Below are 57,671 nucleotides of genomic sequence, written 5' to 3'. Positions count from 1 at the left end.
TGTGCGATCCCGACACGGCCGCTGCACGGTTTCATGAATGCAGGCTGACGGTGATTTGACAGCCACGATTTCTGGTTGGGTGCTATAGAATAAGGTCACTGATCGGGCGTGATCAGCACAGCGCGCACGATCGCCAGGGCGCGGACCATACTTAAAGACGGATTTCTATCAGTCATGACGGGAACCACATCTGGTGTCACACCGGTGCCTGTGTTCCCGTTTTTCCTTCCGCCTGCGCCACATTGTGCAGAACTTGCACAAAACTATCGGGTGTGACTGAAATACTGTCGATCCCGAACCCCACCAACCGCTGTGCATAGGCGGGGTCATTGCTGGGTGCCTGCCCGCAAAACCCGACCTTGGTGCCCGCCTTGTGCGCCTCGCGGATGACCGTTTCGATCATCCACAGCACAGCCGGATCATCTTCGCGAAATAACTGCGCCAGCGCGTCTGAGTCCCGGTCAATCCCAAGGGTAAGCTGTGTCAGATCGTTCGACCCGATCGAAAACCCGTCAAAGCGCTTTGCAAATTCGGCAGCGCGCACCACATTGGCGGGGATTTCGCACATGACGTAGACCTGTAGATCGTTCTTACCCCTTTCCAGCCCGTTTTCGGCCATGACCGCCAAGACATTGTCGGCCTCTTCGGGGGTGCGGCAGAACGGGATCATCACGACCACATTGTCAAACCCCATCTGTCCGCGCAGCCGCGCAATCGCCTTGCACTCGAGGGCAAAGCCATCGCGGTAGCGTTCCGAGTAATAGCGCGACGCGCCGCGGAAACCGATCATAGGGTTTTCTTCGTGCGGTTCAAAATCGCGCCCGCCCAAAAGGTTGGCATATTCGTTGGTTTTAAAGTCGCTCATCCGCACGATCACCGGCTTGGGATAGCAAAAGGCCGCGATACGTGACAGGCTACGCGACAAATGGTCAACAAAGTAGTCCGGCCTGTTGTCGTATGTGGCCGTCAGGGCGGCGATCTTGTCGCGGGTCGCGGTGTCGCTGATTTTATCAAAGTTAAGCAGTGCCATCGGGTGCACCTTGACCGCATTGTTGATCACGAACTCCATCCGTGCGAGCCCGACCCCATCCACCGGCAGCCGCCACCAGCGCAAAGCTGACGCAGGGTTGGCAAGGTTCAGCATCACTTTGGTTTTTACATCCGGCAGCACGTCAACCGTCTGCTTACAAACAGTGATCTGCGATAGGCCCTGCGTGATCAGCCCTTCTTCGCCGCCCGCACACGACACGGTCACATCCTGACCGTCATGCAGCAGATGCGTGGCGTTCCCGCAGCCAACGACCGCAGGCAATCCCAGTTCGCGACTGACGATCGCGGCATGCGACGTGCGCCCACCGTGGTCGGTAACAATCGCCGCCGCGCGTTTCATGACAGGCACCCAGTCGGGATCTGTGGTTGCGGTCACAAGCACCGAACCGTCGACAAAACGCGATATGTCGGCGGCCTTTTCAATCATGCAAACCCGACCCGCAACCGCCGCATTGCCCACGCTAAGTCCGGTGGTCAGAACCGCGCCAGGATTGACGACGGTATACGACGTCAACGCCCCTGCATCGACACGCGACTGTACCGTTTCGGGCCGCGCCTGCAGGATGTATAATGTGCCGGTTTTCCCGTCGCGCGCCCATTCGATATCCATTGGGCAACCGTAGTGTTTTTCTATCACGCATGCCTGCCGCGCCAGTGTCAGGATTTCCGCGTCACTCAGCACAAACCCTGCGCGCTCGGCTTTCGAGGTCGGCACATTGCTGGGTGTGCCATTGCTGTCGTAGATCATCTTGATCTCTTTCGCGCCCAGCGCCTTTGCAAGAATGGGTGTTTTGCGATGATCATCAAGAAACGGTTTGAATACCTCGTATTCGTCGGGGTCTACGGCACCCTGCACAACGTTTTCCCCCAACCCCCATGCGGCGTTGATCAGCACTGTGTCGGGGAAGCCGGATTCGGTATCGATCGAGAACATGACACCAGAACCACCCGTGTCCGCGTGAACCATCTGCTGCACGCCGACTGACAAAGCCAGTTGAACATGTGAAAATCCGTGAATGTCGCGATAGGAAATGGCCCTGTCCGTAAAAAGCGAGGCGTAGCATTTGCGGCAGGCCGCAAGCAAAGCGGCGTCTCCGGTTACATTCAGAAAGGTTTCCTGTTGGCCTGCGAAACTCGCCTCGGGAAGATCCTCTGCCGTGGCGCTGGATCGCACGGCGACGGCGACGTCTGCCGCGCCTGCCGCCTCTGACAACCGATGGTATTGCGCTGTAATTTGTCTTGCCGTTTCGACCGGCCAATCCCCATTTAAAATGAGATCGCGTATGGCTTGTCCGGTGTCGGGCAGGGTTGCCTTGCCTGCGGTCAAAGCATCCATTCTTGCGCTGATCTTTTCATCCAGATGATTGGCCGTCAGGTAATCGCGGAACGCATCGGCAGTTGTGGCAAAACCGGGGGGTACAAGGATGCCCTTGGCCCCAAGCGCATAAATCATTTCCCCAAGCGAGGCGTTTTTGCCACCCACAATCGCAACATCGCTGCGGCGTAGTTTGGATAAATTCAAAACAAGCGGATCACGACCAGCCATAGCGACACCCTCCGAGTTGTATACGGGGGATTTTGGCGCGGCACGGCGGTGACAGACTGACATAGGTCAATCGCAATAAGGTGCCGGACCACGTCAGACAGTCGCATTCCGTGCTGCGGCGTTTCGCAACAGGCCCGTGCAAGACAGGCTGACATGACGAACAGATTTTTCGGCTCGCACGCAATCGTCAAATCCGCTCGTGAAACCTAAAGCGGAATATCGTTGGTTTCGCTGTTCCAGGCAGGCATCATATCAAGGCCCATTTTGACCAGCTTACCGGTCTGCGCCCGATATTGCGCATAAGCCGTTTCAATGAACGCAACCTGCGCGGCCTGAAGGTCTTTGGTCGATTTACAATATAGCATGTCATGCTGCGCTTTGACGTCTTCGCGGATACGGTCAGCGACGAACCTTGCCAGCTCAGCATTCATATCGGCCAGTTTTTCCAACCACACAGTACCCATCCAGCGGATCGGCCCAAGACCTGCGTCGTCGACCTGCGTCATGACCGCTTGCGCCAATTCGACAGTATCGGTGCTGACAGTGGTTTGCATATTTGACGTAGACATTTCGGCGGCCTCCAACTGTTGCGTGATCATTGGTTAGAAGGAAAATCGCGAAATGTTATTGATTTCTATCAAGTAGCTTGCAGCAGGACTTGTGAAATGATGGGGGCATGAATGATGACGTGACGAACGGTATGACCACCCAAAGGGCGAATGCTCTGCGTGCAACGTATGGCTGGAACGAATTGCCGCGACCTGCCGGGCCGTCGCCGCTGCGGATGATGCTGCGCCAGTTCACCAACATCTTCGTTGTCATCCTGATCATCGCAGCGGCATTTGCCTTTGTAATAGGAGAGCGGGTTGATACCGTCGCGATTGGCGTCGTGATCTTGTTGAACGGTGTGCTGGGCTTTGTCCAAGAATGGCGTGCCGAGACCGCCCTACAGACGTTGCGTGACATGCTGGCGCCGCAGGCAACGGTCCAGCGCGACGGGCGGCAAATGGTCATTCCTGCGCGTGATATTGTCCCCGGCGACCAGATTATCGTGGCCGCAGGCGACAGAGTCCCAGCAGACGCCGACGTCATCGCACAAACGGGCCTCTATGCCGACGAAAGCGCGCTGACCGGTGAATCCATGCCCGTTGCCAAGGACATCGGATCTGCCGGGCTGTTTATGGGTACCAACATCGTTGACGGGCGCGGGATGGGACGCGTGACAGCCATAGGCGCGCAAACCCGTTTCGGCCAGATCGCAACGTTGACAGGCGCGGTGACCCACCGTCCGACGCATTTGCAACGGCAGCTGAACCAGTTGGCCAAGCAGCTGGGCATTGTGGCCTTGATCATCGCGGCCATGATCATCGCGATCGGGGTCTTACGGGGGCGACCTATCACCGAGATGTTCATGACAGGCATTTCACTGGCGGTCGCTATCGTCCCAGAGGGGTTACCCGCAGTTGTCACAATCACAATCGCTTTAGGTGCGGCGGCGCTGGTGCGCCAAAACGCCCTGACCCGCCATTTGCAGGCCGTTGAAACGCTGGGGGCTGCTTCGGTTATTTGCACCGACAAGACCGGTACACTGACTGAAAATAAAATGTCCGCAACCGAAATCTGGACGCCAATCGGAACCTATAATGTGACGGGGACGGGTTATGACCCTACAGGCCATATCGCAACCAATGGCAGCAAACGCCGCGCGTCCAATGACCCGGCGTTGGCCGCCGTACTCGCGGTGTGCGCCGGGTGCAACCACGCGAGTTTACACCATCAGACCGGTGCATGGACCATGATCGGCAGCCCGACCGAAGGGGCATTGCTGACGCTGGCCTACAAAGGGTGGGCCGACCTGCCCGCTCCGGACACCATCATCGCCGAACAACCGTTCACCAGTGACCGTAAGCGCATGAGCGTCCTGCGACACACGCCGGACGGTCCCAAAATATTCACCAAAGGTGCACCCGAACGGCTGCAATATCTTTCGACGGCCATCATGGGTCCGAATGGGCCGGAACCGATGACACAGGCCGCCCATGCCATCATTGAAACGGCCTATACCGATATGGCCGCAAGGGGACACCGCGTGATTGGTCTTGCCGCGGGCGCGGCGCCCGACGCGACACTGCGCGAGGACACTTTGGTATTTCTGGGCCTCGTCGGCATTATCGATCCCCCCCGGCCCGAGGTCGCCGACGCTGTGGCGCAGGCCCATGCCGCTGGCGCCCGCATTATCATGATCACGGGTGATAGCCCGGCGACAGCCCATGCCATCGCGCAGGCCATCGGGTTGCATCCACAATCGATCATGACACACGAAAACCTGGCCGATTTATCGGATGCAGACCTGAGCGACGCATTGGACAGTGATACGCTTGTCGCGCGCGCAGAGCCCGCCGACAAATTGCGCATCGTGACATTGCTGCAAGGCCAAGGAAAAATCGTGGCGATGACGGGCGACGGGGTGAATGATGCGCCCGCGTTGGAACAGGCCGACGTCGGGATCGCGATGGGCATCCGTGGGACCGACGTGGCCAAAGACGCTGCCGATCTGGTGCTGCTTGACGATAATTTTGCCACCATTATCACCGCCATCCGCGAAGGGCGGCGGCAATTCGATAACCTGCGCAAATTCGTGCGCTATCTGTTGTCATCAAACGCGGGCGAGGTCATCGCCCTGTTGGTGAATATCATCATCGGCGGGCCATTGATTTTTCTGGCCACGCAGATCCTGTGGATGAACCTGATCACTGATGGTCTGACAGCCGTGGCCTTGGGGCTTGAAAAACCCGAAGCACACCAGATGGAACAACCGCCCCGCGCGGTGAACTCCCCGATACTCGGGTGGTCCGGTGTCATGCTGGTCGCGGTATTCGGGTTCTACACCGGGCTGTCCAGCCTATGGATATTCTGGCAACTTCTTCCCGTCGATGAAACGCTGGCCCGCACTTCGGCCTTTACTGCAATGGTCGTCTTCGAAAAATTCAGCGTCTTCGCCTTTCGCTCTTTGCGTGCGCCGTGCAGCCATATCGGGTGGACCAGCAATCCTTTTTTGTTGCTCGCACTTGCATTGACGTTAGGCGCGCAGGTGGCCGCTGTTTATTGGGCGCCACTCCAAACGTTGCTCCAGACCACGGGGCTTGGACTGGCGCAGTGGCTGATGATCGGGATGTTCACAGTGCCACTTCTCGTTCTTCCCGAACTTTTCAAAATGTTCACCTACCGACGCAAACCCGCCGGCAATTGAACCCGTTCACGGAAAATGCCTTGCGCAAAGTCGACGGACGCCTGCTGCTTTCGGTCCGGGCATTCACATACGGCAACAGGCGCATGCGGGGGTATCGGCCAACACACATCAGGGTGTGATCACGCCCCAGCGTTCCCAAGAAATGAAGCCCCCATTGCACTGCAAGGTTGATTTTTTCCCAATAATCGACGCGACTGTCGAAACAGGAGGTAACCCGAATGACCGATCAAAAATTGGATGCCGTCATGCTGATGGCCCTTTTGGATGCCATTCCCGATGCGGTGCTCATGAGCGATGAACGCGGGACGATAACGCGGGCCAATCCAGCGGCAGGTCGGCTTTTTGGCTACACGACGGCACAGATGATCGGGCAAAGCGTAAAGATCTTGATGCCCAAAGCGATGAGCGACCGGCACGACAGCTATATGCAAAACTACCTTGCGACCGGTCACGCACGGATCATCGGGCGCGGGCGCACCGTCGAAGGGTTGCGGCAGGACGGTCAAACCTTTCCACTGCATCTGTCGATCGGCAAAGCAGAATACGGCGGTGCGACACATTTTGTCGCGATCCTGCACGACAGAACCGCACGGGCCGCCGCAGAAGAAGCATTGGCGCGCTCTGCCCGTCTGGATGCGATTGGCCGGATGACAAGTGGGATCAGTCACGACTTTAGCAATATCCTGACGGTGGTGATCGGGAATTTGGAACTGCTTTCGGCGCGGGTCACTGGCGATGAAAATCACGCCATGATCAGCGATGCACTGGACGCGGCGGAACTGGGCGCAAAGATGACGTCGGGATTGACCACCTTTGCGCGCAAGGGCGCGACACAGACAAGCGCGATCGACGTCAACCAAGTTTGCAACGCGGCAATCGGGATGATCGAACGCACTTTCGATCCACATTATGACATTGTCACCCAACTGGGCACAGGCCTGCCACAGGTTTTATCGGACGCCACACAGCTTCAGTCGGCATTGATCAACATTGCGCTGAATGCCCGTGATGCGATGCCCGACGGCGGCAAGCTGACCATTCGGTCAGAGGTGATCAGCATTGATGACACCTATATCGCGCAAGACTTGAACGTGGACCAAGGGAATTATGTGCGCATTTCGGTGACCGACACGGGCCATGGGATAGGCCAAGACATTCAACAACGCGTGTTCGAACCCTTTTTCACGACCAAACCTGTTGGACAAGGTACCGGGTTGGGTTTGGCGATGGTGTACGGTTTTGTGCGTCAATCAAACGGACATGTCACCATTTACAGCGAACTGGGGCATGGGACCACCGTCGCGATGTATTTTCCCGCGCTTGATGCAATGCCCGCGGCCAAACAACCGACCGCAAAAGGCGCGGCGCGGCAGGCGGCGGCAGGCCAAACCGTGCTCGTTGTCGAAGACAATCCACAGGTCCGCCAACTTACGACTGCGCGGCTGCGTGCGCTTGGCTACCATGTGCACGAGGCCGCCAGCGGCGATGCGGCGGCCAACCTGATCGAGACAGGAACTGATATTGATGCAGTCTTTACCGATCTGATGATGCCGGGAGAATTGGACGGTCTGGCATTGGCCCGGCATATCGTGGCCACCTATCCGCATATCCGTATCTTGCTAACAACGGGCTACGCCGAAGATATTCTGGCGCATAGCGATCATAACGGACCGAACCACCGCATCTTGCATAAACCCTACCGTCAGTCCGATCTGGCGGCGGCGCTGTCGGCATTGTTTGATGCCGGATAAACATTGCAGCCTTCCACATCGCAGGTGAACGAATAACCAACCCCCCGGATGGTCGAGATCAGGCGCGGTGACGCCGGAATGCGTTCGATTTTTTTGCGCAGCCGGGCAATCTGGTTGTCAATGGTGCGGTCTAATGGCGCATAGCCATAGCCGCCCGTTAAATCCATCAGTTGTTCGCGCGACAATACCCGCTTTGGCCGGTCAAGAAAGACCTTTAGCAGCTTGAATTCGCCACTGGTCATTTCAACCAAGTTGCCGTCGCGGTCATATAATAACATTTCTGAAGGGTTGGCTTCCATCCCATCGAACTGCAAGCACACGCTGGTCGCTGCCAATTTATCCGCGTCGGATGCCCTGCCGGTGCGGCGCAACACTGATTTAACCCGTGCGAGAACCTCGCGGACATGGAACGGCTTCGAAATATAATCGTCCGCGCCAATTTCCAATCCAACCACACGATCGATCACATCGTCTTTTGCCGTCACCATGATGATGGGCACGGGCGATAACGCGCGCATGGCGGTTGCGACATCCAGCCCGTCATCTTTACCAAGGTTAAGGTCAAGGGTTACCAGATCGCAGCGACCCGCCGCCAATACCTCTAGCGCCGAGGCTTTGTCAGATGCTTCGCGCACGGTTATTCCTTCGCCTTCGAAGCAACGCCGCAGCAGATTTCTGATCTTTGGGTCGTCATCGACGACCAGAATAACAGCGGTTTTCACACGCACCCCGCCCCATACTTTCTGTAGCCATATCGAAACCAAGTCAGCACATTCTAACCGATGCAGGCGGCTGATACAAATTATTACAACCGGATACAGTGTGGCCGACGTCCCTGATACAACCCCAGCATAGGTTTTCTTTCAACCAACAGTGAGGGAACTGCCATGTATGTGACCGCGATACCGATTAACAACGACATCTGTACCCCGATTCCAGAAACACCCAGCATCACCCGAAATCGCACAATAACAATCAGGCCGGGCAAGCATTTATTCTTGGAAGGTGACGCCGCAGACCTGATCTACGAGGTCGCCAGCGGCGTTCTGCGGCTGACCCGGATACTGGACGACGGGCGTCGGCAGGTCATCGCCTTTGGTTTCCCCGGTGACACCGTCGGTTTCCCAAGCGACCGATTGTATCATACTGACTGCGACGCGCTTGTACCGACCACGCTTGTGGTTCATCGGCGCATCTATTTGGATGCACCCAACGGTGATCTTGCCTTGCATCAACGGCTTTTGCGGGCTGCTTTGCGTGAAATCAGCGGGATGCAGGACCATTTCATGATGCTTGGCCGCAAATCATCGACCGAAAAACTTGCATCCTTCTTACAGGTCCTGACGGCGCGTGTGGGCGAACCTATCGGTTACTTCAATCAAGTAACCCTGCCCATGACGCGGTCCGATATCGCGGATTTTCTGGGGCTGACCACCGAAACCGTAAGCCGGACGTTCACCCAGTTGCGCAAAGCGCAGATCATCGCGATTGATCACGTGAATACAATCATCGTTCTCAAACCCGGTGCCCTTCGCGCGCTCGCTTCTGGCGAATAGCACACGCGACCGCGTCATTACGAACCCCAAGCACGATGGCGGATGACTGTCGGTCGCAGCGCTTGGGCGTTTTTACAGCGCCACGCATCACGTTGGCTGCTTGGAATTGACCAATCTCAATATGCAGCAGCAGCTTGGCCCTAGTGTCGGCTTGCAACCAATAAGAGGCACACGATGAAAAACGCGACATTTCTTGCCCTGCAAGGCCCCGACGGAACCACCGCAGACCTAGCCCCGCTTGTTGCAGCCGCACAGGCGCACAATGGCCGGCTTAGTTTGTTGATCGTCGGTCCTGTGCCGCTGATGACTTATTCGATCACGGCAGCGCCTTATGCCGTACCCGTGATCCCCGAAGGCTGGCTGGGCGAACGCAACGAAATGGCCAAACGTCTGGTGGTCAAACAGAGCGAAGCGCGCGCGTTTCTGATCAAAGAGGCCCTGACTGGCGAGGTTGCCACGATTTGCGTGGAGCCGAGCGCGCTGCATGATCTTGTCGCGATCCGTGCGCTGTTTGCAGACATCTGCATCGTGCAAAATAGCCTGCGCGACAACGACGCCGCGCTGAAAAACATCATCTATGGTCTCCTTTTCGAGGCACCCGGTCCGGTCATGCTAAACGTCGAAAAGGGCAGCAAGGCTCTTGCCCCGGATACCGTCATGATCGCATGGAACGGCAGCGTTCCCGCGGTGCGGGCGGTGCGGGCTGCTCTTCCGATGTTGCGCACAGCAAAAGACGTGATCATCGCAAATTTTGACGCCGACGCGTCCCGGTGGGCCGATGGCGACAACCCCGGTGCCGACCTTGCCGTATGGCTGAGCCATCATGGCTGCGCCGTGACCGTCGAAGAATACCAATCTGGCCGCAAATCTGTGTCGCAGGCAATTCTGGCACGGGCGCATGAACATGCCGTCGATTTGGTGGTGATGGGGGCATACGGGCGCAACCGCTGGAACGAACGGTTCTTTGGTGGCACCACGGAATCGATGATCAAACAGACCGAAATGGCCGTTTTACTGGCGCATTAATCGCTGCGCGCGGTGATTTCCATACCCGACACCAAGGCGTCATTCGGGTGGGTCACAATAGAGGTTCCGGGGGATAAACCCTCGAGAACCTCGGCGAACTGCCCGTTTTGGCGACCGATGCGTATTGTCTGCTCGGTGGCGATCCCGTTGTTGGCCGTGAACACTGCCCATTCCCCACCGCGTTTAAAAAGAGCGCTTAGCGGCACTTGCAACGCATCGTCGGTCCGCCATTCCGTGATCCGCAGAAACACCGAAAAGCCGTCGCCAAGTTCGCTCCGTTCGGTCACCGGCGATGTCAGGTCGAATATCGCATCAAGCCGCTGCTCATCGATGCCCAGCGCGGAAACTTTGGTTTTCGCAGCCGGGGCGATACTGGTCAATGTCGCCGCAAGGGCTGTCGGACCACCCCAGCGTTCCACGACAGCCTGCGCACCGGGTCGCAGGCGCACGGCATCGCTTGAGAGCAGATCCGCCACAATCTCCAGCGCAGCGGGATCACCAATGCGCAAAAGCGGGACACCCGTCAGAACCGGATGTTCGCTCATGCTTTCAACGCTTAAAACAACGCCCGTTGCCGGCGCGGTAATTTGCAAGCAACAGCTTATATCGACAGACGATCCGGCGTCTGGCGCCTGCAGCATCGTTTCCGCACGGGCAAGCGTGCTTTGCGCCATGTGAATACGGGCTTCAGCGGCTTGTACGGCGGTTTCGGCCACGGCAAGCCGTTGCAATGCGTCTTCAAGCTGTGTGAGAGACGATACGTTGCGTTCCACCAGCGTTTGTGTCCGGTCGTATTGCGACTGCGCCAGTGACCTTACTTCGCGCGCACGTGCCAGATCGGATTCTGCGACATCCAATGCGGCCTTGGCTTCTTGCACCGTCGCCTGGGCTTGCAGCAGGCTGCGGCTGTCAAGCAAACTGGGGGCGGCAGGACGTACGATAGCGACCACAGTGTCCCCGGCGACAACCCGGTCGCCCACACGAACGGGTGATCGCAACGCAGTGCCGATAATGGGGCTGGCTATATCATAGATATCCTTGATGCGAGTGACGCCATCGGCGTTGATGGTCACATCCAGTGGACCGCGCGTCAGCATGTGCAAATCCACAGGCACGGGGTCGTCCTGCATGACCACATAGCCCAGCCCAACCATGACCGCGACGCCAACGCCCACCAATCCCATCGTGCGAGGTTTCCAAGTCATCGGCTACTCCCTTACTTTCATTACAGAAACGAGGTTTTGTTTATCCAAACGGCGGCGCACCACCATGACCGACCAAAAGCTTGCCAGTAACACGACAAGGCTGGCCTTTGCGTAGACGGCAGGTTCCAGAACCATCGGCAGGTTATAAAGATCGCTGGAAAAGCTGCGAAACATGCTACTGGCGATCCACGTCCCGATCACCCAACCCAGGGGTTGTGCCAGCACAGACAGCAACATGGTTTCTCCGATCAAAATGTATGACACCTCGGATCGCGTGAACCCCAGAATGCGCAGGCTGGCCAATTCGCGGGATCGTTCTGACAGCTGGATGCGCGCGCCATTATAGGTGACCCCGATCGTTATCAGCAGGGCAATGGTGATGTAGATCGCGTTGATCATGCCTATGTTTTCGGAAATGGTTTCGGAAAATGATCGACGTGTGGCTGTCATCATCACGATGCTGGCAAGGTTCGGAATGTCCTTCAGCCGGGCATGCAATTGATCCACTTCTGAATCATCAAGCGACACATTGATGACAGAGATCCGCGGCGTCTGGCGCAGCAGTTGGTTCACATAATCAAGGTCCATATAGGCCCCGATGCCAAAGTATTGCGCAATCGTATTCGTCACAACAAGCGGGTGTGATTCTTGCCGACCGCCTAGAAACTTGGCTTCGATGGTATCCCCGATCGCGACGCCCAGATGCGCGGCAAGCCGGTCAGTCAGGACAACGCCCCCCGGCGGCACCGCGACCCGATTGCCGCTGCTGTTCATCACGCGGCTCAGGTCCGTCTGGGGCTGGCTGGCCTGGATCGACGTGCGCTTTTCGCTGTTTGCGTGCCGCAATATAACAGCGTGGAACTGCTGGCCTTCGGCCTGAAGGATTGCAGGAAGGTCGGCCGCCGTTTCCAACACGCTTAATGGCATGTCACGCGAAAGTACCAGCATGGCATCCTGACGGTTGGTTTCGTAAAACGCGCTATCGATGATTTTGTCCAATGATGGCGGAAAAAACGATGGCGACACGATTGTCGCGACCGCCAACGCAATCCCCAAGAGCGTCAATCCGCTGCGCATCGGCCATCTGATCACGGCGCGCAGGATCATGATCGTCGGCTGGGATAACCGCATCGACGCCATCGCGCGATCAACAAAGCTGCGCTTGAATTGCGGCGGCGACGGGGGCTGCATCGCGATTGCGGGCGCAAGACGGGCAGCCGAAATCGCGGTGTGCGCCGCCCCCAGCGTCGTCGCCAGAAGCGCGGCAATGGCAGAGGCCGCATAAACCCATGGTGATGTGCGCATAATCAGAAACGGGAAATCAAAATACCGCGCGTATTCACCGGCCATATATTTTGCCAACCACGACCCCGCGCCCCAGCCGACACCAATCCCGACAACCGCAATCAAACCAGCCAGCATCAGATAGTGCAAAGATATCTCGAGATCGGAATATCCGACGGCCTTCAGCAGCCCGATCTGGCTGCGTTCCAGCGCGATGATCCGCCCCATCACCATACTTACCAGAAATGCCGAAATGCCAAAGAATATGGGGGGCAGCACCGATGCCATATTGCGCTGTTGCTTGATTTCAGAATCAATGAACGCATCCGAGATTTGCAAGTCCCGCCCGTATGCCCCCTGCGATCCGTAGGGGCCCAGCAACTGGTCCACCGCGTCGATTACCGCGGCCTCTTGCGTGCCCGGGCTTAACTTAAACGAGACATCATTGAATGCACCGGTCATATCAAAGGCCGCGTCAACCGCCGGCTTCGGCATCCACAAAATGCCAAATGTGGCGTTATCAGGCATCAGCGCGCCCGGGCCGATTGTATAGATGAACTCGGGCGATTGCGCCGTGCCTGTGATCGTCAGGCCGCGTTTTTGACCATTAAGGTTGGCATAGAATACATCACCCAGTTGGAAATCATTCGCGTCCGCAAAATTGGTGTTTACCATGACCTCGTCTGTCGAGGCGGGATCGGGCAGCCGGCCTGCGTTCAGGATCGGCACATTGAGACGCGGTAAACCGTCGACAGGCAGTGACAGGATTTGTCCTGTGACGCTGACTTTGCTTGTGGGGATATCAAGTACGGCATGGCCAACAGTGCGCGTTTCCACGGCCCACACGCCGTCAATCGCGGCCAGTTCCATCGCCAGACGATCCGGTGCCCGTTGCACCGCACTAAAGACATCGGCAAATCGGTTGCGTTCATAATAGGTCTCGCGGGTATCCGTAAGGGAATCATACATCCCCAATGCGGTCAGCAAGATCGCCACGCCACACGCCAGAACCAACGCGATTGCCAACGCCTGCTTCCAAAGTCGCGCAAAGTCGCGCAGCAATTTTCGATCCAGCGCGTGCATCACCAGACGATTTCGGCGGGTGCAAGGCGTTCGGCATTCGTAGACACACTGCTAATCTTGCCATCCTGAAACTGGATGACGCGGTGCGCCATGCGTTGAATTTCGGCGTTGTGGGTGATGATGACAGTCGTGGTGCCAAAGCGTTCGTTGATATCCTTGAGCACCTGCAACACCTGTATGCCGGTGCTGCTGTCCAGCGCACCTGTGGGTTCGTCACACAAAAGAATCTCGGGGCGCTTGGCGATGGCACGGGCAATCGCAACGCGTTGTTGTTCGCCGCCTGACATTTCGGATGGAAAGTGGTCCATGCGGTCGGCCAGGTCTACCAGTGCAAGCGCCTCTTCCGCGGGCATCGGATCATGGGACACATCCGTGACCAGTTGCACGTTTTCGCGGGCGGTCAGGCTGGGCACCAGATTATAGAACTGGAACACAAAACCCACGTGATCGCGCCGATAAAGTGTCAGGCCACGGTCGGGCATATTGGTCAGCTCTTGGTCGCGAAACCAGACGCGCCCAGATGATACGTGATCAAGCCCCCCCAGAATATTCAGCAACGTCGATTTACCACTGCCCGACGGACCAAGAAGCACGGTCATTTCACCTGCAAACAACTCTAGATCGACACCCGCGAGCGCGTATACCTTAACGTCGCCGGTCTGATAGACCTTCGTGACATTTTCGGTGCGAAAGACGGTTTCTGGCACGGTGTGCGGCCTTTGGGTTTGATCACAATTGCAGGGCCGAAGGTGGCATAATGCCGCCAACCCGACATTGACCAAGATCAATCGCCGCCGCGGATTGCAGGGTCATCTGTCTGCGCAATCGCACCGGGATGCCGAACGCATATCGATCAGCGGACACAACATAATCTGCTGTACGGGATCATTGCCGACGCACAGAGTTTAGGGATTGCTGGACCCTTGGGTCGCGCAGGTTAGGGCCACGAACGCGCGGACAGATTGCACAACCTTCCGAATGGCCCGCACACACCATGGCTGTGCCTTTGCGAACTATAAAATAGCGTAGAGACGCATGAGAACCGATTGTTCTTTGCGCGCGCCGACGCCGATGAACAAATGACGGTTGACCCATTCGTAGCGGCGATCACCCGTTTCAAGCCGGGCATGCGTGCGCATGTAGTAGCTGTCTGGCGAAACATCATCACCGCGCGCAATCGCCGCAATCACCGCGTCGGGGCCGTGCCGGTATCCAAAGTTGATGATTTCAATTGTCGCGCCGTCGTCCGTTTCAAACGCATAGCGCGTGTCAAGCTCTGCCAAACCATCGCTAAAAACCGTTTGCCAGTCCGCCCCCAAATTCAGGATTTTGCCGCGCAATTTTGGCCCGGACACATCCCCGCCTATAATTGGAATGATCCGGCGGACCCCAGCACGCCCCTGCCCCATCACCCGGATCGGGCCAAGCTGCACTGTCAGGTCAGCGACATGGTCTAGCTTTGGCGTAGGAAGATTCATTTCGTCGCTGCCTCTTGCATCATAATTGTTTACCAACTTAACAATATACTGTACCCAAGTCGAGAGCTTAGGATAAATTTCATGTCACGCACCACACAAACAAGACCGACTGACTTTGAATTATCGGGCGCGGCGTCAGACCTTGAAAGTCTGGTCGGCTACAACCTCAAGCGCGCATATGTCGCTGTTCAGCGGGATTTCCGCGCCGCATTAGGCGAAGGGGGTCTGGGGCCACGCCCGTTCTCAGCGCTTTCAATCGTGGTCACTTTTCCCAACATTAGCCAAAGCGAGCTTGCGCGGATGCTGGGGATCGAACGATCCGGACTGGTTGCGATCGTCGATGAGCTGGAATCAAAAGCCTACCTCGCGCGGACAACAGTGCCAGACGATCGGCGTGTCCAGGCGCTGGTTCCGACCCCTGCAGGGATTGCAGCCTACCAATCGACGCTCGCGGCTGTGCATGCACACGAAGACAAACTGCTGGCGAACTTTTCGTCTGCGGAAAAGCAGACGCTTATGATGTTACTGAATAAAATACGGCTGAACGACAGAGAGAGCTAATATGCAAAACTGGGAGGGATTTGGCGCGATTGTCACGGGAGGGGCATCGGGCTTGGGTGCCGCGACCGCCGCAAAACTAGCGGCGAGCGGCATGAAGGTGACGATCTTTGATCTGAACGCAGATACGGGTCGCACAATTGCCGACGGCCTTGGCGGCGCGTTTGCGCAGGTTGACGTGTCGGACCCGACATCAGTTGCCAATGGGATTGCAGCCGCCGAAACGGCGCATGGCACCACACGCGTTCTGGTGAACTGTGCCGGAATTGGCGGCGCATCAAAGACAGTGTCGCGCGGTCTGGCCCATGACCCTGCCCTGTTCGAAAAAGTGATCCGCGTCAATTTAATGGGTAGCTTCAACTGCGCCAGTCAAGTCGCCGCACGCATGGTCGCAGCACACCCCGTGGACGCTGACGGCGCGCGCGGTGTGATTGTGAATACCGCCTCTGTCGCCGCATTCGATGGTCAAATCGGCCAGCTTGCCTATGCCGCGAGCAAAGGTGGCATCGCGGCAATGACACTGCCAATGGCACGGGATTTGGCCGATAAGGGCATCCGCGTCTGCACCATCGCGCCCGGTCTTTTCCTCACGCCGTTGCTGCACGAACTGCCGCCTGACGTGCAGGAATCCTTGGGGGCCCAGGTTCCTTTTCCGTCCCGGCTGGGAGACCCCGCTGAATACGGCGAAATGGTCGATCACATAACGCGTAACGCGATGCTGAACGGCGAAGTCATCCGACTGGACGGCGCAATCCGCATGGCTCCGCGCTAAGACATCAGAAAGACTGAAATGACCAAAGCATCCCAAAGTGATTTCTGGACGCCCGTATTTGACTATGAGCATCGCGATGACGGCACCATCTTGATGCGTCAGACAGGCGCGTTGGGCAGCTTTCGCCCCGTGCTGGCCGACTACCTCGATCATTGGGCAGATGTAACGCCAGACACAACGTGGATCGCACGGCGTGTGCAGGGCGGCGATTGGCGTCGTATCAGCTACGCCCAAGGCCGCGATCAAGCGAAAGCGATTGGGGCGGCCTTGTTGGCGATGGGTCTTGGCCCCGACCGCCCGCTGCTGATTTTGTCTGAAAACAGCCTCGAGCATGCTTTGTTGGGAATGGCCTGCGCCTATGTCGGTATTCCTTACGCGCCCGTTTCACCGGCCTATTCACTGGTGTCCCAAGATCACGGCAAGCTCAAAGATATTGTCGCATTGCTGACCCCCGGCGCAATTTATGCCGACGATGGTGTTGCTTTTGGTGCGGCGATTGACGCCGTCGATACCCCCGGCATGGCCGTGATCACGTTGGCAAATCCCACAAAGAACGCTGTCGCATTTGATACGTTGCTTCAGGCGGACCCCATATTGGCCGATCCCGCGCGTGCCGCGCTTCGCCCGGACATGGTCGTCAAATACCTGTTCACATCCGGGTCGACGGGTTCACCCAAGGCCGTGATCAATACCAACCAGATGATCTGCGCGATGCAGGCGCTGGTCCGGGATTGCTACAGGTTCCTGACAAAATCGCCGCCCGTCGTTTTGAATTGGGCGCCGTGGAATCACACCGCAGGCGGGAATAAGGTGTTCTACCTCGTGATGACCAACGGCGGGAGCTACTACATTGATGACGGGCGCCCGACGCCGGGCAAGTTCGAAGAAACCCTGCGCAATTTACGCGAGATATCCTGCACGTGGTATTTCAACGTCCCTGTTGGCTATGACATGCTCGTCGACGCGCTGGAACAAGATCCGGCTCTGGCCGCGAACTTCTTTGGCAACCTTGGCATGATGTTCTACGCGGGCGCGGGCATGTCACAGCGCACGTGGGACCGCCTGCGGGCCGCAGGACGGGCAGCAACCGGCCAAGAGGTTCTGCTTGCGACAGGTCTGGGCGCGACCGAGACGGCCCCGTTTGCGCTCGCTTGTACGCAACCACAGGAAAAATCTGGCAATGTGGGTGTGCCTGCCATTGGTTTGACGCTCAAATTGGTGCCAAACGACGGCAAACTAGAAGCCCGCCTCAAAGGTCCGACCATCACCCCCGGATATTACCGTGATCCCGCAAAAACCGCTGACGCGTTTGACGACGAAGGGTTTTATTGCCTTGGTGATGCGCTGCGCCCCGCGGACCCGGACGACCTGTCAAAAGGGTTCTTTTTTGACGGCCGCATCGCGGAAAACTTTAAGCTGACAACGGGCACTTGGGTCGCGGTGGGCGCGCTGCGTGCAAAGTTGGTGGATGCACTGGACGGGATCGTCCGCGACGCCGTCATTACCGGCGAAAACGAAGCCGAGGTGGGTGCGCTGCTTGTGTTGTCCGAAGCGGCCGCGCAAATGCCGCCCAGCGAAATGCGGCAGGCTCTTACGCTGAAATTGGCCGCGGCAGCAAAGGCTGCGACAGGTTCCGCCAGCCGGGTGCGCAGGGTGCTTGTTCTTGATCAAGCGCCTAGTTTTGATCGTGGTGAGATGACTGAAAAAGGGTCGTTGAACCAACGCGCGCTGCGCAGCAACCGCGCCGCCCTGATTGCAAAGCTATACAGTGATGACCCAGAGGTCATCACTGTTTAACGTCGCTTAGCCAAGGCTGTCGATAAACCAGACCAACCACAATGTGATGGCCGGAAACGCGGTCAGCACAACAACACGGATCAAATCTGTAAGCACAAAGGGCAACGCCCCTTTGAAGGTTTCTTTGATCGGTGTGTCTTTGGCCATGCTGTTGATGATAAAGAGGTTCATCCCAACGGGCGGTGTGATCAACCCGACCTCGACCACGATCAAAACCAGAATACCAAACCATAGCCCAAAGTCCTGTGCGGACATGCCGAAATCCAGCACCATCATGATCGGGTAGATGATCGGCACCGTCAAAAGCACCATCGAAAGGCTATCCATGACACAACCGAAGATTAAGTACATAACCAGCACAATCGTCAGGATCACCCACGGAGACAGCCCTGCACCGCCAACCCATGCAGCTGCGGTTTGCGGCAGCTGGCTAAGGGCCAGAAAGCTGTTATAGAACCCGGCGCCCAAGATAATCAGATAGATCATCGCAGAAGCGCTTGCCGTGGCATAAATGGCCTGTTTTAGGCGCGCCCAAGACATCTGCCCAGAGGCCACGCTGATCAGGAATGTCCCTGCGGCGCCTACTGCCGCAGCTTCCGTGGGGGTGAAGACACCCACGTAAATGCCACCGACAACAACGATAAAGATCGTCAGCACAGGCCAGACCTTGCCCAAAGCGACCAAACGCTCGGGCCATGCCACACGGTCCTTGACCATCGCCGCATTGGGCGACAGCCGTACCCAGACGGATATGGCGATGATGTACCCAAGTGCGGCAAGAATACCGGGTATCAATGCCGCCACGAACAGCTTTTCAATATTCTGCTCGGCCAAGATCGCATAGATCACCAAGATGACGGATGGTGGTATCAAGATGCCCAGCGTCCCGCCCGCAGCCAACGCCCCGGTCGCAAGTGACCCCGGATAGCCGTAGCGGCGCAATTCCGGCAGGGCGACCTGCCCCATGGTTGCCGCCGTCGCCAACGAGCTTCCGCAGATTGCCCCAAATCCGGCACAGGCCCCGATAGCAGACATCGCCACACCACCACGCCGGTGTCCCAAAAAGCTTTCTGCCGCGCGAAACAGCGCCGCAGACATGCCCGACAGGGTCGCGAACTGCCCCATCAGCAAAAACAACGGGATAATGGAGAATGAATAATTCGAGAATGTGCCATATGTGACATTCTTCAGTGAATTTAGCACGGGCAGCGCCGTCCCATAGACAAGGTATGACCCGCCAAAACCCACCACCATCATCGACAGCGCAATCGGAATGCGCAAAAAAACGAGAATAAGCAGCACGGGAAATGACCACAGGGCCAGCACAAGGTCGGTCATAACTGCGTCTCCAATTCGGGGTCGTGCCACAACAGCTGTCGCACGGACCGAACGACGCAGAACCCCGCAACCACGACAAAGCAAACAGCACCGACAAGGCACGCCGCATACCCGATCCACACCGGTACCTGGGCAATCAGAGTTGTCTCGTTGTAACCTTTTTTGTCCAGCATTCCCAACCACAAGCGGTGCGCGATCAAAAAGGCGACGACCAGCATTCCACAATCAACGACGATGTTGATTATGCGGTTCATCAGGTTCGGCATTGCCGGTTTGAACAGGTCGACCGCGGCGTGCCCGGACCGGATCTGACACCACGGCAAAAACGCAAAGATCGCCGCGCCAATCCCGATCTCTGTGTAATCATAGATGCCGCGGATCGGGCCACAGCATATCCCTGCTGAATATAGCGCCCGCCCGATAATCGACACACATGTCAGTGCGACAATAGCCAAAAGTAACAGCCCGCCCGCAAGCGCCATTAACCGGGCCATGCCGTCGGCCAATCGTGAAAATGCCGGATACATGCCGACCCCATATCTGTTAAAGAAAAGGTGAAGGGGGCGACAATCCTGGCGCCCCCAATTGGGTATTACCCTTGCAGCATTTTGGTCTTTTCGTCGATCAGCGCTTTGGCGCGTTCAATCAGGGCACGACCATCAATGCCTTTTGCCTCCATCTCTGCGACCCAGCGATCAATCACCGGCTCTGCAGCCGCTTTCCAGCGCGCCACTTCTGCCTCTTCCAGAGTGATCAAGTTGCTGCCCGCATCAACCGCGATTTGGCGACCAGGCGTATCATAATCGACCATCACCTGACTAAAGGCTTGCGCCATTGCGGCACCGCTTTCCGCGTCCAGAATGGCACGCAGATCATCTGGAAGCGCGGCATAAGCAGATTTGTTCATCACCATGATAATTGTCGCGGTATACAGCGCCTCTTCGCCGCCAAATTCCGTATGGTTTGACACAAGTTCAGCTAACCGGATCGATGGCGTGACCTCCCATGGGATAACTGTGCCGTTGATCACGCCTTTGGATAGCGCCTCGGGGATCGCAGGTAGCGGCATTCCAACGGGTTCCGCACCCAATTCGGACAGCAGGTCGTTGATGATACGCGTTGGACCGCGCAAGGTCTTTCCTGCCATATCCTCCAGCTTTTCAATCGGATCCTCGGAATGGATCACACCGGGGCCATGCACCCAACCTGCAAGCACTTTAAAGTCAGCATATTCACTGTCTTGAAAGTCTTCTTCGATCATTTGCTGAAATGCCAGCGATGTCGCGATAGGGTCCTTCATCATGAACGGCAGTTCAAACACCTCGGTGCGCGGGAACCGGCCGGGGGTATATCCAACCACCGACATTGAAATATCCACGACACCATCACGCGCCTGATCCAGCAGCTCGGGCGGGCGCCCGCCCAGTGTCATCGAGTCAAAATGCTGAATTTTAAGACGTCCACCTGATGCCGCCTCAATGCGGTCACCCCATGGCTTAAAGGCATGGGCCGGCAGCGGTGCGACAGGCGCCAAAAACTGATGGAACCGCAGCGACACGTCTTGTGCAAACGCTGTGCTTGGCCCGAAACCGGCCAGTAAAGCACCTGCAGCGGTTGTTTTCAGAAAGCTTCTTCTTTTCATGATCTCTCCTCCCAAAGATTACTCATTCCACATTCGACGCCAGTTTAATCACCCGCGTCAATTTATTATTTTGTCACCGAAACTTCGGCTCCCTTTTTTCAAGGAAAGCCCGCAAACCTTCCTTTGCACCGTCAGAAGTTTGGGACATCGCTGCCGCCAGACTTTCGGTAAACATCCCGTCACTTCGCGACATGTCGCCAATGCGCGACAAAGCGTTGATCATCAGATAATTGGAAAACGGCGCGTTGTCCGCGATACGGCGCGCCAATTTCTGCGCGAGCGCCATCCCCTCGCCCTCACCGACTGAGTAGTGGGCAAGCCCAAAGGCCAGCCCGTCTTCGGCACCATAGTTACGGCCCGTCAACATCATTTCGCGCATCCGATCAGCACCCAAGATACGCCCGACACGCACCGTAGCGCCGCCGCCAACAAAGATACCACGCCGGCCTTCGGGCAACTGGAACCGCACCGACGGTTCTGCGATACGAACATGCGTCGATGTCGCGATTTCAAGGCCGCCACCGATGACCGCGCCCGTCAGAACGGAAATCACAGGCAGGCCGCCGAATTCAATCAATTCAGACACACGGTGCCAATTGCGCGAATGATAAACGCCTTCGATCGGTTGCCGGCTTTCGTGTTCAGCAAGGTCAAGACCGGAACAAAAATGCCCCCCCTCGCCTCGCAAAATAACAGCATTCACGCCCTTGGGTGGGCTGGAAAAAAACGCGTCCAGCGCATCAACCAGCGCATCGTTCATCGCATTGCGCTTGTCCGGACGGTTGAATGTGATGGTTGCGATGTCCCCATCAATTTCAACACGCGTCACGGCGTTATCCACATGCAATGCTGGCATCAAAATCTCCAAGCGACGTCATTCTTCAAAACTGTTGTATAGATTAACAGTTTTACTGTATACCATTTTTTACGCAGGACACAATCGCCGGAGGACAGTGTGGTCGATTTCAACAAAGTCAGAGCCATTGACTTCCATACGCACGCAGAGGAACCCTGCTGCGGCCATCGCGATGACGGATACAATGAATTTCAAGCAGGCATGGCTGCGTACTTTAAAAACCCGGCCGGGGCACAAGGTATGCTGCCAACAGTGCAGGACACCGCAGACTATTATCGTGAACGCAACATTGCAGCGGTGATTTTTCCCGTTGATGCCGAGCGTGAAACAGGTTTCCGGCGCTATTCAAACGAAGAAGTCGCCAGCATTTGCGCCGAAAATGACGACATTCTGATTCCGTTTGCTTCGGTTGATCCACACAAAGGCAAGGCTGGCGCCCGCGAGGTCCGTCGTCTTGTGCGCGATTTTGGTGTGCGCGGTTTCAAGTTCCACCCGACGATGCAGGGCTTTTTCCCGAATGACCGCGAAACGGCCTATACTGTGCTTGAAGCTTGCGCCGAAGAAGGCGTGATTACACTGTTCCACACAGGCCAAACGGGCGTTGGGTCGGGGATGCGCGGCGGTATGGGAATGCGCCTGAAATATTCCAACCCCATGCATCTGGACGATGTGGCCGTCGATTTTCCGGATATGCCGATCGTCCTTGCACATCCGTCATTCCCGTGGACCGAAGAGGGGCTTGCTGTGGCGCAACACAAGCCCAACGTATATTACGATATGTCCGGTTGGTCGCCAAAATACTTTCCCGAGACATTTATCCGCTACGCGAATTCAATCTTGAAGAAGAAGATGCTGTTTGGCTCTGACTGGCCCGCGATCACACCCGACCGCTGGTTGGCCGACTTTGAAAATGCCCCGTTTAAAGACGACGTGCGGCCGTTGATTTTAAAGGAAAATGCGCTGCGGATATTGGGCGAAGCACAATAACGTAGAATTTGCTTGCGGACATTGGGGGGATACCATGGCAGACCTTGCACCACTTAACGACGAAATCACGCTCGACCAGCTGAATGTCGATCCGTTCCCCATTTACCGCCGCTTACGGGCCGAAACGCCGGTTTTACGCGTGAAATCAGCGGGTCGGACATTTTTAACCAAAGCGGTGGATACAAAATACGTCAAGGACAACCCGGATATCTTTAGCTCGGACGATCCAAATACGCCAATGCAGCGGGCATTTCGTGCGCATACGCTGATGCGCAAGGACGGTGACGAACACCGTCGCGAACGTATGGCTATGGCCCCGGCCTTTAGCGCCAAAGCGATCCAGAACGACTGGATGCCACAATACGAAAAGATCGCGCATGACTACGTCAGTCGCCTGCCGCGCGGCGAAGTGGTTGACCTGTTTGCGCTTTTGTCCGGTGCCTATGCCGCCCGAGGGCTGGCGATCTTGCTGGGCATGGAAGAAGCAAGTGACGCAGAAATGCTAGAATGGTCACAAGCGCTGATCGAAGGCGCGGGTAACTTTGGCTGGCAAGACGCGCCTTTCGCCCGTTCAGATCGTGCCAACGATGCCATCGACGCGCTACTGGACCGCATTCAGGCCCGTCACCGGGCACAGCCGAACAGTTCCGCATTCTCTGCCATGCTGAACGCCGATGACCCCATCGCGATGTCACAAATCTATGCGAACATCAAAATTGCGATTGGCGGTGGTATCAACGAACCACGCGATGCCTTGAACACCATCATCTATGGGTTGCTGACCAACCCCGACCAATTGGAAGAGGTGAAACGCAACGCCGACTGGGACAAGGCGTTTGAAGAAGGCGTGCGCTGGGTTGCCCCCATTTCCGCCTCTTCGCGACTGGTGACCGAAGATACCGAAATTCGCGGTTTCCTTATCCCCAAGGGTGACACTGTGATGACCATTCAGGCCAGTGCAAACCGTGACGAGGATCTGTTTGAAAACGGGGAAATGTTTCAGGTCTATCGGGACAAGAACCCACACCAGTCGTTTGGCAATGGTCCACACTTTTGTCAGGGCACGCATGTTGCCCGGCGCGCGGTCGGCAAAGTCATGCTGCCCATCCTGTTTGACCGTTTTCCCAATATGGAAATTCCCGACACCGATGCCGTGATCTGGCGCGGCTTTGGATTTCGCGGGGCGGTTCAAATCCCGGTTCTTTTGAAATGACAGAATTTCGCGCCCCGACCGAAGATATCCTTTTTTCTTTGAACCACGTTGCTGACGCTGGCGCGATTGAAGGATGGGACAGCGCACTGGCAGAGGATATTCTTGGTCATTTTGCGCGGTTTGCCGAAGGCGTGATCGCCCCTTTGAACAGCATTGGCGATATCCAGCATGCGCAGCTGATCAAGGGACGCGTCCGCATGCCGGATGGGTTCGCCGCCGCCTATGCGCAGATGGCCACTGATGGATGGCAAGGGCTTGTCGCACCCGAACGCTTTGGCGGGATGGAGGCATCTGCGCTTCTTGCCGCGGCAGTATCCGAAGTGTTTTCAGGGGCCAACCATGCCATGCAAATGGTATGCAATCTGGTGCCGGGCGCCATTGCGACCCTGCTGACGTTTGGCAGTGAGGCCCAGCAATCTGAATGGATCCCGAAACTTGCGAATGGCACAGCCCTTTCCACGATGTGCATCACAGAACCGCAAGCCGGGTCCGACCTGTCTGCGATCCGGTGCAAGGCAGTGCACGGTCCCGACGGATGGCGCATCGCAGGCGAAAAAACCTTTATCTCGGGTGGCGATCAGGACATGTCCGCCGAGATTTTACATCTCGTCCTTGCGCGCACAGATGAGTCAAAATCCGGTCTTGACGGGCTGTCGCTTTTTCTTTGCCCGGCCCAATCCGCTGTGACAGTGACCCGGCTGGAAGACAAGATGGGGCTGCACGCGTCGCCCACCTGCCAGATGCTTTTTGACGGCGCGACTGCCGATCTGATTGGCGCCAAAGGCAACGGTCTGCGCGCAATGTTCACGCTGATGAACCACGCCCGCCTTGATGTCGCACTGCAAGGTGTGGCGCATGCCGCGCGTGCCGCACATATTGCCAGCACCTATGCAGCCGAGCGTGCGCAAGGACGGCACCCCAACAAAACCCCTGCCCTGTTGCACGACCACGCCGACGTCAAGCGTATGCTGGATGACCAGCAGCGGCTGGCCTTTGGCGCACGCGCGATGTGCCATATAACGCTGGTTGCGTTAGAGCGTGGCGATAGTCCGGAACTGTGTGAATTCCTGACCCCGCTTTGCAAAATTTTCGGGTCCGAGGCAGGCATAAAGGCCGCCGATCTTGGTATCCAGATCCTTGGTGGCTACGGCTATCTGCGCGAATATGGCATGGAACAAATCTGGCGGGACGCCCGCATCTGCGCCATATACGAAGGCGCAAACGGCATCCACGCGCGCAGCATTGCAACCCGCGGTCTGCGGTCAGATGGCGGCGCAGGTGCGTTTGCGGATTTGATTACACAGCTTGCTGACGGATCAAAAACGGTGCTAGGGCGTTTGTCCGAATGGCAGACACGGTGCCGCAAGATGACCGAAATTCCCGACCCGCTGCCATTGGCGCATGCTTTCGCACATGAAACGGCAGACCTGTTTTTTGCAGCCGTGTGGGTCCGTATTCACGCCGTCGCGGATCGCCACCCGACACCGGACACGCTGCGCCACCTTGCGCAGGCTGTTATTTAAAATCAAAGGACACCACCCATATGACTAACCCAGACGTCATCATCTCTGGCGGCGGCATTGGCGGGCTCGCTTTGGCGCTGACTTTGCACCAAATCGGGGTGTCATGCCTTGTGATCGAATCTTCACCAGAAATGCGGCCGTTGGGGGTTGGCATTAATATTCAACCAAATGCTGTGCGCGAACTGTTTGACCTTGGGTTTACGACAGCCGACCTTGATCAGGTTGGTGTGGCCGCGCGCGAATGGGCGCTTGTCGGGCTGAACGGCAAAGAAGTCTACGCCGAAGCCCGTGGTATCGAAGCCGGATACAACTGGCCACAATATGCGGCACATCGTGGCGCGTTCCATATGATGCTTTATAACAAAGTCGTCGCAACGCTGGGTGACGACTGCGTTCTACTGGGCACCCGCGTCACCGGCTATACGCAAAGCGGTGGCACGGTGACCGCCGCTTTAGCGGACGGGAATGGTGACGTGTCACAACGTACGGCGAAACTGTTGATCGGGGCCGATGGCATCCATTCTGCAGTACGTGCCCAGATGCACCCGGGCCAGCCCCCCATCCATTGGGGCGGCGCCGTCATGTGGCGCGGCACCGTGCGCGCCAAACCGATGCGCACAGGATCATCTTTTGTTGGTCTAGGAACACATCAACACCGCATGGTTATATATCCGATTTCCGCCCCTGACGCGGACGGCTATGCGATGATCAACTGGATCGCAGAAGTCACGCGCGACAATTCGGATGGCTGGCAAGAACAAGGCTGGTTCCGCCCTGTCGCAGTCAAGGATTTCATCCATCACTTTGATCAATTCCGTTATGACTGGCTGGACGTACCGCAGATGCTTGCCCAAACAGATTGCGCCTACGAGAACCCGATGATTGACAGGGATCCCGTTCCGACATGGGTCGATGGCGCGGTTGCATTGATGGGGGATGCTGCGCACGCGATGTATCCGACAGGGTCAAACGGTGCCAGTCAGGCCATCGTCGATGCACGCGTGATTGGCGCGCAACTTCTTGAACATGGCATTACCCCTGCGGCGCTGTCAGCCTATGACGCCCAATTGTGCGGGCCGGTTTCCGAACTCATTTTGCGAAACCGTGGTGCGGGGCCGTTTGGTCTTTTGAATCTTCTGGATGACCGTTGTGGCGGTGTTTTCGATGACATCGATACGGTCATCCCCCCGGCAGAGCGTACGGCATTCATGTCCGCCTATAAATCTGCGGCGGGTTTTGCGATTGATAAATTGAACGCCGCGCCGCCGACGCTGCCATTTGGTGCAAAGGTCGGCTAGGATCAGCTATCTTTCGGCACTGACCGCAACAACGCGCTGATAAAAGCCCGCGCCGCGACAGAACGCACCTCTTCGGACCGCGACATGACGCCGATGGCCCCGACGGTCGCTGTGGTATCAACATCAAGCGCCACCAGACGCCCCTCGGCCAGATCATTGGCAACGACACCGTGGCTGATAAACCAGACGGTCTGTAAATCTGCCAGTGTGGCCGTCCGACCAAAAGCGGATGACGCCGATTCAATGCGGGTTTTGAAAAGCGGTACACCCTGGGAAATGAGCAGGCGCGCGACCAAGGACCGGATCGCGGAATCCTTGGGGGGATAAAGCACCCGGAATGCGTCGATTTCTGTCAGAAGACGCACCTTGGCTGCCGGGCTGTCAGGGCGCGCCACGACAACGACCCGTTCGGTATAAAGCTGCAAAAACTCTAACCCGGTCATCGTTTCAGGTCGGCCCAAACGCCCAACCACAAGATCAAGCCCGCCATTGCGCAACCGTGTCGTCAGATCAAGATGAGGCCCCTCGTGGATTTCAACCAAGGTATCGGGGCTGTGGCTTTGGAAGTCCGTGACCGATTGCGGCAACAGGTGTGATGCAACGCTTGGCAATGCGCCTACTCTGAGCGTGCCCGCAGACGCCCCGATAGCCCGGACACTGCGCAGCCCGTGGCGCAATGCTGTGGTGCTTTGTTCGGCGTACTGCAGGAAAATTTCACCCTCTGTCGTCAGTTGAACCCCTGCGCGGCTGCGCTCCAGTAAAACGACACCGATGATGTCCTCGAGTTCTTTGAGCGTCTTTGAAATTGCGGGCTGGGTCAGATTTAGTTGCTCTGCGGCACGCTTAAGACTTTTGGCGCGGGCAATCGCGCTGAACGCACCAAGGTGGCGGAATTTGATGCGTCGGTCCATTTAGTTTCCTAAAACAGCAACTATAATCGGCAAATACTTCATTTTCTTCTCATCTTCAACATGTCAATATCCCGCTCAAAGCGGGAGGAATGTGATATGAAAACGCAAGTAGCTATTATTGGTGGCGGCCCGTCCGGCCTCTTGTTGTCGCAATTGCTGCATACCCGCGGAATAGAAAGCGTCGTTCTTGAGCGGAAAACAAAAGAGTATGTTCTGGGCCGCATTCGTGCGGGGGTCTTGGAACAGGGTCTTGTAAAGCTGTTAGAGGAAGCTGGCTGTGCCCAGCGCCTGCACGCCGAAGGCTACGTGCATGATGGCACACTGATTTCATACGGGGATGAAATGTTTCGCCTCGACTTTACGGAACATACCGGGACGCCAGTGATTGTTTATGGTCAAACCGAAGTAACCCGCGATCTGTATGCCGCGCGCGAAAAATCAGGCGGCAAAATCGAATTCAACGTGGAAAACGTGGTGATTAACGGGGCATCGACCGACACGCCTTTCGTGACCTACACGGTCGACGGCGAACAACGGCGGATCGACTGTGATTTTGTGGCGGGTTGTGATGGGTTTCACGGGGTTAGCCGTCAAACCATCCCGTTGGACGTGCGGCGCGAGTACGAAAAAGTGTACCCTTTTGGCTGGCTTGGTATCTTGTCAGAAACACCGCCGGTGAATCACGAACTTATCTACGCCAATTCCCCGCGTGGCTTTGCGCTTTGCTCGATGCGCAACGAACACCTCAGCCGGTATTACATCCAATGTTCGCTCAGCGATAAACCTGAAGATTGGACAGATGACGCGTTCTGGCAGGAACTGAAACGCCGCATCCCCGCAGATCAGGCGCAAAACCTTGTCACCGGCCCGTCAATCGAAAAATCCATCGCACCGCTTCGGTCGTTCGTCACAGAGCCGATGCGCTGGGGGCGCCTGTTTTTGTGTGGCGATGCCGCCCATATCGTGCCGCCCACAGGTGCAAAGGGGCTGAATACAGCCGCATCAGATGTCTACTATCTATACCATGGTCTGCGTGATTTTTACGAAAATGACAGCAGTGACGGCATTGATCAGTATTCAGAAAAGGCGCTGCGCCGTGTCTGGAAGGCGGAACGTTTCAGCTGGTGGTTCTCGTCGCTGATGCACCGCTTTCCCGATCAGTCAACATTCGACCTCAAGATGCAGGTCGCTGAACTGGAATTCTTACGGTCCAACAGTGCCGCACAAAAGGCGATGGCCGAAAACTATGTCGGCCTGCCCTACTGATGGCTGTTCGCATTCCTGAACCCAAGCAACCGGAGACCCGAAATGCCTGACCGCTTTGAAAAGGGTATGGCCGTTCGCAGGGCAGTTTTGGGCCACGCCCATGTCGATCGTGCCGAAGCCGCAAAAACAGACTTTGACACCGCGTTCCAGACGCTGATTACCGAAAGTGCGTGGGGCAACGTCTGGGCGTCTGATGCCATCAGCCTGCGCGAACGATCGATGATTACGCTAGCGCTGTTGGCTGCGACAAAGAATTTTGAAGAAATCCCGATGCATATTCGTGCCACAGCCCGCACGGGTGCCAGCAAACAAGACGTGATAGAAGCATTTCAGCACGTGGCTATCTATGCTGGCGTACCTGCGGCAAACCACGCAATCAAACTTGCAAAACAAACCTTTGCAGAGATGGAAGAGGATACCCAATGACCACCCGCACCCTCATTCAGCGTGATCGTGAATGGCATCCCCCGGCCCTAACCCCGAACTACAAGACGAGCGTAACGCGGTCTCCGAAAAATGCGCTTTTGTCGCTGCAAAGCACCGCAAGCGAAGTGAGCGGACCCACATTCGGGCATAGCGACATTCAGGCGGTCGATAATGATCTGATCCGCAACTACGCCAAGACAGGAGACCCGATTGGTGAACGCATCGTCTTGCACGGGCGTGTTCTAGACGAAAACGGGCGCCCCGTTCCCAATACACTGGTCGAGATCTGGCAAGCAAACGCGGGCGGGCGGTATCGGCACAAAATGGATACATACCTTGCACCGATCGATCCTAACTTTGGGGGGTGCGGGCGAACGCTGACCGATGAAAACGGCGCATATGTATTTCGGACCGTGAAACCGGGGGCCTACCCTTGGCGCAATTGGGTCAACAGCTGGCGTCCCGCCCATATTCACTTTTCGGTATTCGGGACCGCCTTTGCCCAGCGCCTGATCACGCAAATGTATTTTGAAGGTGATCCGCTGATTGCGAAATGCCCGATCGTCAATGGCATCCCTGACCAGCGCGCGATTGATCAACTGGTGGCCGCTCTTGACCTGAATGCCAGCGTGCCGCTTGATAGCATTGCGTACAAATTCGACATTGTCCTGCGCGGGCATCGTTCAACGTTTTTTGAAAACCGGCCCGAGGGGAATTGACTATGGTGCAATCGTTGAACAACCTCAAAGAATCCGCGTCGCAAACCGCCGGTCCCTACGTTCATATCGGGCTTGCACCGGGCGCCGCCGGTTTTGATATCTATCCCCACGAATTAGGCCACGACATCATTGGCCCCAACGCAAGGGGTCGAAAAATTAGGGTGACAGGCACCGTCACGGATGGCAACGGCGCGCCTGTCAAAGACGTGCTGATCGAAGTCTGGCAAGCCAATGCCGATGGTATCTACCCCGGAACGGGCGCTGTCGAAGACGGGTTTCGCGGGTGGGGACGCGTGGCACCCGATTTCGCGACCGGCGTTTTTGCGTTCGACACCATCAAACCGGGCGCAGTTGCAGGGGCGGACGGGCGGGAAATGGCCCCTCACTTAAACCTCTGGCTTGTCGCGCGCGGGATCAATGTTGGGCTGAACACACGGATGTATTTTGCTGACGAAGCCGCGTTGAACGCCACAGACCCGGTCTTGACCCTGATCGATCCACCCCACCGCCGCGCCACGCTGATTGCGGTGGGCGACGGCGACACCTACACATTCGACATTCGTCTGCAAGGCTATGGCGAAACCGTATTTTTAGACGTCTGAGGCTGACATGACCAAACCTTGTATTATCTGCGTGGCCATCACAGGGTCAGTGCCCACCAAGAACGACAACCCGGCAGTTCCAATCACGATTACCGAGCAGATCGAAAGCGCCCATGCGGCGTTTGAGGCGGGTGCCGCCATTGCGCATTGTCATGTCCGCGACGACAACGGCAAGCCGACTTCGGATCCAGATCGTTTTGCGCGCCTCAAAGAAGGGCTGGAAAAACATTGCAAGGGCATGATTGTCCAGCTTTCGACGGGCGGCCGGTCAGGTGCGGGCCGTGATCGTGGTGGCATGCTGCCCTTATCGCCCGATATGGCATCACTGTCGGTCGGATCGAACAATTTCCCAACACGGGTCTATGAAAACAGCCCCGATCTGGTGGATTGGCTGGCATCGCAAATGATCGCCCATGACGTTAAACCTGAAATCGAAGCCTTTGATTTGGGTCATATCGTGCAAGCCACCCGCATGGCTGCCGACGGGCGACTGAAGTCGCCGTTATATGTGCAATTTGTCATGGGCGTCAAAAACGCCATGCCTGCGGACGAACGTATCTTCGATTTCTACATTGAAACGCTCAATCGTCTGGCACCCGATGCACAATGGTGTGCGGCAGGGATCGGCCCCGCGCAGATCATCATTAACGAATGGGCCATATCCAAAGGCGGACACACCCGCACAGGATTGGAAGACAATGTGCGGCTTGATCGTGACACGCTTGCACCGTCCAATGCCGCACTGGTCCAGCGTGCCGTTGACCTTTGCGATAAATACGAACGGCCTGTGGCCACATGGCAGCAAGCCCGCGAAATCCTTGGTTTGCGCAGGGTTGCCTGATGGCGTTTGTCACCCTCAATGATGTGACCCTGCACTATCGGTATCGTGCAGGATCCGGCACACCTGTGGTTTTTCTGAATTCATTGGGAACAGATTTTCGCATATGGGACGCGGTCAGTGACTTGATTGGCGAAGGCACGCCAATCTTGTGTCTCGACAAACGCGGCCACGGGCTGAGCGATGATGGACCGATCACGATGGATCTGCTGATCAGCGATGTCGCTGCCTTGATCTGTCACTTGGACCTTGAACCTGCCGTTGTGTGTGGTGTGTCGGTCGGCGGGCTGATTGCTCAGGGGGTTGCGTCATCCTACCCACAGCTTGTCGCCGGGCTGGTGCTGTGCTGCACAGGCGCGAAAATCGGTGACGCCGCCAGTTGGGATGCGCGCATTTCGGCGGTCACACAAGACGGTATCTCGGGCATGGCCGATTCCATTTTGGAAAGATGGTTTTCATCTGGTTTTCGCGCCGGAAACCCCGCAAGCGTTGCAGGTTATCGCAATATGCTGACGCGCACGCCGCAAAACGGATATGCGGGCGTTTGCGCAGCAATTCGCGACACTGATTACACTGTGCCGACCGCGCAAATCACCTGTTTGACCCACTGCATCGCCGGAAGCGAAGATCAAGCAACACCACCTGATGTTGTTTTCGCGCTATCGCAACTGATAGACGGTTCGCATTATCAAAGCATCAGCGGTTGCGGGCATCTTCCGTGCATTGAGGCGCCAGATGTGGTAGCAGACGCGATCAGCAACATGCAAAAAAGGTTACGATGATAGGCGTCTTTGATCATCCCTGGTTAGGCGGGTTATTCGGTGACGCCGAGGCCAGCGGTATTTGGTCACCCAGCAGCCAGCTGGGGCATATGTTGGCGTTTGAGGTGGCTTTGACACAGGCGCTAGGGCAAAGCGGTGTGATCACGGCCGAAACTGCTGACACTGTCGCGCAACAAATCGCACATTTTGTACCTGACATAAACGATTTGCGCGACGGCACCGCGCGTGACGGGCTGCCGGTTCCTGCGCTGGTCACTCAACTGCGACATGCCGTCGGTGACAACGCCAAAGCCGTTCACACAGGTGCAACATCTCAGGATGTGATTGATACCGCGCTTGCGCTTACGTTACGCGATTTCAACGTGATTTTAGGCGAACGCCTTGATGCGATAATCAGCGCACTTGAAAATATGCGTCAACAATATGGGACGGCATCTTTGATGGGGCGCACGCGGATGCAAGCGGCCCTGCCCATTACCGTGTCCGACCGGATTGACACATGGTCGCAGCCTCTGACCGGGCATCTGGCGCGACTTGAACGGCTGGGCCCGCAGGTCACCCGGCTTCAGCTTGGTGGCGCCGTCGGCGACCGTGCCGCATTGGCACCTTTTGCCGATGAAATCGCTGCCGACATGGCCGCCCGCCTTGGCCTAGGCAACCCGCCCAAGGCATGGCATGCCATGCGTGAAAATTTGGCCGACTATGCCAACCTGCTGTCTTTGATAACCGGAACGCTTGGCAAGATCGGACAAGACATTTGCCTGATGGCGCAGCAAGGCATCGACGAAATCGCCATGCAGAGCGGCGGCAAATCGTCGGCGATGCCGCACAAGCAAAACCCGATTCAGGCCGAACTGTTGGTCACACTTGGGCGTTTTAACGCGACCCAACTGTCGGCGATGCATCACGCCATCATCCATGAACAAGAACGGTCGGGCACCGCTTGGGCGCTTGAATGGATGGTTTTGCCGCAAATGGCGCAGGCAACAGCGCGCAGCCTGTCCGCCGCAATCGCGATGTTTTCCCATATCTCGCGCATCGGAACGTGAGAACTGTGCGGGATGCGACGCCCATTTATTTTCAAAATAAACAAAACACACTTACATAATTAGCAAAATTGACCTAGATCGCTTATCCATCTAGGAGACATGCCACAAGTGTAATGTAACGAGTTTGGTGGTAAAAAATGACAGCTTTTAAAACGACGATGTGCGCAATGTTCACGGCAGCGGCACTTTTCCCGGCGGCCGCAACCGCAGATGAAATGGCGCTGACCTTTGAAAATCAGGGCGTAACCATCAGCGGCGAATTTGCTGGTTTCAGCGACAATGCGTATATCCTGGTCACGACGGTTGGGACGCTGCATGTTCCTGTAAATCTTGCCACCTGCGAAGGCAAAGATTGTGTGACACTCACAACGGCAAGCGCGAACAACTAAGAAATGTGAAGTCCCGTGTGCCCCTTCCTGCAAAGAAGGGGTACATTTTTTGCACGCGCGTTTGCCCTACGTGCCATCGCGCCCTACATGTGCTTCGTAAGCTGGCAAATATCTTGCGAGGCTAAAGGACCGAGTGCAAATGATCCCCGCCATCCCTTCTAATTCCGATCTTTCACTGATGGCACAGGGCGAAGGCAGTGGATTTGATCCCGCCAATGACCCGATCGGTTTTCGCAGCGCATTGGGCAGTTTTGTGACCGGCGTGACGCTTGTCACCACCCAAACGCCCAGTGGCCCGGTCGGGATTATCGCGAACAGCTTTGCGTCGGTATCGCTGGATCCGCCGCTTGTTTTGTGGTCACCTGCCAAAAAATCTGCGCGGTTTGCCGACTTTGCCAGCGCGCCACAGTTCACCATTCACGTTCTTGGTGCTGCGCAACGCGATCTGTGTGCGGCGGTGATCGCATCAAAACATGCTGTCCGCGACTTGCAATCCACTGGCGCGGTCGATGCGACAGTTGCGCATTTCGAATGTACACTGTCAGCCAGTCACGATGCGGGTGATCATGTCATTGTCGTGGGCCGCGTGATCCGCGCGCACCATACCGGCGTCACACCCTTGGTTTTTGCGAATGGCGTTTACGGACAGTTCAATCCGGTCGCGGGGTGAACTGATGCCCGCGAAAAACCACCATCGTGTCCGACAGTAAATCCGCCCCCACCCCATCCGCCGACAGGTGCTGCGGGGTGGCCCGCCACAAAAATCTGTCACAGCTTGGGTGCGCGGTTTATCGACATCAGCGCCGACATGCGTTGCACAACTTGCAACTCAAGCTCGGCCATCGGCGACGCGTTCAATGACGGCATCGACAGCGCAATCAAAACGCGCGGGGCATCGGATGCAAGGATCACATGCGTCGCACTGTAGCGATCAAACAGATAGGCAATATGATCGTCGGCCAGATCACCCAACTTTGGCGGCGCGGCGCGGCGAAGCACTGGCGCGACCTCAAATATATGCTGCAACGTCTCTTCTTGTAGCCCGTCGAGGCTGCGCGCGCTGATCATCGCCGCCCCTTCCACCATCGGATGCGAACGTAAACCACGCAAAAACGCAATCGGGTCGGTTGTCGTCGCCTCGGCGAGATACCGCATCAGGCCAAGGCTTTGTTCTTCGGTGCGCAGGGCCCTTGCGTCGTTCAGGATTGCCACCAAAAACAGTGCAGTCATCACTGTTGCAACGCTAAGCAACACTCCTTCGCCGTCCATTTGCGCGACTTCCCCGATCAGGACGCCCACCAAAAGTGCCGCAGAAACCATCACTGCGAAATTCACCATGACAACGCCATGGCCCAGTTGTGTCCGGCCCAAGCCCATCACCAACCAGCACAAGATCAACACACCCAAGGCCGAAAACTGAATGGGTAGCCCCAGCACTGCCATCAAAAAATCGCTTGTCGATAAGGGAATAAAAACCAAAAGCGATAGCCCAAGACGGGTCACGGTGATATTCTCTTGTGCTGACAGGCTACTGCGATCGCGCCGCAAGATCATCCAACCCGACAAACCAAACCCGATGATCTGAAAAGCCATCAGTGCATACAGTCGGTATGGATCAATCGCGCCCGTGAACGAAAGCGCACTGATCAAAAACACGAACGTACCCCAGCCAATGATCTGCTTTACAAATGGGGGCGCATGACGCCGCAGAAGGGCTTCGGTCAGCAGCAAAGCCGCCAAAGGAATGAGCGCAGCACCCACCAGGATCGGAATGCGAAACAGGCTCCAGCCTGTTAGCATGACCAGAACCCGCCCCATGAACAGCAGCATTGTAATCCGCACGCAAAACAAAACGCGGCGACTGATCGGGTCCCATCCTTTGCGTCGCCGCAAAAATACGTGAAGCGCCAGCAGTCCCAGCAAAGCAGCCAAAGACATGCAAAGTTCGATCAGTCCCGCAGGATCACTGATCATGTATCGCCCCCATGCGGGCGCAAGATGGACCAACTGCGCGTGCTGTCGGCCCAGTGAACCGCAGGCAAGATCACCCGGCGCAACGCCACCAAACCACCCGCCAGGATCAGACCGATCACCGCCGACTTTGGAACCTCGCGGCGCAAATAACCACGCATCGCCGCCAGATCCATTTCTCCCAGCTGAAGCAGGTCATCCCCACGGTCGTAATTCAACTGTGCAGCACAATAGGTGTTGAACCGTTCGTCGCGATGCTTGGGCGCGGTTTCCCATGTCTTTTTCAAATCATCCGACCCGCCGGTATAGGCATCTGTAATAACAAAACGGTCTTCATCGAACCCTGCCTCTGGACCCACGCCAAAGACATCCCGGTGCTGCGCCATGATTTGACGTCCAAGCAACAGATGGTTCAACGTGCGCCGTCCACCATCGGGCTGCGGCCAAACACCTGAAAACATCTGCGACACCATGCCGACGACGGCAGGGACTTGTGTGACGTTCGATATCCAGACTGGCCGGAACTGACGGCGGAAGAAAATAAGAAAACACGTCAGCCCGTAAAGTACCCAAGACAGGTTTTTCGACCGTTCATCTGGATCGACCATAACAAGGCCAAGATGCAGTACTTCGGTCGGGGCTGGTTTGGTGTCCAAATGCATCACGGCCAGCGCGTTGAATGCAATGGGCGTCCCATCCGCACGGCGCACAAGTGTGATGATCACCTGTTTCATTCGCGCGGCATCGCCAGAGAAAACGCCATATGTCAGACTGCCTGCGTCCAGCGTACGCGCGGCGATCGTGCGCAAATCCTGTGACAACGCGGCCAACGCGCCGTCATCCATCCACAGTCCGGGACGTTCGATGATGCGCACGTGCAGATCAGGACCAGACCGAAGGGTCACGTCCAGATAATTCCGTCCGATGGTTTTGAATAAAGTGCTGATCAAGAGGCGAAACCTGTGGCTGTGATACACAGGTTAGGCAGCCTGCCCCACAGGGGCAAGCGCCAGATTTTCCAATGCCCCCTTAGAGGTAGCGATTGACCAGATTTTCCAGACGTTCCTGGCGGCCGGAACGCGGTTCCGGGTTGGTGTTTTCGGCTTTCACCTTGGCAGTGATGCTGTCGAGGTCGCTGTTCAACAACCCTTTGCCGGCATCGGTGTCCCACCCGGCGTAACGTTCGTTGCGTGCGGCCTCTAGCTTGCCGTCTTCCAGCATTGCGGCTGCGGCTTTCAGACCAGACGCACAGGCATCCATCCCGCCGACATGACCAAGGATCAGATCCTCGGCATCCAGCGACTGACGGCGTAGTTTTGCGTCAAAGTTCGTGCCGCCGGTTGTGAACCCACCTGCCCGCAGAACTTCGTAATATGCCAATGCCATTTCAGGCACGTTATTCGGGAATTGGTCGGTGTCCCAGCCGGACTGGTAATCGTTGCGGTTCATGTCGATGGAACCGAAAATGCCCAGCTCGCGTGCGACGGCCAATTCATGTTCAAACGAGTGTCCTGCCAAAATCGCATGGCCCTGCTCGATGTTCATTTTCACTTCGCCTTCAAGGCCAAAATCCTTGAGGAAGCCATAAACGGTGGCAACATCATAGTCATACTGGTGCTTGGTTGGCTCTTGTGGTTTTGGCTCGATCAGGATCGCACCCTTAAAACCCATTTTGTGTTTGTAATCGACAACCATCTGCAACATCCGGCCCGCCTGCTGGCGTTCACGGCCCATGTCGGTGTTCAGCAAGGTTTCGTAGCCTTCACGGCCGCCCCACAGCACATAGTTTTCGCCACCCAGCTTCATGGTCGCGTCCATGCAGGTTTTGATAGTCGCAGCCGAGAACGCAAAAACATCTGGATCAGGGTTTGTCGCGGCACCCGACATAAACCGGCGATGCGAGAACAGGTTTGCGGTTCCCCACAGCAGCTTCACGCCAGTCGCATCCATTTTTTCCGCAAAGTAATCAACGATTTCTTCGAGGTTCTTCGTGTTCTCAGCAAAGCTGTTCCCTTCGGGGCGCACGTCGGCGTCATGGAAACAGAAATAGGGCACGTTCAGGATCTGGAACATCTCGAACGCCACGTCAGCCTTCAGCTTGGCAGCATCCATGGTGTCACCGAACCACGGGCGGTCAAACGTCTGACCGCCAAATGGATCACCACCCGGCCAGGCAAATGAATGCCAATAAGCCGCTGCAAACCGCAGGTGATCTTTCATCGGCTTGCCCATCACAACCTCATCGGGGTTGTAGTGACGGAAAGCGAATTCATTGTCCGTGTTCGGACCTTCGTATTTTATGGCGGGGATGCCTTTGAAGAAATCAGTCATTTCAATCCTTTCAATGCGTCATAGCTGGCGCGGTAGCGGGAGTGGGCCTGTGCAAAGCTGTCAGTCAATGCAAGGTCGGGTTCAATTGTGCGGGCGATCTGCGGAATCGTGGCGATTTCGACGCCAGCGCCGGTCGCAGCCATAAGACCAAGGCGGGCAGCGCCGAACGCCCCGCCAAAGTCACCGGAAACCGGCAATTCGACAGGAATGCCAAGGCTGGTCGCAATCGCCTGCACCCAGTAGTCGGATTTTGATCCACCACCAACGGCGATCAAACGTTTGATCTGCGTGCCGGTGGACGTCAGCGCGTCATAGTTGTCGCGGATGGCATGGGTCACGCCTTCCAGAACGGCGCGGGTCATCGCGGCCTGATCCGTTGCGTGATCCAGATGCAGGAAGGCACCGCGTATCTTTGCATCGTTATGGGGCGTACGTTCGCCGCCCAGATACGGCAGGAATAATGTCTGCCCACATGCCTGAAGCGCACCCAAACCTGCGGTCAACTTTGTCGCCGGTTGGCCAACTGATTTTGCGAACCAGTTCAGCGCGTCAGCTGCCGCCAAGATCACGCCCATCTGGTGCCACGTCCCGGGGAGCGCATGGCAAAACGTGTGAACAGCAGTCGCAGCGTCCGGTTGATACGCATCCGAGGCTGCGAATAACACACCTGATGTGCCGAGCGATACGAATGCATCGCCTGCCTTGACCACACCCACACCCACAGCGCTGGCCGCGTTATCACCGCCGCCGCCCGCAACCACAACACCTGCGGGCAGCCCCCAGCGCGTCGCAAGTTCTGCGCGCAACCTACCAGAAACGTCGGAACCTTCGACAAGGCGGGGCATATGTTCGCGTGACAGACCAGTCGCCGCCAACAATTCATCCGACCAATCACGTTTGGCGACATCCAACCAGCTTGTTCCGGCCGCGTCGGACATTTCGGCAACCGCCTCGCCTGTCAGCCAAAGCCGCAGATAATCTTTGGGAAGCAGGACGCGTTTGACCTTGGCGAAGGTCTCGGGTTCGTGCCGCGCGACCCAGACCAATTTCGGGGCCGTAAAACCCGGGAACACGATATTTCCGGTCAGCGCCCGAAAGCGGGGATTGGCGTCCAGCTCTGCCGCTTCGACGGCGGACCGGGTGTCGTTCCACAAAATACAGGGGCGCAGGACTTCGTCATTGGCATCTAACAGCGTTGCGCCGTGCATTTGCCCCGATAGGCCAATGCCACGCACTGCGTCCAACGATATTTGACTTTTCAGCGCACGGATCGCCGCGTCTGCCGCATCCAGCCATGTGGCAGGGGCCTGTTCAGACCAACCGGGTTCAGGGCGCACCGCCTCTAGCGGCGCGGTTGCCTCTGCGAGGATGGTTTGCGTATCATCGATCAAAACCGCCTTCAGGCCCGACGTCCCCAGATCCAATCCGATATACATACAGCGTCCCTCCCCGATCGTTGCGTTGTTTGGCACGGGTGTTTTGGCGGTCGGGCCCTTACTTGTCAAATTAAATTCAGCTGTCGAATTAAAAAACCACAACATCGGCCAAAATTCACGCCAAAGACACGTCAATCTTTGACAATCCCGTCATGACGGGGTCATATGGCCCGTATATAATTCAGGTGATGAACTTATGTTAGCCAATCTGCCGACCGGTGACGACTCAGCTTTGCCTGCGGGATGTGGCCCGCTGCTGCCTCAGGGCGCATCGTCGCCGAAAACCTTGCGCCAACAGATTTTCGAACATGTGCGCGCAGCAGGACGGGCGACGCGCACAGACGTGATCCGCGCGCTTGGGGTTAGCGCAGGGTCGGCGACAACCCTGACCGGCGACTTGATTGCAGCGGGTCTGTTGCGCGAAGTTGCGGGACTGCCTCGCGAAACCGGGCGGGGTCGGCCTGCTGTCGCGCTTGAGGTTGTGCCCGAACGTCACCACGTGATCGGGATCAAGCTGTCCGATGACACCCACTCTGCGGTGCTGACGGATTTTGCGGGAAATACACTTGCGGACGCAACGCTGCACACGCCGTCGCAACCAAAGTCGCTGGATGTCATTTTGACAGAAGTCGCCGATCTGATGGATCAGCTTATGACCGCTGCTGGCAAATCAGCCGCTGAAATCGCCGCCGTCGGCATTGGCCTTTCCGGAATCGTCGACCATCAATCTGGTACTGTCCCTTGGTCGCCGTTACTGGCCACCCGAGACGTCGATTTTGCCGCTGCATTTCAAGCAAAATTTGGCATGCCACTGTATCTGGACAATGACGCCAACATGTTGACCTTGGCCGAACTGTGGTTTGGCGCGGGACGATCAAAGACAGATTTTGCTGTCGTCACGATTGAACATGGTGTTGGTATGGGCCTTGTGATCGACAATCGGCTGTATCGTGGCGCGCGCGGGATGGGGTTGGAATTAGGCCATACCAAAGTGCAACTGGATGGCGCATTGTGCCGCTGTGGCCAGCGCGGCTGCCTTGAGGCATATCTTGCGGACTATGCGCTGGCGCGTGAAGCGGCCACCGCCCTGCACCATCTACCCCAAGAACACCAAAGCCCGAACGCCCTGCTTGATGACCTGTTCACGCAAGCCAAATCAGGCAACACCGCCGCCCAGATGATTTTTCGCCGCGCGGGCCGGTATTTGTCTGTCGGGCTGGCGAATGTGATTCAGCTCTTTGATCCCGCCCTGATCATCATCTCTGGCGAGAGGATGCAATACGACTATCTGTATGCCCAAGAGGTGTTGGAAGAAATGCACCATCTGACGCTGAACGACGGGCGTTCCCCGTGTCAGGTCGAAACCCACGCCTGGGGCGACTTGGTCTGGGCGCGTGGTGCGACCGCGCTCGCACTTACTGCGGTCACAGATACGGCCATCGCCGCGATCAGCTAGCGCAATTGCGGCACGGTCAGCCCGCTTGGCACCACATCAGGCACACCCAACCGGCCCTTTTGCGCGATCGGGTCGGTCAGTGTGTCCAGAAATGCCAGCAGGTCAGAAATGTCTTTTTCGTTCAGCACAACTGGTGCCATCGTGACAGCCTGCGCAATTGCCGCCGTGTCTTCAACCAAGCTGCGCCCATCATCCACCGGCAAATCAGGCAGGGTGGATTGCGTCATCTGATACCCGTCCAGATGGCGAACCGGGTCCAAATGCGCTGTCACAAAGGCGCGTAAATCGCTGTACGCGCCGTCGTGACCATAAGGCGCGGTCAGGGCGACGTTACGCAAGCTGGGTGTGCGGAACGCGTACATATCGGCAGGATCACCTGTCACGCGAAACCTGCCTTCGTCGCGGGCGTGGTTTTCAAACTTTGCAGCTTTACCCGGCCCGATTTGCGGCACACCCATCGCGTGAAACTGTTGGTCTGTCAGGAACGCGCCGCTGTGGCACTGCGCACATCCCGCATCACCATAAAACAAGGACATACCCCTCAGCGCAGGTTCGGACAGTGTCGCCTCACCCCGCAACACGGCATCAAATAGCGACGTATCTGAACGCCATTCGAATTCCATAAAAGCCGCAATCGCGTTGGAGATGTCGGTAAAGGATATTTGGTCCGCCGTCTCGATATCGTCATAGGCTGCGGCGAACTGTTGTGCATAGGCGGGAATACCGGAAACCCGGCGCGCGATAATATCCCATGCCCCGCCCGGCCCTGTCAGCACCCCCTGCCGCACAGCCTGCGCCACATCGTTTTCGGAAAAATGCCCGGCCATTTCATCACCGCTCAGAACCGGAAACATTGTCTGCGCTGACAGCAGCGACGCAAATCCAGCGACCATATCTGCGTCCAGTGGCGTGCGTAGGCCGCCGGGCCGATCCGGGTCTACCTCGATCCGGCCATCATGAAACAGGCGGGTAAATTCATGTGCGCCAAGATTGAAAAGCGCGGGCGCGTTGCGGGGAATGCGTTGTTCCGGCATGTTGTCCGGATCCGCAACGCGCTGCGTTCCCAAACCGCGCCCGCCATCACCCAGCCCCAGTGACAGCCCGTCACCTGTGCCAAACGCGGGATGGTGACAGGTGGCACACGCCACCTCTTTGTTGCCCGACAATATCGGATCATAGAATAGCTGCTGGCCTAAAATGACCTCTTCCATACGCACCGGCGCATAGTCGGCGTCCGTAATAGCTGGCGGCAAATCTTGCGCCTGCGCGGTTCCCGACAGACCCAAAAGAATGATCACGCGTAAATAAGTCATAAAGCCTCCCCACTTTGGGGCAGGATTACCACGGCTTACATTGGCACGCTATTCCATATGTTTGCGAATACGCCGCAGTGATGCCCAGACGAGCAAAACAACAAGGGGAGTCGCAACGGCAGCCAGCGTTGTTTTGCTGATATCCATCGCGTATTGCACCGGCCCAAGCATATAAAGCGCGAGGTTCAGCGCGTAATAGCTGATCGCGACAACCGACAACCCTTCGACGGTGTGTTGCAACCGAAGCTGTAGATCAGATCGTTTGTCCATGCTGGTCAACAGCGCCTGATTTTGGGCGGACCGTTCGACATCCACACGTGTCCGCAGCATATCCCCGGCCCGCAACGCCCTGTCAGAGAGGGCTTGCAGGCGCGTTTGCGTTGACTTCACGGTCCGCATCGCCGGATCGAACCGCCGCATCATGAATTCGCCAAAGGTCTGCCGTCCGGCAAACCGCACTTCGCGCAAAATGCTGATCCGCTGATTGACGATCGTCTCGTAAGCCCCTGTCGCACCGAAACGAAATGCGGTTTTTGCGATGATGTTTTCAAGCTCTGCTGAAACATCCAACAACGACTGGAGTTGCGCAGCAGGGTCCGAGGTGGAGCCGCGCATATCCTCGAGCAGGTCAGACAACGTACTGTCAATCATCGACATTTGTGGCGCAAGCGCGCGGGCGCGCAGCAGTCCCAGCATCGACATCGCCTTATAGGTTTCGATTTCGCACAGGCGCTGCACAACACGACCCACGCGACGCTTTCCGACATGCGGACGCGCAAAAACCGCGAACCGCATATGGCCAGCCGCATCAATGCGAAAATCGCCTGCGATCACCAGATCATCATCAAGCACACTGCTGATAGCCAGACTTTCTGGCACGAACCATGCTTTTGCTTTCTCGATGATCTCTTGATCATTTTCGGCGACCTCTACCCTGATAAGGGCTGATGTGACGCGCGCGCCCGGCGCTGCCGCAAGCCAATCTTGCGGGAAAACATCAAATGTCGCGACATCAAACGGCGTTTCGGCCACCCCGTCTGCTAGGATTGTATAGGTCACAAATTCGGTATGGCTTTCCCATTTCAACTGATGAGGACCGATTTGACCAAAATAATGGGTGGCCTGCGCATCGGGCAATGGCGCGTCAAACCGGTTCAACAGATCAACCAAATGCGCCATTTCGGCTGCGCGATCACGCGTTGCTGCGTTCTGCGCGGGCTTGAGTGCCAGATAGGCCGCGCGCCCCGGCGCCTTGATCGTGGGAAACGGCCGCGCGTGCAGTTCGTTGGCCATATCGTTGCGTAGCGGATGGTCGATAATAGGTGTCATAGAATAGCCTCTGGCGGGACAGTTCATTCAGGCTAACGATTTTTGCGCAGATGTAAAGAAAAACCGTTATATTGCAATTGGTTACATGCACACAACGGTATACCAGCTATGTGATGCCTGCCATATTTGGCCCAACTCACAAGCGCATCGTTTTAAATTTATGAAAATCAGCATGGACGGCATGACAGTTCACGCGCTACGCACAGCGCATGACGCGTGTGATCCTTTTTAACAAACCCTTTGATGTGCTGTCGCAATTCACCGATGCGCGCAGTCCCTCGCCGCGGCCAACCTTGTCGGCCTATATTGACGTGCCCAAAGTCTATCCGGCGGGTCGGTTGGATCGCGACAGCGAAGGTCTGTTGGTCTTGACTGACGACGGGAAATTGCAAGCCAAGATCGCCGATCCCAAACACAAGCTGACCAAAACTTACTATGCGCAAGTCGAAGGCGCGCCCGGCGATAGCGATCTGCAACCGCTGCGCGATGGCGTCATCCTGAACGACGGACCAACACGGCCGGCAAAGGTGCGCGTGATCGCACCGCCCGTGATTTGGGATCGTGACCCGCCCGTGCGATATCGCAAATCGGTGCCGGATACGTGGATCGAAATTACAATAAGTGAAGGCCGCAATCGACAGGTGCGCCGGATGACTGCGCATATCGGGTTTCCGACTTTGCGATTGGTGCGTTGGCGCGTCGGAGACTGGACATTGGATGACCTGCCCATCGGGCAGTGGCGAGATGTGTTCAAGACCGCTTAAAAGATGCCGTCAGTGGATCTGACACGCGCGTCTATACACACACACTGCCGCAGCCCGCAGGTTTGTTAGCAATCAACCAGGCCGACCCAGCCAACCCCGTCTGCCAGAGCATCAATCGGCGCCTCGTCAAAAATTTCAAACACCGTATCACCGCGTTGCATAAATTCCACATGCACCGGCTGCGGTTGCCCCGCAAGCGTATGTGACGCGACCGGCGTTGCCCCCAGACCGAGCAGGTAGGATTTTGCGGACTGCCATTCTTTGGTGCGGATCGCGAAGTGGCTATGACCGTCGCGGCGATCGGTGTCAGGATCGTTCTTTGCACAAAATTCAAATGCGCATCCTTCAGGGCCTTGGAAAAACACAAAGCGTACGCCATTGGTCCAAAATTCTGAAATGTCGCGTGGCCCGTCAGGGGTGAACCGCACATCTAAAACGCCGCCCTGATCCGCAATTTTTGACGCACAATCATCAACGCTGGCCACGTTAAACGCTACATGGTCAAGAGACAGCGGAATGAAACCATCTGGTGTGTCGCCAACGGCAACAACAAGGATACGGGCATCGCCAAAGGCCATCACACCATTGCCATCCGGTTGAAACCCGAAATAGGTTTGAAGATGAACACATCCGGCACGCGGGTCCGCAAGACAAAGCACTGGAATCACATGATTTTCCTTCTTATCCGACGCTAACAACGTCGACTGACTGATCATTAACTTGGCTGCCAGACGAACGCAGATGCCCGATCACAGGGGAGACATCACCATAGTCACGCCCGTAGCCTACAACAATATGATCCGTTCCGACCATTTTCGCATTTGTTGGATCGTATTCGATCCAGCCCTGCCCGGTTCCGCACCATGCACATACCCATGCGTGCATGGCGTCCGCACCTTCCAGACGCACGCCGCCTTCGGGGGGCAGCGTCCGCAGATACCCGCTGACGTATCCAGCGGGAATGCCCAGCGCCCGCAGCGCAAGGATCATAATATGGCTAAAGTCCTGACAGACGCCGCGCTTGTTTGCAAAAGCTTCGTAGGGGGGCGTATCCACGGTCGTCGCTTTCGCGTCGAAGGTCATGGTGTCATATATCGCCTTGCCAATACGAATGACATTTTCAGCCACAGATTTGTCAGGGTCCGACAAATTATTGGCGAAGGATGTAATTTGATCATGCGCGATCAGGCGTGGTGACGGGCCCACAAAATGCACCGGCGAACGCGGCCCGATGTCCCGACAATTCGCAAACTGCCGTTGCAGGTCTGTGATCGCCGGGGACACATCAAGCCATGCCAGCGGTTGCGATAACTGGACGCGGGCCGCCATGTTGATCACCATTTCGGCATGGGGTTCAACATGGCTTAGCGTTGTTGTGACATTTGCAAAAAAGTCGATCCCGTCAACCCGCTCTTGCGGATCAGGTGTGGTTGACACGAGGCTCGCCAGCACATTTTGGCGACCCGGGATATGCTTGGGGACAACGCGGACAATATGCCGACCATTCCCAGCGGCATTCGCATAACGATGACTGATATTCAGACGAACATCGTAAATCATACCCTAAACCAAATGCTTGTCATTCAGCGCATCCGAGAGTCTCCAGATGTCCTTTTGGATCTGCCGAAAGACAGCCGGCGTAAAGTCTTCGGGGCGGGTTGTGGCCAGTTGCGTCTCAAGTATCAGGGATTGGCGCGCCGCGTCGGTCAGGTTGTGACCTGACGCGTGGCCGGGTAGCTCGGCGATATGTTCGCGCGCACGGGTAATATGATAGCGGATGGCACGCGGATTTCTGTCGTCAGGTCCAAGCAGGTCGATGACTGAATTTGCCTGCGCCACAATCGCGTAGCGGGCGCGATGCGTGATCACACTGTCACCGATTTCCAATGCCAAATCCAACGCGCCTTCGGGCGCATCAGCCTTTGTCAATATCGCCAATAGGTTACACATATTCGCAGCCCTCTCGAGAGACAACCCGAGGCTTAGGAACCGCCAGCCGTCAGAGCGATACATGTTTTCATGCACCAGTCCTGAAAATCCGGTAATCCCGCGTAAAAGAACGCTCACTTCGCGCGGAATGTCATCAGATGTCAGGCTTTTGCCGTCCAAGATGCGCGTTTGGTCAACCAGCGCACGCAGCGCCATCATCCCGTCGGTGGAAAACCGGTCATTGATCCGCGACGCCGCATGAAGCCCGTAAAGCAAAGGATCAGCATAAAGCCTGGACATCGCACCAATATCGTCGTCGACATGCCCCATCAGGCCTTTGCGCATATAGCACAAAAGCGGTGTATCATGCGCGGCGCCATCAACAATGCGTGCATAATAGGCGCGCACAAGGCGCATATTAAGTTCTGATCGCTCCACATACCGACCAAGCCAGAACAGGTTATCAGCAGCCCTGCTGGGCAGGGTGCTAGAGCTAAGATCACGCTGCGCGACATCCCGTTCCGAGGTCAAAAGGCTGGGCTGTTGCACGGGTTTTGGACTGACCACCCAAACATCCGCAACACGGCCGCCGCGCTGCATCGCAAACGCTTTGGCGTCAGCACCTGCACTGACCCGCGCGTAGCCCCCCGGCATGACCTTCCAGCCATGACGCGTACGCCCCATGAAAATGCGAATACACATCGGGCGCGCAACCAGCTTACCGTCTTCACACACTGGTGTGGTGGATAATGTGATGGCCTCTTGGCCCACCAGTTCGCGGCCAGACGTGCGCAACATATCCGCAAGTGCGTCTGCATGGGTCGCATTGAACGCAGATGTGAACACGTTGGTGGCGGGATCGGCGACCAAAGGAACCGTCGAAAACGCTGACCCAACCATCATGCGGTCGCGGTTTTCCAACACATGTTTGCGTTCAGCATCGTGGCCGCACCACCAAGTGGCGATATTCGGCATCATCAACTTGTGCCCCAAGTGCGCACGCGCAATTTTTGGCAGAAACGCCATCAAAGCACGGGTTTCCAACACCCCTGCCCCAACCGCATTCAAGGTTTTAAGCGACTGACGGCGCAGCGCATCGAGTAAACCCGGGGTCCCCAGCATCGACGTCGGATCCAACTCCAGTGGGTCGCTCATTGCACCGGTCACGCGGTTCCACAGCAGGCTAATGGGCTTTGGTCCCGCGACGGTGCGCACCATGACGCGCCCATTCAGCACGATCAAATCCTCGCCTTCGACGAGCAACAACCCCAGATAACGCGCAATATAAGCGTGCTCTGCGTAGTTCTGGTTCATCGGGCCCGGCGACATCAACGCGATTTCACCGTCCGCTTTCCCCTTCATATCAAACAGGTTTTGTTGAAACGTCTGAAAAAAACCGGCCAACCGATGAACATTTGCATGCGCAAAAAAGTTGGGGAAAACGCGGGTCATTGCCATGCGATTTTCGATCGCAAATCCGACCGTCGAAGGTGCCTCGACCACGTCACTAATGACCCACCATTTGCCATCGGGGCCGCGCCCGATTTCAAACGAAATAGAGTTTAAAAAATAGTCATTTGCGGGCTTCACCCCCACCATGGGGCGCAACCAGGCCGGGTTCTGGCTGAGTAAGGTCGCGGGAAGTTGGCCGCTGCTGACCAACTGGTTGTCGCCATAGACGTCGCGCAGCACATATTCCAACAAATCGGCGCGTTCGATCAATCCCGCAGAAATCTGCGCCCACTCGTCCTCTTCCAGAATGACCGGAATGTGGCTCAGCGGCCATTCGCGTTCCGACGACAGCGTTTCATCGTATTGTCGGTACAAAATGCCCGCGTCACGTAAATATTGGTCGCCGCGCGCAAACCGGCTGGACAAATTCTCTGGCCCCAGTTTGCTGATATGATCGATAAATGTGGACCAGACCGGTTTCAACACCCCCTGCGCGTCAAACATTTCGTCAGACACACCTTTTTGCCGACGGTAAGACGCCAGCAAATCGGCCCGCGCCGAAGGTGATGATGTGGGCTGCGCAGCTTGCATGGTTTACAGGCCGGGCCGCCGACGCAGATCAAGGGTCATAGGAAACTCCGGATGTGGTCGTTCTGACGCTGGTTCGAATGCCCCTGTGGAATGGCCAATCGATTCAAATCGACTAAGGCGGCGTGCCTCGGCCTCGTTGCCGTTCACAGGGAATGTGTCAAAGTTACGCCCGCCCGGATGTGCCACATGATAGCGGCAGCCGCCTAACGACCGCCCCGTCCAGGTATCATAGATATCAAACGTTAACGGCACATCAACCTCCAACACAGGATGCAGTGACATCGCTGGTTTCCATGCCTTATAGCGGACAGCGCCAACAATTTCACCTGTTTTTGCCGTTGCCGTCAAAGGCACCACGCGCGTGTTCGCCGTCACGATATACCGTTCGGGATTCGCACCGGACAATTTGACCTGCAAGCGTTCGGTCGAACTGTCTGTATAGCGTACCGTGCCGCCAATGGCGCCCGTTTCGCCCATCACATGCCAAGGTTCCAGCGCCTGCCGCAATTCCAGCGTCACCCCTTCATAAGTCACTTCACCGCAGAACGGAAAGCGGAACTCGGCCTGTGCTTCGAACCAGACGGGATCGATGACCAAATCGTGGGCGCGCAAGTCACCGACCACATCCAAGAAATCCTCCCAGATGAACGCAGGCAACATAAAGCGGTCGTGCAGCGCCGTACCCCACCGCGTAAGGTTGCCGCTTATCGGGTTTTCCCAGCACCGGACGATAATCGCGCGAAGCAACACCTGCTGTGCAAGGCTCATGCGCGGATTCGGTGGCATTTCAAAACCGCGAAATTCGACCAATCCCAACCGCCCGGTTGGCCCATCGGGCGAGAACAGTTTATCGATGCAGATTTCGGTGCGATGGGTATTGCCGGTCACATCGGTCAAGGCGTTACGCAGCAAACGATCTGTAAGCCAAGGTGGCGGCGGAGTGTCGATCGTAGGTGGCCAGATTTGATCCAGCGCGATCTCAAGCTCGTAAAGACCATCATGGCGCGCCTCGTCGATACGGGGGGCCTGGCTGGTGGGGCCCACGAAAATTCCCGCAAACAAATATGACAGACTTGGATGGCGCTGCCAGAACAAGATCAGGCTTTTCAAAAGATCGGGACGGCGCAAGAACGGGCTATCAATCGGGGACGCGCCGCCAACAACAACATGGTTTCCGCCACCCGTGCCGGTGTGACGCCCGTCGATCATAAACTTGTCAGCGCCCAAACGGCATTGCCGTGCTTCTTCATAGACGGTTTGTGTTGTGTGCACACATTCATCCCACGACGCTGCGGGATGAATATTTACCTCAAGCACACCGGGATCGGGGGCCACACGGATCACGTCGATCCGCGGATCATGGGGCGGGCTGTAACCTTCGATGATGACTTTCCGACCTGTCGCTTTTGCCGCAGCCTCGACTGCTGCGATCAACTCCAGATAATCCTCAAGCATCTCGACGGGCGGCAGAAACACGCAAAGCCGTCCATCGCGCGGTTCTACAGAAATTGCAGTGCGCACACGCCCGTCCAGATCAGACAACGTTTGCTCAACGCGGTCCTGACCCGCAGGCGTATCCACGCGACTGGCGATGGCTTGCGGTCGCGGTTGCGCGACTTCAGGCACCTGCGGGTCAGCAAGCGGGACACGCGCCACGCTTGGGTCTTGCGGCATCACAAAGGGATAGCTGCCTTCGGGGATATGCGGCAGCGATCCAAGCGGCAGACGGTAGCCAACAGGGCTGTCGCCGCCGACCAGATACAGTTTTCCGCGCCGCAAATTCCACACTTCGGACAACCAGCGGCTTGACGCTTTGCTTTGCCACCGCTGCACAGGCAGAACATACCCAGAGGGTGTGCTGAGGCCGCGTTCAAACACTTTCGCGATGCGTGCGCGTTCCTCGGGGTCTTTGAGTTTAGAATTATCGGGCGTGACGTTTTCCGGCAACCGGGCTTCTTTGATAATCCACTCTGCGGGATCTTCGAACGCCGGCAGCACGTTGTCGCGGGGTACGTCAAGCGCAGCAGCGATATGTGTCAGCAGCGCTTGCGCGTCTTCGGGACCGACGTCTTCGACGGTATCTTCGCGCGCCAACAGGTCTGGATTATGCCAGATCGGTTTCCCGTCTTTGCGCCAAAACAGCGAAAACGTCCAGCGCGGCAAGGTTTCACCCGGATACCATTTGCCTTGTCCATAGTGCAGCAAACCGCCTGACGCGAATTTTTCACGCAAGCGGCGGATCATCTGATCGGCCAAGGTACGCTTGGTCGGGCCCACGGCATCAGAGTTCCACTCTGGGCTTTCAAAATCGTCTATCGACACAAATGTCGGCTCGCCGCCCATGGTTAGACGCACGTCGCCTTTGGCCAAACGGTGATCAACATCGTGACCCAGTTTATTCAGCGCATCCCATGCGGAATCTGAAAACGGCTTGGTAATCCGTGGATGTTCCGCAGTGCGCGTGACCTGCATATCAAACGAAAATGTCACGTCCGCCGCAGAGGCCACACCAGAAATTGGTGCCGCCGTGCGGTAATGCGGGGTGGCCGCCAAAGGTACGTGGCTTTCACCCGCCAGCAAACCCGATGTCGGGTCAAGCCCGACCCAACCCGCACCCGGCAAGTACACTTCGACCCAGGCATGCAGATCGGTGAAATCATGATCGGTGCCCGCAGGACCATCAAGGGCGACCAGATCGGGCTTTAGCTGGATCAGGTAGCCCGACACAAACCGCGCGGCCAATCCGAGGTTGCGCAAGATTTGCACCAACAGCCAACTTGAATCCCGGCACGACCCGGATGCGCGACCCAAGGTCGTTTCCGCAGATTGCACACCCGGTTGCATCCGAATCTCGTAATTGATGTCGCCGGCCAGCCGGCTGTTCAGCATCACCAGAAAATCGACCGTCACCATTGGATCGCGCGGAATCGTTTTCAGATAACCAGCCAGCAAAGGGCCGACAGGTTCCGTGACCTGGTAAATCTTAAGGTCATCGGCAAAATCGCCATGGTAATCGAACGGAAACTTTGATGCGCTGTCTTCGACGAAAAAGTCGAACGGATTGTACACCGACATGTCAGCAACCAGATCTACCTCGATTTTGAATTCCCGTACGGGTTCCGGGAACACAAACCGGGCCAGCCAATTCCCATAGGGATCTTGCTGGTGGTTCACAAAATGGCCCTCTGGCGACACCTTGAGCGCATATGAAATCACGCGTGTGCGGGAGTGCGGCGCGGGTCGTAACCGGATCGTCTGCGGCCCCAAAGTGACCGGTCGGTCATATTTATAGTGGGTCAGATGGTAGATGCTGGCGGTAATTGACATATATGGGTACTCCTCACACAACTATGTGAGCATTTCTGCGGCGCAGCAAGCACCATCGCGGAAATGCGCCGCAAGGCCGTCACGGAATGCCACAGATCACAATATTTCAGCACTCCACACAGCATCAGCGCCAAAATCCACCGGCGCGCATATCTTTCGGGCCGCTGACACGCGTCGGGATAGAAGGTGCAAGCTGGATATTTTCGCAGGCACGGGTCGGCAGGCAATGTCGCGCAGACCGGGTGTCCCAAACGCGCCCTATGATCGGTGACAGCGCCATTTCGAATAAAACGTCCATTGAATACCTGCACAATCGCCACTTTATTGGTGAACAACGCGCCCTGAATCAACATCATCACAAGACGTGAAGGACCCCGAATGAGTATCACCCTTGCCTTGCGTCACTTGCGCGACCGTTTCAAACCGAGTGACCGGATGCCGGTTGTCTTTCTGGGCCATGGAAGCCCGATGAACGCCATCGAAGACAATACCTATAGCCGCGCGTGGGCCGATTTGGGGCGCAGCCTGCCCCATCCCGCAGCCATTCTGGTTGTTTCTGCACATTGGATGACACGCGGGACGACCTTGGTCGATGTCTCAAAGCTGCCGCGCACCATTCATGACTTTGGCGGTTTTCCTGACGCACTGTTTGCGCAGCAATACCCTGCGGCGGGCGCACCGGACCTGGCCCGCGACGTCGTGGCCCTGCTGGGCAGCCATCGTGCGCAAGAAGATGATACATGGGGTTTAGACCATGGTGCATGGTCAATCCTGAAACGTCTATATCCAGATGCAAACGTACCGGTTTTCCAGATTTCCATAGATATGACCGCAGGGCTTGCGCATCAGCTTGAAATTGGCGCAGCGATTTCCAGTTTGCGTGAACGCGGCGTGCTGATCCTCGGGTCTGGTAATGTCGTGCATAATCTCGGGGCGATGCAATTTGATGGCCAACCACAGGACTTTGCGCTCGAATTTGATGCATTGTTTGCCGATCGCCTTTCACAGCGCGATCACGCGGCGTTGGCGGATCAAAACAGCCTCGGCGCGTTACTTCGCATGGCGCACCCCGCTGTCGATCACTACCTTCCGGCGCTGACCGTCGCCGGTGCGTCAGACAGACGGGATACACTCACGTTTATGACCGACACGATTGCGCTTGGATCTGTTTCGATGCGGTCATTTGTGTATCATCAGGCCTGAGGCATCAACTGGATGATCGGATGCAAGGGTGACGCCCATGAACGTTATCCGCCAGCCCGCGGCATCAAAAATCAACCTGCCGCTACACCGTTCATCAGTCGGGGCGTGATCCGGACGGTATCAGATTTGCAAAAAGTCTGGGGAGTTTAAACCGGAACTGCGGCACACCGGGCGATCGCGACGGGCGCGGCTATCGGTATTGACGACATAGGTCTATGACGTCAGCACGATGTCCCCGCCTGAAAAGGCGGGGACATCTGTTTTCGTTTCTTAAAAGAAGCCAAGTTTGTTGGGGTTATAGCTGACCAAAAGGTTCTTGGTCTGCTGGTAGTGATCCAACATCATTTTGTGGTTTTCGCGGCCAATGCCCGACTGCTTATAGCCACCAAAGGCAGCATGTGCCGGATAGGCGTGATAGTTATTCACCCAAACACGGCCCGCTTCGATCGCGCGGCCAAAGCGGTAGCAGGTGTTCATGTCACGCGACCAGACGCCAGCGCCAAGGCCGTACATCGTGTCATTGGCAATCGCGAGCGCTTCTGCTTCGTCTTTGAAGGTCGTTACCGACACAACCGGGCCAAAGATTTCCTCTTGGAAGACCCGCATCTTGTTGTGGCCTTTCAGGATTGTCGGTTGGACATAGTTGCCGCCCGCCAATTCGCCGTTGAACCGTGCTGCATCGCCGCCAACCAACACTTCCGCACCTTCTTCGCGGCCGATGGTCAGGTAGCTCATGATCTTGTCTTGCTGGGCCTTGCTGGCCTGCGCGCCGACCATCGTGTTGATATCGCGCGGATCGCCTTGCTTGATCGCTTGGACACGTTCGATACAACGGGCGATGAACTCTTCGTAGATGTCTTCTTGGATCAATGCGCGGCTTGGGCAGGTGCAGACCTCGCCTTGGTTAAATGCAAACAGCACAAAACCTTCGATAGCTTTATCCAAGAATTCATCATCTTTTGCCATCACGTCCGAAAAGAAGATGTTGGGCGACTTGCCCCCCAGTTCCAACGTCACGGGGATCAGGTTTTTGGTTGCCGCTTCCATGATCTTGCGGCCTGTGGCGGTCGAACCGGTGAACGCGATTTTTGCGATCCGTGGCGAACTTGCGAGCGCAGACCCGACTTCGGCGCCGAAGCCGTTGATGATATTGAGCGTCCCTGCTGGCAGCAAATCATTGATGAGTTCCGCCAGAACCATGATCGCTGCCGGTGTTTGCTCTGCTGGTTTCATGACGATGCAGTTACCCGCCGCCAACGCAGGCGCCAGTTTCCATGCAGCCATCAGAATGGAAAAGTTCCACGGGATGATCTGGCCAACCACACCCAAAGGTTCGTGGTAGTGATACGCGATTGTATCGTTGTCGATCTCGCTCATATTGCCTTCTTGGGCACGTAAAACACCCGCAAAGTAGCGAAAGTGGTCCGCAGACAACGGAATATCGGCAGCCATCGTTTCACGAATGGGTTTGCCGTTGTCCCATGTCTCTGCTGTGGCAAGAAGTTCGAGGTTCTCTTCGATGCGGTCCGCAATCTTGAGCAAAATGTTGGCGCGTTCTGTTGCAGATGTTTTGCCCCAAGCCACCTTGGCAGCGTGCGCAGCATCAAGCGCCAGTTCGACATCAGCCGCGTCAGACCGTGCACATTCGTTGATCATGCCGCCTGTAATTGGGGTGACGTTTTCAAAATACTTGCCGTTGACCGGCGGGACAAACGCACCACCAATAAAATTGTCGTAGCGCAGCTTGAACGGCGACACATATGTGCCTGCCTCGGTATTGGTCATATCGTTCATAAGGTTTCCTCCCTGATCATCCGGCTCTCCTTCCGGACTTGCATTGAGTGTGCCTGAAGCTGCCGCCGACGTCCCGATGGCGTATCAATCTGCGCTTTCATACTGTCCCAGAACTGAGACAGGTGCGCCTAACGATTGTCGAGACCAAGCCGTTTAATCCGGCGATACAAGGTGGCGCGGCCAATACCCAGCTGCCGCGCGGCCTCCGAAACATTGTTTCCGGCGCGGGCCAGCGCACGAATCACCGCATCCTTTTGTGCCTTTTCAAAGCCCGTTGAACCGTCCTCGCGGCCCAAAATATCCGCGGCGGGGCGGGCAACCAAGGCGCCGTTGCGGTTCAAACCAAAAACGCGCCGCGCCTCACGGGTAGCACCGATAACAAGATCATTCGCATTGATCGCCAACAACGTGGCGGCATCCGCATCATCGCCCTCGACCACGATAATACGTGCCGACGCATAAGATGCCCGAAAATGCGCGGCCTCGATCGCCCGCGCTGTTTGCGCAACCTGGGCCGCGATCAGCCGGTTGAACGCCTCGGTCTGGTCAGCGCGCGCTGACGACAGGTCAAGCGCACCAAGGATCTGCCCCTCTTCGCCATAAATCGGCGCGTCGATACAGCTCATCCCGATGTTGCGGGTATAAAAATGTTCGTCTTGATGAATGATGACACGCCGCTGCTCGGTCAGGCATGTCCCGATACCGTTCGTTCCTTCACGCTGCTCGCTCCAGTCTGCGCCCGAACTCAGCCCCCATGCTTCAAACGCAGGGGCATCGGCTGGCGACAGGCGTTGATCCAAGATTACCCCATCCACATCGGTCAGAAACACGGCACAACCGGACTGACCGATCAGCGAAAACAGGGCATCCAATCGGGGGGTTGCTGCGGTCATGAGCTTTTCAAGCTCTGCGCGCCGATAATTCAAGGTTGTCTGTTCGATCCGCGCAGGAGAGCGGCGCTCGTTTGGATCCAAACCGTATTTGCTAACAGAACGATGCCAGCTTGCCGCCACCCTCGACTTCGCCCCGGCCGAAGAGGATTGCGCCGCTTCCAGCACCATGTCCGCATGTGTCATCCGATTTGGCATTTTCCTCCCCTCCTCCCGTCACGATTTGGATTAGACCCAATACAGACGCAACAGGCAACACATAACATCAGCAATCAACGGCACCGATCCGCAGCCTGTTGATTGCGAAGCCCAGCTTTGCACTGGTACGGAACATCACAACCAAAGCCGCGCATGACATTTCATCACCTATCCCACGTTTGGCGGGTGCGATGATCAAAATATCTAGTCGCTTGCTTCAAAGCCGAAGATATTTGTAATGAATGATTTTCAATGTGCTCGGCAATCTGTCAGAAAAATCCAGATCCCCACGTCATGAGGCAGTTTCTGAAAAAGACGAGATTTGGTGCGGTCGGGGGGACTCGAACCCCCACGAGTGTTACCTCACAGCGACCTCAACGCTGCGCGTCTACCAATTCCGCCACGACCGCAAGTCATAAGCTGTGGCGCTTCTAGAACAGGGATCACGGCTTGCCAAGGGGCAAAACGTACAGAACGCTGCACGCAACATGCAGGGGGTGACATTTCATGGCGCGAGCGCCATATCAGTGATCAAACGAGGAGAGAAGCTGATGGTGGAATGGGTCATTTCTGATGGTTTAACCGACTATCAAAGCGCGCTCGACTTTATGGAATCGCGCGTGGACGCGATTGCGAAAGGGACGGCGGATGAATGTATTTGGCTTCTCGAACATCCGCCCCTTTATACATCAGGGACATCGGCAAAGCCCGCTGATCTGATCGACCCCAACCGATTTCCGGTTTTTGAGGCTCGCCGTGGTGGCGAATATACGTATCACGGCCCCGGGCAGCGCGTGATCTATGTGATGTTGGATGTCGGCAAGCGTGGGCGTGATGTGCGTCAATTCGTGAAAGATATGGAAAAATGGGTGATTGCGACGCTTGATACATTCAACGTCAAAGGGGAAATCCGCGAAGGTCGCGTTGGCGTATGGGTGCAGCGACCAGAAAAGCCGACCCAAGCCGACGGTAGCATTGCGGAAGACAAGATTGCCGCGTTGGGCATTCGACTGCGCAAATGGATCAGTTTTCATGGTATATCCGTCAACGTCGACCCCGACCTCAGCCATTTTGACGGAATTGTGCCGTGTGGGATCAGCACACACGGTGTGACCAGCCTTGTTGACCTGGGATTGCCTGTCACCATGACAGATTTTGATGTGGCTCTGCGTCAAGCGTTTGATCAGATCGCCTAGACTGCATTTCAATCCACCGGCTGGCCCCGTTTCAGACGCTTACCGTCGACGCCGGAACAGCGGCCGGTTCCCGAACGGAAACAGCGATTGCTGCACTTTCTGGCCATTTTCCGCTCCGCTATGCCACGGCACGCGTGTCCGCATCGGCCAGCCCGTCAAGCAAAGGCTTATCGTTTTTGACATGGCGGGCAATTAAAATACGTTGCTTGGCACCGGGGATCAAAGGGAGCGCCGGATGGCAGGTATAATCGAGATCCTGCATCACGGGGAATAATTCAAAAATCTCGTCACGCGCT

General features: G+C 56.6%; 51 protein-coding genes and 1 tRNA gene (2 of these 52 running past the window's edge). 25 read left to right on the top strand and 27 right to left on the bottom strand.

All coding sequences use genetic code 11. The annotated features are described in order from the left end of the window. Nucleotides 1-59, top strand: the 3' end of a protein-coding gene (locus ACXJGX_RS11590; protein ID WP_474781766.1) for a 1-phosphofructokinase family hexose kinase. It extends 898 nt beyond the left edge of the window; the window shows 59 of its 957 coding nt (coding positions 899-957); its start codon lies beyond the left edge, outside the window; it ends in the stop codon at nucleotides 57-59. Between the two features lie 137 nt (nucleotides 60-196). Here the strand turns inward: ACXJGX_RS11590 and ppsA are convergent, their stop codons facing one another. Both ppsA and ACXJGX_RS11580 read right to left on the bottom strand, forming a co-directional pair. Further along, nucleotides 197-2,596: a phosphoenolpyruvate synthase gene (ppsA, locus tag ACXJGX_RS11585; protein ID WP_474781764.1), complete on the bottom strand. Its 2,400-nt coding sequence runs from the start codon at nucleotides 2,594-2,596 to the stop codon at nucleotides 197-199. A 206-nt stretch (nucleotides 2,597-2,802) separates the two neighbouring features. Beyond that, on the bottom strand, nucleotides 2,803-3,165 hold the full coding sequence (locus ACXJGX_RS11580; RefSeq protein WP_474781762.1) for a hypothetical protein: 363 nt from the start codon (nucleotides 3,163-3,165) through the stop codon (nucleotides 2,803-2,805). 107 nt (nucleotides 3,166-3,272) lie between these two features. On the opposite strand from ACXJGX_RS11580, the gene ACXJGX_RS11575 reads away from it, so the two are divergent. Both ACXJGX_RS11575 and ACXJGX_RS11570 read left to right on the top strand, forming a co-directional pair. Further along, nucleotides 3,273-5,846 (top strand): cation-translocating P-type ATPase, encoded by a 2,574-nt coding sequence (locus tag ACXJGX_RS11575; protein ID WP_474781760.1) that lies wholly within the window; start codon nucleotides 3,273-3,275, stop codon nucleotides 5,844-5,846. A gap of 218 nt (nucleotides 5,847-6,064) precedes the next feature. Further along, the gene (locus tag ACXJGX_RS11570) at nucleotides 6,065-7,597 is read left to right on the top strand and encodes a PAS domain S-box protein (protein ID WP_474781758.1); all 1,533 of its coding nucleotides are present in this window, start codon (nucleotides 6,065-6,067) and stop codon (nucleotides 7,595-7,597) included. Here the strand turns inward: ACXJGX_RS11570 and ACXJGX_RS11565 are convergent. Continuing rightward, nucleotides 7,549-8,319 (bottom strand): response regulator, encoded by a 771-nt coding sequence (locus tag ACXJGX_RS11565; protein ID WP_474781756.1) that lies wholly within the window; start codon nucleotides 8,317-8,319, stop codon nucleotides 7,549-7,551. The two genes, ACXJGX_RS11570 and ACXJGX_RS11565, sit on opposite strands and share 49 nt — an antisense overlap. Nucleotides 8,320-8,484: 165 nt before the next feature. Here ACXJGX_RS11565 and ACXJGX_RS11560 point away from each other — a divergent pair, with 165 nt between their 5' ends. Next, complete coding sequence (locus tag ACXJGX_RS11560; RefSeq protein ID WP_474781754.1) at nucleotides 8,485-9,153, top strand: helix-turn-helix domain-containing protein; 669 nt, start codon at nucleotides 8,485-8,487, stop codon at nucleotides 9,151-9,153. Nucleotides 9,154-9,327: 174 nt separating this feature from the next. Further along, entirely contained in the window at nucleotides 9,328-10,179 is an 852-nt protein-coding gene (locus tag ACXJGX_RS11555; protein WP_474781752.1) for a universal stress protein, read from the top strand. Here the strand turns inward: ACXJGX_RS11555 and ACXJGX_RS11550 are convergent. From ACXJGX_RS11550 to ACXJGX_RS11535, 4 genes are all read right to left on the bottom strand, one after another. Further along, complete coding sequence (locus ACXJGX_RS11550; RefSeq protein WP_474781750.1) at nucleotides 10,176-11,384, bottom strand: efflux RND transporter periplasmic adaptor subunit; 1,209 nt, start codon at nucleotides 11,382-11,384, stop codon at nucleotides 10,176-10,178. The two genes, ACXJGX_RS11555 and ACXJGX_RS11550, sit on opposite strands and share 4 nt — an antisense overlap. A 3-nt stretch (nucleotides 11,385-11,387) precedes the next feature. After that, complete coding sequence (locus tag ACXJGX_RS11545; RefSeq protein ID WP_474781749.1) at nucleotides 11,388-13,751, bottom strand: ABC transporter permease; 2,364 nt, start codon at nucleotides 13,749-13,751, stop codon at nucleotides 11,388-11,390. Then, nucleotides 13,751-14,458 (bottom strand): ABC transporter ATP-binding protein, encoded by a 708-nt coding sequence (locus tag ACXJGX_RS11540; RefSeq protein ID WP_474781747.1) that lies wholly within the window; start codon nucleotides 14,456-14,458, stop codon nucleotides 13,751-13,753. The genes ACXJGX_RS11545 and ACXJGX_RS11540 overlap by 1 nt, the downstream gene beginning before the upstream one ends. A gap of 306 nt (nucleotides 14,459-14,764) precedes the next feature. Continuing rightward, nucleotides 14,765-15,229, bottom strand: a complete 465-nt coding sequence (locus tag ACXJGX_RS11535; protein ID WP_474781745.1) for a DUF3237 domain-containing protein — start codon at nucleotides 15,227-15,229, stop codon at nucleotides 14,765-14,767. 81 nt (nucleotides 15,230-15,310) lie between these two features. Between ACXJGX_RS11535 and ACXJGX_RS11530 the strand changes: the two genes are divergently transcribed. The 3 genes from ACXJGX_RS11530 to ACXJGX_RS11520 are packed head-to-tail and all read left to right on the top strand — an operon-like array spanning nucleotide 15,311 to nucleotide 18,356. Next, on the top strand, nucleotides 15,311-15,790 hold the full coding sequence (locus ACXJGX_RS11530; protein ID WP_474781743.1) for a MarR family winged helix-turn-helix transcriptional regulator: 480 nt from the start codon (nucleotides 15,311-15,313) through the stop codon (nucleotides 15,788-15,790). 1 nt (nucleotide 15,791) lies between these two features. Beyond that, entirely contained in the window at nucleotides 15,792-16,559 is a 768-nt protein-coding gene (locus ACXJGX_RS11525) for an SDR family NAD(P)-dependent oxidoreductase (RefSeq protein ID WP_474781741.1), read from the top strand. Nucleotides 16,560-16,577: 18 nt separating this feature from the next. Beyond that, nucleotides 16,578-18,356, top strand: a complete 1,779-nt coding sequence (locus tag ACXJGX_RS11520) for a feruloyl-CoA synthase (protein WP_474781739.1) — start codon at nucleotides 16,578-16,580, stop codon at nucleotides 18,354-18,356. A gap of 6 nt (nucleotides 18,357-18,362) precedes the next feature. Here ACXJGX_RS11520 and ACXJGX_RS11515 read toward each other — a convergent pair whose 3' ends face one another. The 4 genes from ACXJGX_RS11515 to ACXJGX_RS11500 all read right to left on the bottom strand — a co-directional run bounded on the left by ACXJGX_RS11515 (nucleotide 18,363) and on the right by ACXJGX_RS11500 (nucleotide 22,192). Further along, complete coding sequence (locus tag ACXJGX_RS11515) at nucleotides 18,363-19,694, bottom strand: TRAP transporter large permease (RefSeq protein ID WP_474781737.1); 1,332 nt, start codon at nucleotides 19,692-19,694, stop codon at nucleotides 18,363-18,365. After that, nucleotides 19,691-20,221, bottom strand: a complete 531-nt coding sequence (locus ACXJGX_RS11510) for a TRAP transporter small permease (RefSeq protein ID WP_474781735.1) — start codon at nucleotides 20,219-20,221, stop codon at nucleotides 19,691-19,693. Before ACXJGX_RS11510 ends, ACXJGX_RS11515 begins: the two co-directional genes overlap by 4 nt. Before the next feature lie 65 nt (nucleotides 20,222-20,286). Further along, the gene (locus ACXJGX_RS11505; RefSeq protein WP_474781733.1) at nucleotides 20,287-21,336 is read right to left on the bottom strand and encodes a TRAP transporter substrate-binding protein; all 1,050 of its coding nucleotides are present in this window, start codon (nucleotides 21,334-21,336) and stop codon (nucleotides 20,287-20,289) included. A gap of 73 nt (nucleotides 21,337-21,409) precedes the next feature. Next, the gene (locus tag ACXJGX_RS11500; RefSeq protein WP_474781731.1) at nucleotides 21,410-22,192 is read right to left on the bottom strand and encodes a crotonase/enoyl-CoA hydratase family protein; all 783 of its coding nucleotides are present in this window, start codon (nucleotides 22,190-22,192) and stop codon (nucleotides 21,410-21,412) included. A gap of 99 nt (nucleotides 22,193-22,291) precedes the next feature. On the opposite strand from ACXJGX_RS11500, the gene ACXJGX_RS11495 reads away from it, so the two are divergent. Genes ACXJGX_RS11495 through ACXJGX_RS11480 form a run of 4 tightly spaced genes read left to right on the top strand, consistent with a single transcriptional unit; the run spans nucleotide 22,292 to nucleotide 27,213 of the window. Next, nucleotides 22,292-23,179: an amidohydrolase family protein gene (locus ACXJGX_RS11495; RefSeq protein WP_474781729.1), complete on the top strand. Its 888-nt coding sequence runs from the start codon at nucleotides 22,292-22,294 to the stop codon at nucleotides 23,177-23,179. Between the two features lie 34 nt (nucleotides 23,180-23,213). Continuing rightward, nucleotides 23,214-24,392, top strand: a complete 1,179-nt coding sequence (locus ACXJGX_RS11490; protein WP_474781727.1) for a cytochrome P450 — start codon at nucleotides 23,214-23,216, stop codon at nucleotides 24,390-24,392. Next, nucleotides 24,389-25,915, top strand: coding sequence for an acyl-CoA dehydrogenase family protein (locus ACXJGX_RS11485; RefSeq protein WP_474781725.1), 1,527 nt, complete (start codon nucleotides 24,389-24,391; stop codon nucleotides 25,913-25,915). The genes ACXJGX_RS11490 and ACXJGX_RS11485 overlap by 4 nt, the downstream gene beginning before the upstream one ends. Nucleotides 25,916-25,935: 20 nt before the next feature. Next, a complete protein-coding gene (locus ACXJGX_RS11480) occupies nucleotides 25,936-27,213 on the top strand; it encodes a flavin-dependent oxidoreductase (protein WP_474781723.1) in 1,278 nt (425 codons plus the stop codon). A 2-nt stretch (nucleotides 27,214-27,215) separates the two neighbouring features. On the opposite strand, the gene pcaQ is transcribed toward ACXJGX_RS11480, so the two are convergent. Beyond that, a complete protein-coding gene (gene pcaQ, locus ACXJGX_RS11475; RefSeq protein ID WP_474781721.1) occupies nucleotides 27,216-28,124 on the bottom strand; it encodes a pca operon transcription factor PcaQ in 909 nt (302 codons plus the stop codon). A 96-nt stretch (nucleotides 28,125-28,220) separates the two neighbouring features. On the opposite strand from pcaQ, the gene pobA reads away from it, so the two are divergent. From pobA to ACXJGX_RS11430, 9 genes are all read left to right on the top strand, one after another. Next, on the top strand, nucleotides 28,221-29,390 hold the full coding sequence (pobA, locus tag ACXJGX_RS11470) for a 4-hydroxybenzoate 3-monooxygenase (RefSeq protein ID WP_474781719.1): 1,170 nt from the start codon (nucleotides 28,221-28,223) through the stop codon (nucleotides 29,388-29,390). A gap of 42 nt (nucleotides 29,391-29,432) precedes the next feature. After that, nucleotides 29,433-29,816 carry a 4-carboxymuconolactone decarboxylase gene (gene pcaC, locus ACXJGX_RS11465; RefSeq protein WP_474781717.1) on the top strand — a complete coding sequence of 128 codons (384 nt, stop codon included), beginning with the start codon at nucleotides 29,433-29,435 and terminating at the stop codon, nucleotides 29,814-29,816. After that, nucleotides 29,813-30,535 (top strand): protocatechuate 3,4-dioxygenase subunit beta, encoded by a 723-nt coding sequence (pcaH, locus tag ACXJGX_RS11460; RefSeq protein ID WP_474781715.1) that lies wholly within the window; start codon nucleotides 29,813-29,815, stop codon nucleotides 30,533-30,535. The genes pcaC and pcaH overlap by 4 nt, the downstream gene beginning before the upstream one ends. A gap of 2 nt (nucleotides 30,536-30,537) precedes the next feature. After that, nucleotides 30,538-31,137 (top strand): protocatechuate 3,4-dioxygenase subunit alpha, encoded by a 600-nt coding sequence (gene pcaG / locus ACXJGX_RS11455; RefSeq protein ID WP_474781713.1) that lies wholly within the window; start codon nucleotides 30,538-30,540, stop codon nucleotides 31,135-31,137. 7 nt (nucleotides 31,138-31,144) lie between these two features. Beyond that, nucleotides 31,145-31,978 carry a 3-oxoadipate:acetyl-CoA acetyltransferase gene (locus ACXJGX_RS11450; RefSeq protein ID WP_474781711.1) on the top strand — a complete coding sequence of 278 codons (834 nt, stop codon included), beginning with the start codon at nucleotides 31,145-31,147 and terminating at the stop codon, nucleotides 31,976-31,978. Next, nucleotides 31,978-32,757, top strand: coding sequence for a 3-oxoadipate enol-lactonase (pcaD, locus tag ACXJGX_RS11445; protein WP_474781709.1), 780 nt, complete (start codon nucleotides 31,978-31,980; stop codon nucleotides 32,755-32,757). The genes ACXJGX_RS11450 and pcaD overlap by 1 nt, the downstream gene beginning before the upstream one ends. Beyond that, on the top strand, nucleotides 32,754-33,806 hold the full coding sequence (locus ACXJGX_RS11440; protein ID WP_474781707.1) for a 3-carboxy-cis,cis-muconate cycloisomerase: 1,053 nt from the start codon (nucleotides 32,754-32,756) through the stop codon (nucleotides 33,804-33,806). Before pcaD ends, ACXJGX_RS11440 begins: the two co-directional genes overlap by 4 nt. Before the next feature lie 137 nt (nucleotides 33,807-33,943). Continuing rightward, on the top strand, nucleotides 33,944-34,195 hold the full coding sequence (locus ACXJGX_RS11435) for a hypothetical protein (RefSeq protein ID WP_474781705.1): 252 nt from the start codon (nucleotides 33,944-33,946) through the stop codon (nucleotides 34,193-34,195). A gap of 139 nt (nucleotides 34,196-34,334) precedes the next feature. Next, nucleotides 34,335-34,865, top strand: a complete 531-nt coding sequence (locus tag ACXJGX_RS11430) for a flavin reductase family protein (protein WP_474781703.1) — start codon at nucleotides 34,335-34,337, stop codon at nucleotides 34,863-34,865. 98 nt (nucleotides 34,866-34,963) lie between these two features. On the opposite strand, the gene ACXJGX_RS11425 is transcribed toward ACXJGX_RS11430, so the two are convergent. The 4 genes from ACXJGX_RS11425 to xylB all read right to left on the bottom strand — a co-directional run bounded on the left by ACXJGX_RS11425 (nucleotide 34,964) and on the right by xylB (nucleotide 39,933). Next, on the bottom strand, nucleotides 34,964-36,169 hold the full coding sequence (locus ACXJGX_RS11425) for a hypothetical protein (RefSeq protein WP_474781701.1): 1,206 nt from the start codon (nucleotides 36,167-36,169) through the stop codon (nucleotides 34,964-34,966). Then, a complete protein-coding gene (locus ACXJGX_RS11420) occupies nucleotides 36,166-37,116 on the bottom strand; it encodes a hypothetical protein (RefSeq protein WP_474781699.1) in 951 nt (316 codons plus the stop codon). Before ACXJGX_RS11420 ends, ACXJGX_RS11425 begins: the two co-directional genes overlap by 4 nt. A 79-nt stretch (nucleotides 37,117-37,195) precedes the next feature. Beyond that, nucleotides 37,196-38,497 (bottom strand): xylose isomerase, encoded by a 1,302-nt coding sequence (gene xylA, locus ACXJGX_RS11415; RefSeq protein WP_474781697.1) that lies wholly within the window; start codon nucleotides 38,495-38,497, stop codon nucleotides 37,196-37,198. Next, on the bottom strand, nucleotides 38,494-39,933 hold the full coding sequence (xylB, locus tag ACXJGX_RS11410) for a xylulokinase (protein ID WP_474781695.1): 1,440 nt from the start codon (nucleotides 39,931-39,933) through the stop codon (nucleotides 38,494-38,496). Before xylB ends, xylA begins: the two co-directional genes overlap by 4 nt. 196 nt (nucleotides 39,934-40,129) lie before the next feature. On the opposite strand from xylB, the gene ACXJGX_RS11405 reads away from it, so the two are divergent. Beyond that, the gene (locus ACXJGX_RS11405) at nucleotides 40,130-41,389 is read left to right on the top strand and encodes an ROK family transcriptional regulator (RefSeq protein WP_474781693.1); all 1,260 of its coding nucleotides are present in this window, start codon (nucleotides 40,130-40,132) and stop codon (nucleotides 41,387-41,389) included. Here the strand turns inward: ACXJGX_RS11405 and ACXJGX_RS11400 are convergent. Both ACXJGX_RS11400 and ACXJGX_RS11395 read right to left on the bottom strand, forming a co-directional pair. Then, a complete protein-coding gene (locus ACXJGX_RS11400; RefSeq protein ID WP_474781691.1) occupies nucleotides 41,386-42,702 on the bottom strand; it encodes a cytochrome-c peroxidase in 1,317 nt (438 codons plus the stop codon). The genes ACXJGX_RS11405 and ACXJGX_RS11400 overlap by 4 nt on opposite strands. A gap of 48 nt (nucleotides 42,703-42,750) precedes the next feature. Further along, on the bottom strand, nucleotides 42,751-44,031 hold the full coding sequence (locus tag ACXJGX_RS11395) for a DUF3422 family protein (RefSeq protein ID WP_474781689.1): 1,281 nt from the start codon (nucleotides 44,029-44,031) through the stop codon (nucleotides 42,751-42,753). Nucleotides 44,032-44,240: 209 nt separating this feature from the next. On the opposite strand from ACXJGX_RS11395, the gene ACXJGX_RS11390 reads away from it, so the two are divergent. Next, nucleotides 44,241-44,795 (top strand): pseudouridine synthase, encoded by a 555-nt coding sequence (locus ACXJGX_RS11390; protein ID WP_474781687.1) that lies wholly within the window; start codon nucleotides 44,241-44,243, stop codon nucleotides 44,793-44,795. Between the two features lie 65 nt (nucleotides 44,796-44,860). On the opposite strand, the gene ACXJGX_RS11385 is transcribed toward ACXJGX_RS11390, so the two are convergent. From ACXJGX_RS11385 to ACXJGX_RS11365, 5 genes are all read right to left on the bottom strand, one after another. Next, nucleotides 44,861-45,463 carry a VOC family protein gene (locus ACXJGX_RS11385; protein ID WP_474781685.1) on the bottom strand — a complete coding sequence of 201 codons (603 nt, stop codon included), beginning with the start codon at nucleotides 45,461-45,463 and terminating at the stop codon, nucleotides 44,861-44,863. Between the two features lie 13 nt (nucleotides 45,464-45,476). After that, nucleotides 45,477-46,355: a transglutaminase family protein gene (locus ACXJGX_RS11380; protein WP_474781683.1), complete on the bottom strand. Its 879-nt coding sequence runs from the start codon at nucleotides 46,353-46,355 to the stop codon at nucleotides 45,477-45,479. A gap of 3 nt (nucleotides 46,356-46,358) precedes the next feature. Beyond that, nucleotides 46,359-48,767, bottom strand: a complete 2,409-nt coding sequence (locus ACXJGX_RS11375) for a circularly permuted type 2 ATP-grasp protein (protein ID WP_474781681.1) — start codon at nucleotides 48,765-48,767, stop codon at nucleotides 46,359-46,361. 3 nt (nucleotides 48,768-48,770) lie between these two features. Further along, on the bottom strand, nucleotides 48,771-52,094 hold the full coding sequence (locus tag ACXJGX_RS11370) for a transglutaminase family protein (RefSeq protein WP_474781679.1): 3,324 nt from the start codon (nucleotides 52,092-52,094) through the stop codon (nucleotides 48,771-48,773). Nucleotides 52,095-52,218: 124 nt separating this feature from the next. Continuing rightward, nucleotides 52,219-52,392, bottom strand: coding sequence for a hypothetical protein (locus ACXJGX_RS11365; protein WP_474781677.1), 174 nt, complete (start codon nucleotides 52,390-52,392; stop codon nucleotides 52,219-52,221). Nucleotides 52,393-52,472: 80 nt separating this feature from the next. Here ACXJGX_RS11365 and ygiD point away from each other — a divergent pair, with 80 nt between their 5' ends. Further along, nucleotides 52,473-53,297, top strand: a complete 825-nt coding sequence (ygiD, locus tag ACXJGX_RS11360) for a 4,5-DOPA-extradiol-dioxygenase (RefSeq protein WP_474781675.1) — start codon at nucleotides 52,473-52,475, stop codon at nucleotides 53,295-53,297. Nucleotides 53,298-53,567: 270 nt separating this feature from the next. Here the strand turns inward: ygiD and adh are convergent, their stop codons facing one another. The 3 genes from adh to ACXJGX_RS11345 all read right to left on the bottom strand — a co-directional run bounded on the left by adh (nucleotide 53,568) and on the right by ACXJGX_RS11345 (nucleotide 56,589). Beyond that, on the bottom strand, nucleotides 53,568-55,091 hold the full coding sequence (adh, locus tag ACXJGX_RS11355; RefSeq protein ID WP_474781673.1) for an aldehyde dehydrogenase: 1,524 nt from the start codon (nucleotides 55,089-55,091) through the stop codon (nucleotides 53,568-53,570). 128 nt (nucleotides 55,092-55,219) lie between these two features. Continuing rightward, nucleotides 55,220-56,167 carry a GAF domain-containing protein gene (locus ACXJGX_RS11350; protein ID WP_474781671.1) on the bottom strand — a complete coding sequence of 316 codons (948 nt, stop codon included), beginning with the start codon at nucleotides 56,165-56,167 and terminating at the stop codon, nucleotides 55,220-55,222. Between the two features lie 335 nt (nucleotides 56,168-56,502). Beyond that, a tRNA-Leu gene (locus tag ACXJGX_RS11345) sits at nucleotides 56,503-56,589 on the bottom strand. Between the two features lie 12 nt (nucleotides 56,590-56,601). Between ACXJGX_RS11345 and lipB the strand changes: the two genes are divergently transcribed. After that, nucleotides 56,602-57,375, top strand: a complete 774-nt coding sequence (gene lipB / locus ACXJGX_RS11340; RefSeq protein WP_474781669.1) for a lipoyl(octanoyl) transferase LipB — start codon at nucleotides 56,602-56,604, stop codon at nucleotides 57,373-57,375. A 118-nt stretch (nucleotides 57,376-57,493) separates the two neighbouring features. On the opposite strand, the gene ACXJGX_RS11335 is transcribed toward lipB, so the two are convergent. After that, on the bottom strand, nucleotides 57,494-57,671 hold the final stretch of the coding sequence (locus ACXJGX_RS11335) for a Hint domain-containing protein (RefSeq protein ID WP_474781667.1). Its footprint extends 2,213 nt past the window's final position; the window shows 178 of its 2,391 coding nt (coding positions 2,214-2,391); its start codon lies beyond the right edge, outside the window; its stop codon occupies nucleotides 57,494-57,496.

The sequence above is a fragment of the Yoonia sp. SWMV100 genome, assembly GCF_056108365.1.
This window is presented reverse-complemented; position numbering and strand designations above follow the sequence as displayed.

What these genes read in the sequence shown, in the direction of transcription:
- ppsA (WP_474781764.1), bottom strand. Translation starts at nt 2,596, where the DNA reads ATGGCTGGTCGTGATCCGCTTGTTTTGAATTTATCCAAACTACGCCGC.
- ACXJGX_RS11580 (WP_474781762.1), bottom strand. Translation starts at nt 3,165, where the DNA reads ATGTCTACGTCAAATATGCAAACCACTGTCAGCACCGATACTGTCGAA.
- ACXJGX_RS11575 (WP_474781760.1), top strand. Translation starts at nt 3,273, where the DNA reads ATGAATGATGACGTGACGAACGGTATGACCACCCAAAGGGCGAATGCT.
- ACXJGX_RS11570 (WP_474781758.1), top strand. Translation starts at nt 6,065, where the DNA reads ATGACCGATCAAAAATTGGATGCCGTCATGCTGATGGCCCTTTTGGAT.
- ACXJGX_RS11560 (WP_474781754.1), top strand. Translation starts at nt 8,485, where the DNA reads ATGTATGTGACCGCGATACCGATTAACAACGACATCTGTACCCCGATT.
- ACXJGX_RS11555 (WP_474781752.1), top strand. Translation starts at nt 9,328, where the DNA reads ATGAAAAACGCGACATTTCTTGCCCTGCAAGGCCCCGACGGAACCACC.
- ACXJGX_RS11550 (WP_474781750.1), bottom strand. Translation starts at nt 11,384, where the DNA reads ATGACTTGGAAACCTCGCACGATGGGATTGGTGGGCGTTGGCGTCGCG.
- ACXJGX_RS11545 (WP_474781749.1), bottom strand. Translation starts at nt 13,751, where the DNA reads ATGCACGCGCTGGATCGAAAATTGCTGCGCGACTTTGCGCGACTTTGG.
- ACXJGX_RS11535 (WP_474781745.1), bottom strand. Translation starts at nt 15,229, where the DNA reads ATGAATCTTCCTACGCCAAAGCTAGACCATGTCGCTGACCTGACAGTG.
- ACXJGX_RS11530 (WP_474781743.1), top strand. Translation starts at nt 15,311, where the DNA reads ATGTCACGCACCACACAAACAAGACCGACTGACTTTGAATTATCGGGC.
- ACXJGX_RS11525 (WP_474781741.1), top strand. Translation starts at nt 15,792, where the DNA reads ATGCAAAACTGGGAGGGATTTGGCGCGATTGTCACGGGAGGGGCATCG.
- ACXJGX_RS11520 (WP_474781739.1), top strand. Translation starts at nt 16,578, where the DNA reads ATGACCAAAGCATCCCAAAGTGATTTCTGGACGCCCGTATTTGACTAT.
- ACXJGX_RS11515 (WP_474781737.1), bottom strand. Translation starts at nt 19,694, where the DNA reads ATGACCGACCTTGTGCTGGCCCTGTGGTCATTTCCCGTGCTGCTTATT.
- ACXJGX_RS11510 (WP_474781735.1), bottom strand. Translation starts at nt 20,221, where the DNA reads ATGTATCCGGCATTTTCACGATTGGCCGACGGCATGGCCCGGTTAATG.
- ACXJGX_RS11505 (WP_474781733.1), bottom strand. Translation starts at nt 21,336, where the DNA reads ATGAAAAGAAGAAGCTTTCTGAAAACAACCGCTGCAGGTGCTTTACTG.
- ACXJGX_RS11500 (WP_474781731.1), bottom strand. Translation starts at nt 22,192, where the DNA reads ATGCCAGCATTGCATGTGGATAACGCCGTGACGCGTGTTGAAATTGAT.
- ACXJGX_RS11490 (WP_474781727.1), top strand. Translation starts at nt 23,214, where the DNA reads ATGGCAGACCTTGCACCACTTAACGACGAAATCACGCTCGACCAGCTG.
- ACXJGX_RS11485 (WP_474781725.1), top strand. Translation starts at nt 24,389, where the DNA reads ATGACAGAATTTCGCGCCCCGACCGAAGATATCCTTTTTTCTTTGAAC.
- ACXJGX_RS11480 (WP_474781723.1), top strand. Translation starts at nt 25,936, where the DNA reads ATGACTAACCCAGACGTCATCATCTCTGGCGGCGGCATTGGCGGGCTC.
- pcaQ (WP_474781721.1), bottom strand. Translation starts at nt 28,124, where the DNA reads ATGGACCGACGCATCAAATTCCGCCACCTTGGTGCGTTCAGCGCGATT.
- pobA (WP_474781719.1), top strand. Translation starts at nt 28,221, where the DNA reads ATGAAAACGCAAGTAGCTATTATTGGTGGCGGCCCGTCCGGCCTCTTG.
- pcaC (WP_474781717.1), top strand. Translation starts at nt 29,433, where the DNA reads ATGCCTGACCGCTTTGAAAAGGGTATGGCCGTTCGCAGGGCAGTTTTG.
- pcaH (WP_474781715.1), top strand. Translation starts at nt 29,813, where the DNA reads ATGACCACCCGCACCCTCATTCAGCGTGATCGTGAATGGCATCCCCCG.
- pcaG (WP_474781713.1), top strand. Translation starts at nt 30,538, where the DNA reads ATGGTGCAATCGTTGAACAACCTCAAAGAATCCGCGTCGCAAACCGCC.
- ACXJGX_RS11450 (WP_474781711.1), top strand. Translation starts at nt 31,145, where the DNA reads ATGACCAAACCTTGTATTATCTGCGTGGCCATCACAGGGTCAGTGCCC.
- pcaD (WP_474781709.1), top strand. Translation starts at nt 31,978, where the DNA reads ATGGCGTTTGTCACCCTCAATGATGTGACCCTGCACTATCGGTATCGT.
- ACXJGX_RS11440 (WP_474781707.1), top strand. Translation starts at nt 32,754, where the DNA reads ATGATAGGCGTCTTTGATCATCCCTGGTTAGGCGGGTTATTCGGTGAC.
- ACXJGX_RS11435 (WP_474781705.1), top strand. Translation starts at nt 33,944, where the DNA reads ATGACAGCTTTTAAAACGACGATGTGCGCAATGTTCACGGCAGCGGCA.
- ACXJGX_RS11430 (WP_474781703.1), top strand. Translation starts at nt 34,335, where the DNA reads ATGATCCCCGCCATCCCTTCTAATTCCGATCTTTCACTGATGGCACAG.
- ACXJGX_RS11425 (WP_474781701.1), bottom strand. Translation starts at nt 36,169, where the DNA reads ATGATCAGTGATCCTGCGGGACTGATCGAACTTTGCATGTCTTTGGCT.
- xylA (WP_474781697.1), bottom strand. Translation starts at nt 38,497, where the DNA reads ATGACTGATTTCTTCAAAGGCATCCCCGCCATAAAATACGAAGGTCCG.
- xylB (WP_474781695.1), bottom strand. Translation starts at nt 39,933, where the DNA reads ATGTATATCGGATTGGATCTGGGGACGTCGGGCCTGAAGGCGGTTTTG.
- ACXJGX_RS11405 (WP_474781693.1), top strand. Translation starts at nt 40,130, where the DNA reads ATGTTAGCCAATCTGCCGACCGGTGACGACTCAGCTTTGCCTGCGGGA.
- ACXJGX_RS11400 (WP_474781691.1), bottom strand. Translation starts at nt 42,702, where the DNA reads ATGACTTATTTACGCGTGATCATTCTTTTGGGTCTGTCGGGAACCGCG.
- ACXJGX_RS11395 (WP_474781689.1), bottom strand. Translation starts at nt 44,031, where the DNA reads ATGACACCTATTATCGACCATCCGCTACGCAACGATATGGCCAACGAA.
- ACXJGX_RS11390 (WP_474781687.1), top strand. Translation starts at nt 44,241, where the DNA reads ATGACGCGTGTGATCCTTTTTAACAAACCCTTTGATGTGCTGTCGCAA.
- ACXJGX_RS11380 (WP_474781683.1), bottom strand. Translation starts at nt 46,355, where the DNA reads ATGATTTACGATGTTCGTCTGAATATCAGTCATCGTTATGCGAATGCC.
- ACXJGX_RS11375 (WP_474781681.1), bottom strand. Translation starts at nt 48,767, where the DNA reads ATGCAAGCTGCGCAGCCCACATCATCACCTTCGGCGCGGGCCGATTTG.
- ACXJGX_RS11370 (WP_474781679.1), bottom strand. Translation starts at nt 52,094, where the DNA reads ATGTCAATTACCGCCAGCATCTACCATCTGACCCACTATAAATATGAC.
- ACXJGX_RS11365 (WP_474781677.1), bottom strand. Translation starts at nt 52,392, where the DNA reads ATGGACGTTTTATTCGAAATGGCGCTGTCACCGATCATAGGGCGCGTT.
- ygiD (WP_474781675.1), top strand. Translation starts at nt 52,473, where the DNA reads ATGAGTATCACCCTTGCCTTGCGTCACTTGCGCGACCGTTTCAAACCG.
- adh (WP_474781673.1), bottom strand. Translation starts at nt 55,091, where the DNA reads ATGAACGATATGACCAATACCGAGGCAGGCACATATGTGTCGCCGTTC.
- ACXJGX_RS11350 (WP_474781671.1), bottom strand. Translation starts at nt 56,167, where the DNA reads ATGACACATGCGGACATGGTGCTGGAAGCGGCGCAATCCTCTTCGGCC.